Source organism: Leucobacter manosquensis, assembly GCF_018304845.1.
GTDB lineage: Bacteria > Actinomycetota > Actinomycetes > Actinomycetales > Microbacteriaceae > Leucobacter > Leucobacter alluvii.
This window is the reverse complement of record NZ_JAFEVO010000001.1, coordinates 2,536,071-2,592,706: the sequence shown is the minus strand read 5'-3', so window position 1 is coordinate 2,592,706 and position 56,636 is coordinate 2,536,071. Positions and strand designations below refer to the sequence as shown.

The window sequence follows — 56,636 nt, the reverse complement described above, 5'->3', positions numbered from 1 at the left end:
CGACAGCACCGCCATGCGCTGCGTGAACGTCATGCGATCGCGCACCACGCGCTCCGGATCCCAATCGGCGCCGGGAGTGGACGCGATGAGGAGTTGCGTATAGGGGTGCTGCGGGGTGTCGAGCACTCGCCCGGTCGGGCCCTGCTCCACGATCGCCCCGCGAAACAGCACGAGCGTGCGCTGGCACAGCTGCTGCACCACGGCGAGATCGTGACTCACGAAGAGGTAGCTGACCCCGGAATCCCGCTGAATCTCGGCCAGCAGGTCGAGCACCTGAGCCTGGACCGAGACGTCGAGAGCGGAGACCGCCTCATCGAGTACGACCAGTTTCGGCTCGACGGCGAGTGCGCGGGCGATCGCCGCCCGCTGGCGCTGACCGCCCGAGAGCTCATGCGGCTTCGCCGCCGCATGCCGTTCGCTCAACCGCACCTGATCGAGGAGCCGCAGCGCCTCGGCACGCGCGGCGGCCGTCGACGCCGAGCGCCCGTGCAGCCGGAGCGTTCGCTGCAGCATCTCACCGATCGGCACCCGTCGATCCAGCGACCCGTTCGGATCCTGGAAAACCATCTGCACCGCCCGTGCCCGACGCAGTCGCTCGGCGCGGCCGCGAGCGGGGGTGAGGCAGTCGACACCCTCGATGGTGGCCGTGCCGGAATCGGCGCGCTCCAGCCCGACGAGAATCCGCGCGATCGTCGACTTGCCCGATCCCGACTCGCCCACGAGCCCCACCGCTTCTCCGGCGCCGATGCTGAACGAGACCCGGTTCACGGCCGTCACGCCCTCGGTGCGGCGGGCCATGCGGAATACCCGATGCAGGGCATCGACTTCGACGAGACTCATGAGCGCCCCTTCCGAGCGAGAGCTGGCGCAGACTCGATGAGCGTGCGCGTGTACGGGTGCGATGCAGCGTCGAAGAGACCGGGACGCTGCAGCGTTTCGACGATCTCTCCGCGCTGCAGCACGTGGATCCGGTCGCAGATCGCTCCTGCGAGATGCAGGTCGTGCGTGATGAAGAGCATGCCGAGCCCTCGTTCGCGGATCTGGCGCTGGAACATCGCGATGATCTCGGCCTGCGTCGTCACATCGAGCGCGCTCGTTGCCTCGTCGGCGAGGATGAGCTTCGGATCCGTGCTCAACGCCCCCGCGATGACGACGCGCTGCAGCATGCCGCCCGAGAGTTCGTGCGGGTACTGCCGCATCCGGCGTTCAGGGTGCGTGAGTCCGACCTCGGTGAGCAGCGACAGGATGCGCTCGTCGGCTTCGGCCCGACGCATTCCGTGCACCTTGACCAGTCGCTCGGCGAGCGAATCCCCGATGCGGCGCACCGGGTTGAGCGCCGCTCGCGGATCCTGCTGCACGAGCGCGACCGATGACGCCCGCACGCGACGCTGCTCCGTCGCATCCGCCTGCACCATGTCGACGCCGTCCAGCAGAATGCGGCCGGAGATCTCCGCCTCGTCGCCGTACAGCCGGAGCGCGGCGCGCACCGTCGTCGACTTGCCCGAGCCGGATTCACCGACGAGCCCGATGAGCTCGCCGGGTGCTACGTCCACGTCGATGCCGGTGAGAATATGGGCTGGAGTGTCGCCCGCGACGAACGAGAGGTGCAGCTGTTCGATTTCCAAGAGCATGCGGCTCACCCTTTCGCGAGCAGTCGGTCGGCGACGCGCACGCCGATGATGTTGACGGCGATCACTACGAGGGCGATGGCGGCGCCGGGGATGAGCGTGGGCAGGAAGTGCCCCTGGATGATGCCCGCCTGCCCTTCTTGCACCATCAGCCCCCACTCGGAGCTGGGCGGCTGCGCACCGAATCCGAGGAAGCTGAGCGTCGCGAGGCTCATGAGCGCTTCCCCGAAGAGCACGACGAGGTACCCGACGAGCGCTGGGAGCAGATTCGGCACGATGGCGCGGAGGCAGATGCCGAGCCCGCCGATGCCCTGTACCCGGTAGGCGTCGACGTACGGGCGCGCGATCTCGCTCAGGGCGAGGCTGCGAGTGTACTTCGCGATCACAGGAGCGTACGCGAGGGCGAGGGCGACGATCGCCGTCACCGGCCCTTTGCCGAAGACGGCGATGACCAGCACGACGAAGAGCAAGCCGGGAAAGGCGAACATGACATCGGTGATGCGGGCGAGGAGCGTGTCGACCCAGCCGCCCCGCCACGCGGCGACGACGCCGATGGTGACGCCGAGCACCGTGGCCAGCACCAAGAGGAGTACCGGCCCGATGAGCGTCTCGCCGGCCCCGATGAGCAGACGGGAGAACAGGTCGCGCCCGAGCTGGTCGGTGCCGAGCAGATGACCGCCGCCCGGCCCGGCCCAGATCGCGGCGAAGTCGATCTCGTCGGCGTCGTAGGGAGCGAGTACGGGGCCGAGCAGTGCGGCCCCTGTCACGAGCGCGAGAAAAGCTGCGGAGACCCACGTGCCGAGCGCAGTGCTGCGCCGGCGTTTGCCCTGGAGTCGCGGAAGGATCAGTGCGGTCATGCGGACACCGCCGTTCGGTTGATGCGAGGGTCGAGCACGGGCAGCAGCAGGTCGACGACCGTCGTCACGACCATGTACGCGATGACCATGAAGAGCAGCACGGACTGCACGACCGGGAAGTCGTGGGTGTTGATCGCGTCGACGAGCAGCGAGCCGACGCCTGAGATGCCGAAGACGGTCTCCACCGCGACCGTGCCTGCGATCATGCTGGCGATGACGAGCGCGACCATCGTGATGATCGGCCCCCACGAGCCGCGCAGCACGTGGTCTCGCACGACGAAGCGTTCCGCGAGTCCCGTCGCCCGTGCGGCCTCGACGTGCTCCGACGAGAACTGCTCGATCATCGACTGGCGGGTGACGCGGCTCACGATGGCGAGTGCGCCGATCGCGAGCGTGAGGGCGGGCAGCGTGAGCGCCCAGACGCGTTCGGCACCGCCCGATCCCGCTCCCGCGACCGGGAACCAGCGCAGTTGCACGGCGAAGAGCGCCACCAGCGCGATGCCGAGCACGAACGATGGGATGCTCGCGGCGAGGGTCGTGCCGCCGACGATCGCGGTATCGGTGGGCTTTCCGCGGCGCACCGCGGCGAGCACGCCGAGCCCGATACCGCCGATGGCGAGCAGGATCGACGCGTACGCGACGAGCGAGAGCGTGATCGGCACGCGTGCGGCGAGGATGTCGCCGACCGGCTGGTGGTATTGGAACGAGCGGCCGAAGTCGCCGGTGACGACGCCCGACGCCCAGTGCCAGTACTGCGCGAGCAGCGGCTCGTCGAGGTGGTACTGCGCGCGAACACTCGCGATGCGTTCGGGTGTGAGGTTCTCAGGATTGCCGATGAGGAAGGTGACGGGATCGCCCGGCGCCGCGTACATCGCGGCGAAGATGATGAAGGAGGCGATCACGAGGGTCAGCAGCATGCCGCCGACCCGTCGCAGGGCGCGGACCATCGGGTTCAGCCCTCAGCCGTTCCGAGGTCGGCGGCCCACGGGTAGTAGATGAAGGCCGCCGAGGACGGCACTCCGGTCACCGCGTCCGACATGACCAGCGTGGATGGCGTGGCGACGACCGGAATCCAGACGGCGTTCTCGACCCATCGTTGCTGCAGGTCGATGGTGAGCTCGGCGCGCTCGGCATCGTCGGTCGCGGCGTACGCCTCGTCGACGATCCGGTCGTACTCGGGATCCTCGAAGACGCCGAAGTTCACGCTCGCATCCGACTTCCCATTCTTGTAGAAGCCGAGCGGGTCGTTCTTCGAGATGTAGTACTCGTCGGGCCAGAGATCTGCTTGACCTCGGAGTTCCGCGTCGGAGTAGAAGTCGCCGTACTGCGCCTGCGGCACCACGAGGATCTCCGCCTCGAGCCCAATGCCCTTCGCAGCGGCGACCAGGGCGTTGGCGATCACATTGTGCGATGACGACCCGTTCGATGCGACGACGAGCTGCTCACCTGCCGCACCGGCGTCGGCGACGAGCTGCTCGGCCAGCGCGAGATCGTCTTCGCTGGGTGTGGCGGGAGCTCCGTCGAGCTCGTCGAACGCGGCTTCGAACGCCTCGACCTCGTAGCCCCAGGCGCCTGCACCGACCGGCGTCTTCCACGGTTGCGCCAGCCCGCTGAATGCCGCGGCTGCGACACCTTCGCGGTCGAGGGCGAGGGAGAGGGCGCGTCGTACAGCGGCGTCCGTCAGGATCCCTCGATCGGTCGTCTCGAGCACCCACGCGTTCGTCGAGGGCCCCTGGAAGACCGAGACGTCGGCGCTCTGCGCGAAGGCGGCAGCCGATCCGGCGTTCTCCAGGTACGCGCCCTGCGCTTCTCCTGCCGTGAGGCTGTTGGCGATGGCCGATTCGTCTGCCCAGCGGAAGACGACCTGCTCGGCGCTCGCATCGATGTCGGTGTTCCAGTATCCGTCGAACTTCTCGATCATGAGCTGGGATCCCGGCTCCCACGCGGTGATCTGGTACGGGCCGCTGCACGCTGAAGCGGAGCCGGGTCCGCCGAAGTCGTCGCCCTCGGCTTCGATCACCCGGGGGTTCCACACGATTCCGCCGTCGCCCGCCATCGCCTGCAGGAAGATGGCGTCGGGCTGCGTCATGGTCACCGTGATCTGGTCGTCACCGGTCTGGTCCATCGAGACGACGTTCTGATACTCGTCCGATTCCGCGGCGCCCTCTGCAGCATGGCGCTGCATGCTCCAGAGGACGTCGCCCGTCGAGACCTGGCTCCCGTCGTGGAAGGTCGCGTCCTGTCGGATCGTGAACACGACGTGCGTGTCATCGACCCACTGGGCTTCGGACGCGATGCCGTTGCCGAGCGTCAGATCGGGCTGCACCTGCATGAGCCGGTCGCAGACATTCGCGAGCACGGTGTCGTCGGCGGTGGTGGCGTCGATGTCGGAATCCATGGTGGTGGGCTCGCTGCCCAGCATCCAGGTGACGGAATCGATCGGGCCCGCCGCGGCGGGCGTCATGTCGCCGAATGGGGCTTCGAGCGGAGCTGATTCAGCGGAGGATCCGCCCGAGCCCGAGCAACCGGTCAGCGCGAGCGCGGCGGCCGCGCTCAGCCCGAGGGCCACCCGGGCTCCCGTCTGCAGTGATTTCTTCATTGAAATGTCTCCTTCTCAGCTTCAGTGCTGGTCTACAGCGATGTGTTGCGTGCGGATTTCGGGGATCTCGTCGTGCTCCGAGCCACCGGGGCCGTCGTACAGGTTCCAGGGGAGCAGTTCGTACTCGGTCTCGCACGGGAAGCCGGGCGCCACACGGTACTCGCCGGTGGTGAGGTCGACGCAACTCGACAGCAGCGTCGACCACTGCTTCAGGCGCGGGGAGCTCGAGTCGGGGTGCGTGCAGACGCCCTCGGGGAATCCGAGGTGATCCGACATCGCCGCGCGCACGAGTGCCAGGCTCTCGTCGGCGTCTCGCGCCGCGGCCACGCGGTCGAGGCCGGCTTTCACACGCGGCAGGCGCAGCAGTGAATCAGCGGAAACGGGCCGGTAGTGCCCGGCGAGCTGGGGCGGCACCGAGGCCTGGAAATGGTTGGTGTGCGCGATCACGCCCTGCGCATCGGGGAAGATCCAGTCGACGCCGTGCGGGGTGGTCTCGAGGTCGATCCCGTATCCGCTCCGGTGGGCGAGCAGGGCGTTGCTCGCGATGTGGGGGCGCGTCTTCACCAGTGTCTTCAGTGCGCCTGCGAGGTCGTTCCGGTCGAGCACGAGGCGGCGGATGATCGTCTGCGGGAGGCCGGTCTCGCTGCCGAAACTGCCGCCGAGGCCGTTGGCGTTCAGCGCGATCCCTGCGGAGTTCGCGCCGTGCCGACCGACTTGGCCGGCTTCGAGCTGCATGATGACGGTGGGCAAGGGATCCTGCACGATGCGGAGCACGAGGGTGGTGCCAGCGGTCAGCGTGCGCCAGTCCCAGTTCTGGCCGACCAGTGTGTGCCCGGTACCACTCGCCTGCCCGGTGAGGAAGAACGATGTGCAGCCGTCAACGGCGTCGCGTTCGTCGTCGGCCGCTGCGGACTCCGCGCTGCGCGTCTGATGGTTGTAGACGAACTCTCCGCGCACATTGAGCGTCACGATCTCGAGGAATGAGACGCCCGCCCCTTCCGCGATGCCCCGCATCTCATCGACCAGGTGGGGTGCCAGTCGCTCCGAGACCGGCAACCACTGAGCCGCGGATTCGGTGATCTCGGCCCAGGTCATCCCGGTCTGCTGCGTGAGCGCTTCCGAGTAGTATCCGATGGCTGCTGCGATGAGGTCGCTCGCTCCGGCGCCGTACTGGCGGCCGCGTTCACGCGGCGTTCCGCTCACCTCGAGCACTCGAATGCCGGTTGCTGCGCCCATCCTGACCCCTTATCCGATCACCGTTCTCCGGCGATCCCGCTTGCGCTCTCCCGCTCCCGGGAGAATGATGAATGGAACATCCATTACGGAATTACCATCATTAGGACAGAACGATACAGCAATGGAACCGTTTGTAACAAGTGATACGGAGAACCGTGCACTCACCCGCCTCAGGGAGCGCATCGCGGAGCGCTGGGATGGTCTCGCCAAATCGGAGCGCGCGGTGAGTCGGGTGCTCACCGCGATGTCGGCGGAGCGGCTGCTCTATGCGAGCGCCGCCGAACTCGGCGCGCAGAGCAAGACGTCCAACGCGTCGGTGGTACGGACGCTGCAGACGCTCGGCTACGCAGGCCTCTCGGAACTCAAGCAGGAGGTCGCGGCGCCCTTCAGCTCCAGCGTTGCGCCCGAGGTCAGGCTTCGCAGCCGCCTCGAGCACCTCGGGCAGGACCTCGGCCAGATCCAGCGCGAGATCTGGAGCGAGGCGCAGGATCTGGTGGCACTCGCGAGCCGCGCGAACAGCGACGCCCAGTACTCGACCGCAGTCAATCTCATCGTGCACGCCGACACCGTGTTCTGCTACGGACTGGGCGCGTCGGGCATCGCGGCCGACCACCTCGCACTGCGCCTGCGCCGCATCGGGGTCGGCACGCGGAGACTCGCGACCGACGGCTTCAGGCTCGCCGACGAGGTGATGAGCCTCGGCGCGCGCGACCTGCTGGTGATCTTCGCACCGGGACGCGTCACGCGCGACATCGAGGCCCTGCTCGACCAGGCTCAGCTCGTGGGCGCCAGCGCGCTGCTCATCACGGACGAGCTGCACGAGCAGCTCGGAGCACGAGTCACCGCATCGCTCACCGCACCGCACACGCCGACGGGCCTCACCGCGGAGGGCATCGCCGGTATTCTCACGGGCGACGTGCTCGTGCAGGGCGTCTCCGCCGTCGGCCCGGACACCGCGCTCCGCTCGTCCCAGGCCCTCAACGACCTGCGGGGGCGCCTCGGCTACTGAGGCGCCCCCGCAGATCCGCTCGCCCTACACGCCCGGCATCACCGAGAGCTCCAGCGCGTCGCCGTCGGCCGCGACATCGACGCGCACCGCAGAACCGTCGCGCACTTCCCCCGACAGGATCGCACGTGCGAGCCGGTCGTCGATCTCCTTCTGCATGAGACGGCGCAACGGCCTGGCGCCGTAGATCGGATCGTATCCCCGCGATGCGAGCCAGCTGCGCGCGTCGGGTGTGACGGCGAGCGTGAGGCGTCGATCCGCCAGCCGCAGTTGCAGACGGTCGATCGACAGCTCCACGATCTGAGCGAGATCGGCTTCGCTGAGCGGCCGGAAGATCACCATCTCGTCGAGTCGGTTGATGAACTCCGGCTTGAACGCGCGTCGCACCGTCTCTCGCACCGCGCTCTCCTTGTCGCTCCACACCATGTCGGGGTCGATCAGGTACTGGCTGCCGAGGTTCGAGGTGAGGATCAGGATGACGTTGCGGAAGTCGACCGTGCGGCCCTGACCATCGGTCAGCCGTCCGTCGTCGAGCACCTGCAGCAGCACGTCGAACACCTCCGGATGCGCCTTCTCGACCTCGTCGAGCAGCACCACCGAGTAGGGACGGCGACGCACCGCCTCGGTCAGCTGGCCGCCCTGCTCGTAGCCCACGTACCCCGGAGGCGCACCGACGAGACGCGAAACCGAGTGCTTCTCACCGTATTCCGACATGTCGATGCGCACCATGGCGTGCTCGTCGTCGAAGAGGAACTCGGCGAGCGCTTTGGCGAGCTCGGTCTTGCCGACACCGGTCGGCCCGAGGAACAGGAATGAACCCGTTGGCCGGTTCGGGTCGGCGATCCCGGCGCGCGTGCGTCGCACGGCGTCGGAGACGGCGCGCACCGCCTCGCCCTGACCGACCAGTCGCTTCGCGAGCTCGTGCTCGAGCGCGAGCAGCTTCTCGGTCTCGCCCTGCAGCAGGCGCCCGACGGGAATTCCCGTCCACGCCGCCACGACACCGGCGATGTCCTCGTCGGTGACCTGGTCGTTGACCATGCGCTCCTCGCCGTCGACCGCTCCCTGCGCTTCGGCGTCCTCGGCCTCGGTGAGCTGCTTCTGAATGACGGGGATCTCGCCGTACAGCAGTTTGGACGCCTTTTCCAGCTTGCCCTCGCGCTGGGCGACTTCAGCCTCCATCCGCAACTGGTCGAGCTTCTCACGGAGCGCGCCGACGCGGTTCAGCGAGTCGCGCTCGCGCTCCCAGCGCGCTTCGAGCTCGTCGAGCTCCGACCGCTTCGCAGCGAGATCGTCCCGGAGTTTCGCGAGGCGCTCCTTCGAGGCGTCGTCCTTCTCCTTCTTCAGAGCGAGTTCCTCGAGCTTCAGGCGATCCACTGCGCGCCGCAGCTCGTCGATCTCGACCGGAGCGGAGTCGATCTCCATACGCAGACGGCTCGCCGCCTCGTCGATCAGATCGATGGCCTTGTCCGGCAGCTGCCTGGCCGTGATGTACCGGTCGGAGAGAGCCGCTGCAGCGACGAGCGCAGAATCGGCGATGGTCACCTTGTGGTGCGCCTCGTACCGCTCCTTCAACCCGCGGAGGATCGCCACCGTGTCCGTCACGGACGGTTCGCCGACGTAGACCTGCTGGAAGCGACGCTCGAGCGCGGCGTCCTTCTCGATGTACTCGCGGTACTCGTCGAGGGTGGTGGCTCCGATGAGCCGAAGTTCGCCTCGGGCGAGCATCGGCTTGAGCATCTGCGACGCCGCGACCGAGGACTCTCCCCCGCCGGCCCCCATGAGCGTGTGCAGCTCGTCGATGAACGTGATGAATTTGCCGTCGGAATCCTTGATCTCCTGCAGCACCGCCTTCATGCGCTCTTCGAACTCGCCGCGGTACTTGGCGCCCGCGATGAGTGCTGAGATGTCGAGGGAGATGAGCTCCTTGTTCTTCAGCGACTCCGCGACGTCGCCCGCGACGATGCGCTGGGCGAGCCCTTCGACCACGGCGGTCTTGCCGACACCGGGGTCGCCGATGAGCACCGGGTTGTTCTTGGTGCGACGCGTGAGCACTTGGCTGACGCGCCGGATCTCGGAGTCGCGTCCGATGACTGGATCGAGCTTGCCCGACCGGGCGACCTCGGTCAGGTTGACTCCGAACTGCTCGAGCGCCGACTGCTGCTCGTCTTCGCCCTGGGCGGGCGTCCAATTGGCCTGCATGTGGGGTCCTCTCTCGATCAATCTCGGTGTGCGGGCGACTTTTCTGGTCGGTGATCAGGGAGTCCCGCAAACTTGAGTGAATATGACTCAAGTTTAGCCGCTCTTGCGAGAATGCGCTAGGACCGGGCTCCGGTCATCCGTCCGATGAGCCGCTGCGCCGGCGCCGACAGCAGCATGACGAGCATCGACCAGTACCCGAGAGCGGGAATCGCGAGCGACGCCGTCATCATCATCCATGCGCCCGGCGATCGCGGTGGCGACGGGAAGCCAGACGATCGTGAGCAGCCAGCCCGCCAGCAGCCACATGAATGATGACGTCACGCGCTCGACATCGGCGAAGAGCCGGTGATGGATCATCCAGAACATGGCGATCAGCACGAAACTCAGCACGAAGCTCAGCAGCTGCCCCGTGTGATCACCGAGCCAGGTCAGCGCATCGTCGCCGGATCCGACCTGCTCACGGGGTACGGCCTCAGCTGCCATGTGGTCAGTGTAAGCGCGGGCGCCCCTCACGCGCAGCTGTCGTCTTCCGGCGCCCGATAGCCTGGGTACGACCCGTACCCGACCTCGAAGGAATCACACTGATGTCGAAGATCGCCCTCGTGCGCAAGCCCAGCCCCCTGCTCGACAACGGAATCGTCGACCACATCGAGAAGGTGGCGGTCGACCTCGAGCGCGCGCTCGAGGAGTGGCAGGGGTACGTTGCGGCGCTGCGCTCGCACGGCTGGGAGACGATCGAGGTCGATGCCGCCGACGATTGCCCGGATTCCGTGTTCATCGAGGACACGGTCGTGATGTTCCGCAACGTCGCCGTGATCTCGCGCCCCGGTGCCGACAGCCGCAAGCCCGAGACCGCCGGCACGCGCAAAGCACTCGAAGAGCTCGGCCTGCCGATCGCCGAGATTCGCGAACCCGGCACCCTCGACGGCGGCGACGTGCTCAAGATCGGCGACACCGTCTACGTCGGCCGCGGCGGCCGCACGAACGCCGAGGGCGTCGCGCAGCTGCGTCGCATCCTGGCCCCGCTGGGCGCGAAGGTCGTGGGCGTCCCGGTCACGAAAGTGCTGCACCTCAAGACCGCGGTGACCGCGCTCCCCGACGGCACGGTCATCGGCTACCCGGAGTTCGTCGACAACTCCGACATCTTCGATCGCTTCCTCCCCGTGCCGGAGCCGCACGGCACGGCCGTCGTCTGCTTGAGCGAATCCGAGCTCATCATCTCCGCTTCCGCTCCCCGGACCGCGGAGATGCTGCGCGACCTCGGGTACACCGTGACGGAGGTCGCGCTCGCGGAGTACGAGAAGCTCGAGGGCTGCCCCACCTGCCTCTCGGTGCGGGTGCGCAACGCCCACTGAGACGTCGAGCTGATCCCGCTCCTCGCGCACGCCGCGCGGGATCAGTCGCGTCGGCCCGCCGACGCTCCGTTCGTCAGCCAGGAGACCACGATGTCACCGATGACGCCGCGCAGCCGTTCCCGGCGCTCGTCGTCGCGCATGTCGACGCCGAACAGAAATCCGAAGGTGTGCTGGTTGGCGACCTGGAACACGCAGTACGAGCTGATCAGCATGTGCACTTCGAGGGCGTCGACGTCGTCGCGGAACACCCCGTCAGCGCACCCGCGCGCTAAGACGTCCTCGAGAATTCCGAGCGCAGGCCGACTCGCCTCGCGAAGCGAATCGAGTCGGCGGATGAAGCGCCCGTGATGCACGTTCTCGACCGCGACGAGGCGGATGAACGCCTCGTGCTCGAGATGGTGGTCGTAGGTGAGCTCGGCGAGGCGGCGCACCGCTTCGAGCGGCGCGAGCCCCGCGACGTCGAGCCCTCGCTCCGCCTCGCGAATACCGAGATACGCCTGCTCGAGCACCGCCACGTACAGGCCCTCTTTGCTCCCGAAGTAGTAGTAGATCATCCGTTTCGTGGTGCGCGTGCGCATCGCGATCTCATCGACGCTCGTGCCCGTGAACCCCGACTCCGAGAACGCCGCCGTCGCCATCTCGAGCAGTTCGGCGCGTGTCCGATCCGCGTCCCGCTGCCGGTCCTTGGTCTGCGTCACGCCCCCATTCTGCCGCATGAGGGCGGGCAGCACCTCGGGACAGGCGTCACTGCTGAGCATTCAGCCGCACCGGGGTGCTCGCGGCGCCGAACCCGACGTATCCGCCGCGACGCTCGACCATTTCGAAGAACACTCCGCCGAAGGTCGGCGTGTAGAAGTGGACGAACGCGCCGTGCTCGTCGCGATCGTAGAGGAGGCCGAGTTCTCGCAACTCGGCGAGCTCCGCGGGGTCGATATCGAAACGTGCGCCGAGGTCGTCGTAGTAGTTCTGCGGAATGCGCAGCAGGCTGAGCCCCCGGTCCCGGGCGAGGCGCGCCACGTCCGTCACGTCATCGACGCGGATCGCCACGTGACGGGCGAGCGCTGGCGCGCTCGGCGGCGCAAGGTTCAGGGCCAGCTGCACCGCGCCGTCTGGAGTGCGCATCACCGTGCTCCGCACGAGTCCCCTCGGCCCGGGCAGCTCCGCAGTGGATTCGGATTCGAGCCCGAGCACGCTCGTGTGGAACAGTACGGCCGCGTCGAAGCGCTCCCACGAGTAGCCGAGATTGATGTGGTCGACCGCGCCGCCAGCAGCAGCGCCCGCGTGTTCGGTCTCACCGCCTGCGAACTCCTGGATCCAGGACGCCGACGGCGGGCGGTCGCTCCAGAACACCTGCGTGCCGTCCGGCGATGCGACGCCTCGCAGTCGCTGCTCTCCTGCGAACGTTCTGCGGAACACCTCGTCCGCGCCGATGCCGAGCGCGCGATGCATCGCAGCCTCGGTGTCATCCACGAGCATTCCGACGCTCGCCACTCGAGGCTGCGACTCACGAGCCTGCTCGTTCAAGATCACTCGTGCCGAACCCCTGCTCCACAGCCTGACCGGCTTGCTCCGGTGCCGCCCGCCGAAGATGAACCCCAACTGGTCGAGCAACTGGTCGAGTTCCGTCAGATCTTCGCCCGCGACCTCGACGAAGTCCACTCCGCGCGGAACCTGCGGGGCCTGGAGGCGGTCCTCCGACCACCCGTTGGCAGCGGCCGTCTGGTCGGCGAGCCACCGGAGCGAACGAAGCGCATGATCCGCCGTCTCCCGTGCGTCCGTCTGCCGGAACGTGTCATTGAACACTTCCAGTGAGAGCGGTCCCGAGTACCCGGCGCGCAGCACGTGCGAGAGAAACGCCGGCAACTCGAAGCTGCCTTCACCGGGGAAGAGTCGATGGTGCCGGCTCCAGGAGAGCACATCGAGATCCAGGTCCGGTGCGTCCGCGAGTTGCAGGAAGAAGATCTTCTCGGCGTCGATCTGCTCGATGCCCGAAGGATCGAGACCGAGCGACAGAATGTGAAAGCTGTCGAGACATACGCCGAGGTTCGGACGATCGGCTCGCCGCACGAGATTCCAGGCATGCCGGTAGTCCTGCACGAAGCGGCCCCAGGCAAGCGCTTCATAAGCGATTCGGATGCCGCGGGCCGCAGCGCGGTCGGCGAACTCTCCCAGCTGCCTGACCAGCGTCTCGTCATCCCCGATCGTTGCGGTGGCGACATTGCTGCAGAGCAGCATCAGGTCTGTGCCGAGCCGTTCCATCACGTCGAATTTCGCTTCCGCGCGACGGAGCACCTCGGCGAAGTCGCTCTCGGGCACGCCCTCGGCATCGCGGAAGGGCTGGAACATGTCGATGCGCAGTCCGAGCCTCGCGCAGAGGGCCCGAATCTCCTCGGGCGATTCGGGCGCTGCGACGAGGTCGGCGTCCATGATCTCGACCCCGTCGAAACCAGCCTCTGCGCAGGCGTGCAACTTCTCGGCGAGCTGCCCGGAGAGGCAGACGGTGGCGATTGAGGTCCGCATACCCATGCTTCCTATCGCCCCTGCTCGACCGGCACCCGAATGCCGAGCGTGTCCGTCGGAACGTCTTTCGTCTCTCGAGCGGTCAGCGCGGCGAGCACGACGATGAGGCAGATCACGCCGGTGAAGATGGAGATGACGACCCAACCGCCCTCCTGCACGCCTCCGAGCGCCGCGACGATCGACGGCGCGAATCCGGCCATGAGGAAGCCGAGCTGCGTTCCGATCGCAAGACCCGAGAACCGCACGCGGGCGGAGAACATCTCGCCGTAGAACGATGGCCAGACGGCATTCGCCGCCGCGTAGCCGCAGGAGAACGTCAGAATCGCGAGCGCGAAGGTGAGCACGATGTTGTCGCTGCTCATCGAGAGCATGTAGAAGGGCATGAACACGGCTGACGAGATCGCACCGTAGATGAAGACGGGCTTCCTGCCGACCCTGTCGGCGAGCATCGCGAAGAGCGGTTGCGTTCCGAGCGCGACGACGTTCGCAACGACCACGAGCCAGAGCGTGATGTTCTGCGCGAGGCCCACTTCGACTCCGTAGGCGATGGCCAAGTTCCCGAAGACCGTGGAGACGGCCGCGATGAAAGCGCAGAGGACGACGCGGAGCACATCGCGCCAGTGATCGCGGAGCAACGGCAACAGCGGAATCTTCGCGATCTCGCCCTGCGCCTTCGCCTCCTCGAACGTCGGCGTCTCGTGCAGCGTGCGTCGGATGTAGAAGGTGACGACGACCACCACGGCGCTCAACCAGAACGGGATGCGCCAGGCCCACTCGTACTTGAACGGATCGTCGTCGGGCAGCATGGTCACCGGCAGGAAGACGAGTGCGGCCAGGATCTGGCCCCCTTGGGTACCGGTGAGCGTCCACGAGGTGAAGAACGACCTGCGGTGATCGGGCGCATGCTCGAGCGACATCGACGACGCACCGGCTTGCTCTCCCGCCGCTGAGAGCCCCTGCAGAAGCCGGCAGAAGACCAGCAGGATCGGTGCCGCCCACCCGATCTGCGCGAACGTCGGGAGGCAACCGATCACGAAGGTGGCCGCCCCCATGAGAACGAGCGTGAACATCAGCACCCGCTGCCGACCGATGCGGTCGCCGAAGTGGCCGAGGATCACGGCGCCGAACGGGCGGGCGATGTAGGCGAACCCGAAGGTCGCGAGCGACATCACCAGTGCGGCCTGATCGCCGTCTGGGAAGAAGATATGCGGAAAGATGAGCGCCGAGGCCGTTCCGAAGATGAAGAAGTCGTAGTACTCGACGGCGCTTCCCATGAAGCTCGCGAGCGCGGCTCTCACCGGTGTCTTCTGCGGCACATCCGCTCGTGTCTGCGTTGACATGTGCGTGGTTCTCCTGTTCATGGGTCGATCATTCTGCTGCGATCAGGGATTGGAAATGGCGAGTCATGCGGCCGGCATCGGCGGCATGACCCGTGATGATCCGGAAGGCGTCGACGGCTTGGAAGACGGCCATGCCGCTGCCGTCGAGCGTGGCGCATCCGATCTGCCTCGCGCGGCGCAGCAGCGGGGTCTCGATCGGGCGATAGATCACATCGGACACCCAGAGCTCCTGGCGGAGCAGTCCGAGATCGAATGGGGCGCCAGGATGGTGGGCCATCCCGATCGGAGTGCACTGCACGACGCCGTCGCAGGCCGCCAAGAGTTCGGGGAGCGCATCGACGCCGGCCGCGACGACGTCGGCGCCGTGACGTCCGGCCAATGCGTCGGTCAGTTCGGCCGCACGCGACGAGTCAACGTCGACGATCGTGAGCCGCTGCGCGCCGAGGCGCAGGAGCGCGTCTGCCACGGCTGCCCCTGCCCCGCCCGCGCCGATCTGCGTCACGTGACCGAGCCGGACGGTCGGGATGGCAGCGCGGAAGGCGCGCTCGTAGCCTGTCGTGTCCGTGTTGAACCCTGTGCGGCCGTCAGGCCCGAATCGCACCGTGTTGACGGCCCCCACACGTGCGGCGACAGGATCGATCCGATCGAGGAGCGGGATCACCGCCTGCTTGCAGGGGTGGGTGACGTTCACGGCAGTGAACCCGAGGCGTTCGGCCCACTGGAGCACGCTCGGCAGATCGTCGACATTCAGGTGCAGCGCGGTGAGATCGATCGGCCGGTAGACGTACGTCAGGCCTTGGCGGCGCCCCTCCTCCATATGCAGTGCCGGCGTCAACGACGGGGCAGTGCCGGAGCCGATCAGACCCGCGAGGATCGGGGAATCGTGATGCACGTCACTCCTCTGTGTCGTCAGCGTTGCCGGCTAATGTACTAACCGTTACGTACATGGTACGCCGCGGCGGCTCCGTGTCAAGAAGAGGCGTACGCTGGCCCCATCCATCACCCGCCGGGAGGCCACGCATGAGCGCACTGATCACCACCGCACCACCCCGGGCGACGCCCCTGCAGCATGTCGCCCGGGTGCTTCTGGGGCTCGCGCTCCTGTTCGCAGGGATCGCTCACCTCACGTTCGCACGCCGCGATTTCCAAGCGCAGGTGCCCGATTGGGTGCCCGCAGACAAGGATTTCGTGGTCGTGGCCTCCGGCATCGTCGAGATCAGCCTGGGCGGCGCGGTCGCCGTGCTCGGCAGGCTGCGGGTGCCGATCGGCTGGGTGATCGCGGGGTTCTTCATCGCAGTGTTCCCCGGCAACATCTCGCAGTTCGTGACCCGCTCAGACGCGTTCGGGCTCGACAGCGATGCCGCGCGCGGGATCCGGCTGGTGTTCCAACCGCTCCTCGTGCTCTGGGCCCTGTGGTCGTGCGGAGCACTCCAGGCGATGCGACGCGGGCGCTGAGCGCCGGCGGTTACACGTGCCGCAGATCCTCCGCAATCGCGGCGGTCGTCTCCAGCAGACGCGGAACATGCTCCTCGCGGAGCCGAGCGAGCGAGTCTCTGCTCGCACTCGTCGACACGTTCACCGCCGCGGCGACGGACCCATCGCGGCGACGCACCGGGGCGGCCGCAGATCGCAGCCCCACCTCGAGCTCGCCGTCGACGATCGCCCACCCCTGCTCGCGCACGCGCTGGAGTTCAGCGCGGAGCCGCTCGGGGTCGGTGAGGGTCCGTTGCGTGAGCGCGGGCGTCGGAGCATGCGCGAGCACGGTCTCGGCCTCCGATTCGGGCAACGCCGCGAGCAGTACCCGCCCCATGCTCGTCGCGTAGGCGGGGAAGCTGGTGCCGATGGTGATGCCGACGGTCATGATGCGCCGCGTCGGCACCCGGGCGACGTAGACGATGTCGCTGCCCGCGAGCACCGCGGCCGACACCGATTCGCCGGTCTCACGTGAGAGCCGCTCGAGGTGCGGCTGCATCACCTCGGGAAGCGAAAGGGCGGAGAGGTAGCTGAACCCCAGTTCGAGCACTCGCGGGGTCAGGGCGAAGGCGCGTCCGTCCGTCCGCACGTACCCGAGCGTCTCGAGCGTGCGCAGAAACCGCCGCGCAGCCGCCGCAGGAATTCCGGCCCGCCGTGAAACGTCGCTGAGGCTGAGCTCCGGATGCTCCGCGTCGAAGGCCCGGATCACGGCGAGTCCGCGCGCGAGCGACTGCACGAAGTCGCCGTTCGCCGCCTCGCCCGCGGGTTCTGAATGCGCATTCACGCGCCCACCTTACCGGCCCGACCCGGTGGCCTCCGCACGTGTCATCGTTCGAGCACGACGGCGAGCCCCTGCCCCACTCCGATGCAGATCGCGACCACGGCGACGCCCCCGCCGAGACGCCGCAACCCGTGAGCCGCCCGCCCGATGATGCGCCCCCCTGATGCTCCGAGCGGGTGCCCGATCGCCAGCGCGCCACCGTGCACGTTCAACCGTTCCGGGTCGAGCTCCGGCCACCCGGCCAGGCAGGCGAGCGACTGCGACGCGAAGGCTTCGTTCAGTTCCACGAAGTCGACGTCGGCCCAGCTGCGCCCGGATCGCGCGAGCGCCCGATTCGCCGCCTCGATCGGGGCGATGGGGAAGAGGTCGGGATCCACGCCGTGCGTCGCGCGCCCCGTGATGCGGGCGAGCGGTTCTGCGGCGATCGCCCCCTCGCCGCCGATGAGGACCGCCGATGCGCCGTCGTTGATCGACGAGGCGTTCCCCGCGGTGACGGTCCCGTCGGCCGCGAACAGCGGTCGTAGGGCCGCGAGCTTCTCGACGGTCGAACCGTCGCGTATCCCCTCGTCTCGAGCGAGCTCCGCTCCCGGCACCTGCACGATCTCGTCGTCGAACACTCCGTCCGCCCACGCCGCCGCCGCCCGCTGATGCGAGCGCACCGCGAACGCGTCCTGCTGCTCGCGCGAAATGCTCCACTCGCGTGCGATCCTCTCGGCGGACTCGCCATTCGAGATGCTCCACGGCGCGGGGAACGCCGGGTTCACCATGCGCCACCCGATGGACGTGTTCCACATCGTCTGGTTGCCGACCGACGGCCACGGCTTCGCCGACTTCTCAACGACGAAGGGAGCCCGGCTCATCGATTCGACGCCGCCGGCCAGCACGATCTGAGCGTCGCCGGATTCGACCGCTCGCGCGGCCTGGATCACCGCTTCGACCGACGATGCGCAGAGCCGATTGACGGTCGTTCCCGTGACGGTGGTGGGGAAGCCTGCGAGCAGGGCGCCGAAGCGCGCGACGTTGCGGTTGTCTTCGCCCGCTTGATTCGCATCGCCGAAGATCACATCGTCGATGCGCCCGGGGTCGATGCCGGTGCGCTCCGCACTCGCCCGCATCACGGTGGCAGCGAGGTCGTCGGGGCGCACTCCGGAGAGAGCTCCTCCGGCGCGGCCGAACGGCGTGCGCACCGCATCGTAGATGAATGCTCCGGTCATGATCGTCCCTCCGCAGTCGCATCCGTGAGGCGCAGGCCCGTGGCCGCCTCGAGCATCGGTATCGAGTTGTCGCCGAACAGCTCGCGCACGGCGAACCCGTCCTCGGTCACCTCGAAAACGGCGTGATCGGTGTAGACCCGCGAGACACACGCGGTGCCGGTCAACGGATACGAGCAGGCCGCGACGAGTTTCGACTCCCCCTGCTTCGTCAGCAGGTCGGTCATCACGTACACGTGCTTCGCCCCGATCGCGAGATCCATCGCCCCGCCGACGGCCGGAATCGCCCCGGGAGCACCGGTCGACCAATTGGCGAGATCCCCGTTGGAGGCGACCTGGAACGCCCCGAGCACGCAAACGTCGAGGTGACCCCCGCGCATCATGCCGAAGGAGTCCGCGTGGTGGAAGTAAGCGGCGCCGGCGACGGCGGTCACCGCCTGCTTGCCTGCGTTGATGAGATCGGGATCGACACGTCCGGCGGCAGGTGCTCGACCCATGCCGAGCATGCCGTTCTCGGTGTGCAGGATGATCTCGGCGTCGTCCGGCAGGTAGTCGGCGACCAGAGTCGGCGCACCGATGCCGAGGTTGACGACGGACCCCTCGGCGATGTCGGCTGCGATGCGTGCCGCGAGCTCCTCGCGGGTGATGCGGGTGCTCATGCGACGTCCCCCTCGGTCTGCACCGGCGCTCCTGCGAGGTCCACGCCTCCCACGAAGACGCCGTCGCGCAGCCAACGGCGCTCGCTGACGGCGACCACGCGATCCACGTAGATGCCGGGAGTCACCACGACCTCCGGATCGATGTCGCCGAGCGGGACCACCGTGTCGACTTGCGCGATCGTCGTCTGCGCGGCCGCCGCCATGATCGGACCGAAATTGCGCGCGGTCTCGCGATAGACGAGGTTGCCCCAGCGATCGGCGTTCCACCCACTGATCAGCGCGAAGTCGGCGCGAATCGGGTACTCGAGCGCGTATGCTCGCCCAGCGATCTCGCGGATCTCCTTGCCTGCCGCGAGTTCCGTGCCGACGCCCGTGGGGGTGTAGAAGGCGCCGATGCCGGCGCCGGCCGCGCGGATCCGCTCCGCGAGGTTGCCCTGCGGCACGAGTTCGAGCTCGATTGCGCCTGCGCGATAGAGCTCGTCGAACACCCAGGAATCCGCTTGTCGGGGGAACGAGCAGATGATCTTGCGTACGCGACGCTCGGCGAGCAGCGCGGCGAGGCCGTCGTCACCGTTTCCCGCGTTGTTGTTCACGATCGTGAGGTCGCTCGCGCCGTGGGCGATGAGTGCGTCGATCAACTCGATGGGCTGCCCGGCTCTGCCGAATCCGCCGATCATCACCGTAGCGCCGTCGTGAATGCCCGCCACCGCGGCCGCGGGATCCGGCACCGTCTTGTCGATCATGAACACGTCATTTCGCACAGCGAAGTATAGTTCGTCATGCGAACACACTACCCGATTGCGGCGGTGGGGCACACCCCTGGTCGTCCGCACCGCGTGCTGGCAGACTGGGCCGATGCCTCTTACCGCACTGATCACCGGCGCATCGACAGGACTCGGAGCCGAGTTCGCCCGGCAGCTCGCCGCCGCGGGCGTCGACCTCGTGCTCGTCGCACGCGACCGCGAACGGCTCGAGATCCTGGCCTCCGAGCTGCGGGATCGCCACGGCATCGACGCCTCCGCGCTGCCAGCCGACCTCACCCGCGCTCCCGACCTGGAGCGGGTGGCGGGCCGGCTCAGCGCGCGGGATCGTCCCGTCGACATCCTCGTGAACAACGCGGGATTCGGTGTTGCCGACGGCTTCGAGACGAGCGAACTCGACGACGAGCGGAGGCTGCACGAACTGCTGTCATGGGTGCCGCTCCACCTGTCGCACGCCGCCGTCCCGGGAATGCTCGACCGGGGCTACGGCTGGATCCTGAACGTCGCCAGCGTCGCCGCATTCACGCCGACGGGCACCTACGGAGCCGCGAAGGCGGCGATCGTGTCGCTCTCGCGCTCCCTCAACGCGCGCTACCGCCGTCGCGGCGTGCGCGTGACCGCTCTCTGCCCGGGCCTGCTCGACACCGAATTCCATGCGCGCATGGGAGAGGATCACCTGCCCCGCCTCCCAAGGATCGCCTGGGCGAGCACCGCCCGCGTCGCGCAGGAGGGACTCTCCGCAGTTCGACGCGGCCGGAGCGTCCTGATCTCCGATTGGCGCTACCGACTCCTCGCGCCGCTCATCCACGTGCTGCCCGACCGACTGCTCGAGCGCACGTCGACGACGAACGACGGCGCGCTGAACTGAGCCCGAGCGGCACCTGCGCGGCCCGCACCGCACATTCATCCGACTCACTGCCCGCGCACGCCGAGCGGGCATAGGCTGAGGCAATGGTCAACTATCGGTATCTCGGAAACAGCGGCTTCAAGGTCTCGGAAATCACGTTCGGCAACTGGGTGACGCACGCGTCTCAGGTCGCCGACGACGCGGCGATCAAGACGGTGCACGCGGCGCTCGACGCCGGCATCACCACGTTCGACACCGCCGACACGTACGCGAACACCGCGGCCGAGGCCGTGCTCGGGCGCGCACTGGAGGGGCAGCGACGCGAGGGTCTCGAGATCTTCACGAAGGTGTACTTCCCGACCGGCCAGAAGGGGCCGAACGACACCGGGCTGAGCCGCAAGCACATCCTCGAATCGATCAACGGCTCGCTCCGCCGCCTCGGCACCGATTACGTTGACCTGTACCAGGCTCACCGCTTCGACTACGAGACGCCGCTCGAAGAGACGTTCCAGGCGTTCGCCGACGTCGTGCGACAGGGCAAGGCGCTCTACATCGGCGTCTCGGAATGGACCGCCGAGCAGCTGCGCGAGGGGCACCAGCTCGCGCGCGAATTCGGCGTGCAGCTCATCTCGAACCAGCCGCAGTACTCGATGCTGCACCGCGTGATCGAGGGGAAGGTCGTTCCGGCGTCCGAGGAGCTCGGCATCTCGCAGATCGTCTGGTCGCCCATGGCGCAGGGCGTGCTCTCGGGCAAGTACCTTCCCGGACAGCCGGTGCCCTCGGGTTCGCGCGCGACCGATGGCAAGAGCGGTGCGGAGTTCATGCGGAAGTTCTTGGACGACCGGATCCTCGAGGCCGTGCAGGGCCTGAAGCCGATCGCCGAGCAGGCCGGGCTCACCATGCCGCAGCTCGCGATCGCCTGGGTGCTGCAGAATCCGAACGTGGCCGCGGCCCTCGTGGGGGCCTCGCGACCCGAGCAGCTCGCCGACACGGTGAAGGCGTCAGGAGTCGTGCTCGACGCCGACACGCTCGCAGCCATCGACGATGCGCTCGGCGACATTCCCAATCGCGACGCCGAGGACACGTACGAGGTGTCGCCGAAGACCCGTCTGGTCTGATCCGGCCGGCCGCTTCCGGCCTGCCGCTCTCCGCCGAGCACGGGAGAGTGCGATGCGCTTGCGCACCGCACTCTCCCGTGTTAGTTTTGCCGCAAAACTACTTGCGGACCTCCCATGAACTGGAGTGATCAATGAAGATCGTCATCATCGGCGCCGGCATCGGCGGCCTCCTCAGCGCACTCAGCCTGCACGCCGCCGGCTTCGAGCACATCGAAGTCTACGAGCGATCCGAGGAGATCCGCGGCCTCGGCGTCGGCATCAACCTGCTGCCTCACGCGATCCGCGAGCTCACCGAGCTCGGCATCGTCGACGACATCGCCGCACTCGGGGTCGAGCCGAGCACGCTCGCCTACTACAACCGCCACGGTCAGCCCATCTGGAGTGAGCCTCGCGGCACCGCCGCAGGGTACGCCTGGCCCCAGCTCTCCGTGCATCGGGGGCGGCTGCAGATCGCGCTCCGCGACCTCGTCGAGCAGCGCGTCGGCGACATCATCCGCACCGGGCACCGGGTCGTCTCCGTGGAACACGGGGAGGAGCAGGATCTGGCGCGGTTCACGACGGAGGCCGGCGAGGTCACCGTGTCGGCTGACGTCGTGATCGCCGCCGACGGCATCCACTCGGCTGTGCGCGCAGAGCGCTACCCGGAAGAGGGAGCTCCCCCCTCCAACGGGCTCACCCTCTGGCGCGGTGTCGCGTACGCCGAACCGTTCCTCGACGGCAGCACGATGGTGATGGTGGGCGACGGCGAGCAGAAGTTCGTCGCGTACCCCCTCGGCCAGGTCGGAGACGACGGGCGCATGCCCATCAACTTCATCGCTGAGCAGCGGGGAGCAGGATCCGGCCAGGTGGACTGGAACCACCCCATCGACCCGAAGCCCATCGTCGAACTCTTCCGCAAGTGGGCGTTCGACTGGATCGACATTCCCGGCCTCATCGCGAGCGCCGACGAGATCCTCGAATATCCGATGGTGGATCGCGACGCGCTCCCGCAGTGGACGTTCGGGCGCACCACGCTCCTCGGAGATGCCGCGCATGCGATGTACCCCAACGGCTCGAACGGCGGATCGCAAGCGACCCTCGACGCTCGCACGCTGGCATTCCACCTCGCCCACGCCCCCACCCCGCGGGACGGCCTCCGCGCGTACGAAGCCGATCGCCGACCGGCCACCGCTGCACTGCTCGAGCAGACGCGCCAGGCCGGCCCCGAGAAGGTGATGGTGCTCGCCGCGGAGCGTGCGCCTGAGGGCTTCTCGCACATCCACGACGTGATTCCCGAGACCGAGCTGGCGGAAGTCGCGACCGCCTACAAGCAAGCCGCAGGGTTCCACCCGGAGATGCTGAACGCGCGCGCTTCGCTGTCCGTCGAACGCTGACCGATGACCGGCATCGTCGACTCCGCCCGCCTCGCCGGCGTCATCTCGCCCCTGCGGCGTGCGCTGCTCAGCGCCGCGCGGGCCGCCGGGGATCTTCCGGAGATTCCCGATTCTCAGATTCAGGTCATCCGCGCACTCCCCTCCGGCACGGCTCTCGCGCCCAGCGATCTCGCTGAGGCGCTCCACCTCGACCGCTCAACGGTGAGCAACCTGCTCGCCTCGATGCAGCGAGCCGGGCTCGTCGAGCGCCGACCGGACGAGGCCGACGGCCGACGCGTACTGGTGACGACCTCGGAACGAGCCAGGGCGCTCTTCACCGCCTACGACCGTGCGAGCACCCGCATTCTCGGGGAATCACTCGAAACGCTCGCCGGCGACGACCTGACCTCGATCGCCGCTGCACTGCCCGCACTCGAACGGCTGCTCTGCGCGCTCCTCAGCGCACACGATCCGAGTCTCCCCCGCGCCACCGAAGAACGGAGCACCTCATGACCCCTCCCGCAGCGCGCCCGTCGGAATCTGCGCTTCCGGCTCCCGGCCTCGAGCACGTGTTCGACGTCTCCGTCGAGCTCGGTGCGATCGAGGATCACGGTCGGACCCGAGCGGGCCACCGCAGAGTCATTCCGATTCTCGGGGGCAGCATCTCCGGGGACGTGAAGGCCGAGATCCTGCCGGGCGGCGCGGACTGGCAGATCGTGCGGACCGACGGCTCGATCGAGATCGACGGCCGCTACTCGGCGCGCACCGCCGACGGCGAGCTGCTCTACCTGCAGGCGTCGGGGGTGCGCAGCGGAGAACCGCACGTGCTCGAATCGTTGCTCAAGGGCGAGACGGTCGACCCCTCCGAGTACTATTTCCGCACCGTGGTCACGATCGAGACCTCGGCACCGGCGCTCGCGCACCTCGAACGATCGCTGTACCTCGCCGTCGCCCAGCGCACGGCGAGCGCTGTGCGCTACGCCACGTACCGCTTCGTGTGACACGACTCGGTGCGTCGCGTCGCACGCCCGAGTGGCTGACGCACGGTCACTCCGGCCGATCCTTCACCACTCGCCGGTGCAGCAGCGCCGTGACCACCGCGATCACCGAACCGATGAGCGTGTCGAGCACGCGCTCGGTCGCAGCGCCCATGAGATCGCCTCCGCCGGCTGCTGCCCCCGTGAGGAGGAGCACGAGCGGCGTGATGAAGACGAGGGCAAGAGCGTAATTGCGCACCACCACGAGCTCGATGATGAACTGCAGCCCGGTGAGTAGCAGCACGAGCGCGAGGGGGAAGGCCCCGAGCGGGGCGATCGCGAGGTAGAGCACCGCGCCGACGAGGGTGCCGACGGTGCGATGCAGCCCGCGGGCGAGCGAGTGTCGGCGCACCGCACTCAAGCCGATGACGGCGACACCCGCGGAGACCGTCCAATAGGCGCGATGGGGATCGATCCAGAGCATCGTGACGACCGTGCCGACGACGGCGACGATCAGAATGCGCAGGATCAGCCGGCGCTCGCCCGGTCCCAACCAGGGCCCGGGCAGCAGCTCGCCGAGGGGCCGCACCGGTTTCGCCCGCTCGGCGTCTCGGAGCAACGGGGCGAGGGCCAGCAGGTACGAGAACAGCGCACCACCCGCGAGCGCCGCGATGAGTATGAGCGGGGAGTTCAGTCGTTCGCCATCGACCACTGCGGTGATGTTGCCGGCCAGCCCGTAGCTCAGCACGAAGAACACCGGACCGGGCGGGCCGAGCCGGAAGGCGAACGACAGCGCCGCAGTCGCTCCGGCGACGACCACGAGCCCGATGCCCAGCAGCACCGGCCACGGCGACAGCACCGCGCCGAGCGCGGCAGAGCCGATGAGGGCGAGTGCCACGAACGGCAGCACCTTGGCCCGCTCCGCGGCGGCGAGGCTGGCGGCGAAGAGTGCGACGAAGGCTCCGGCAGCGGTCTGCAACCCGATGCCTTCGTATCCCAGTGCGGTCAGCACGCCGAACGGCACGCCGATGGAGAGCGCCGCTCGCAGCGCGATCCAGAGTCTCGGGCCCGGGCCGGCGGGCATCTCGACGAGACTGCGCACCGCTTTGATCACGGCGGTGGGCGGCGTACGGCGATCGGGTCGAGAGGACTCACCGTCTCCGACCGCTTCCGCCATACTCGCCTCCATCTTGCTCGCGCCCGTCCATTCTCCCAGGTGCGGAGTACTCGGGGCGCTCAGGCGTTGCGTTCAGGGCGCGGAATTGCTCGATTCGGGATCGATCGCCTCCGCTGCGAGCCGGGCGGCGCCGATGATGCCGGCGTTGTTGCGCAGTCGCGCCGGAACGACCGGCACCGTGACACCCGCGAACGGAAGAAAACTGTCGGATGCCTTGCTGATGCTGCCGCCGAGTACGAATCGGTCGGGGTTCAGAATCTTCTCGAGGTAACCGATGTACCGGGAGACGCGCGACGCCCACTCGTCGAGCGTGATGCCTTCGCGCTCGATCACCTTCGCAGCCGTGTGGCGTTCGATCGAGGTGAACCCGTCGAGCTCCAGATGCCCGAGCTCGAAGTTCGGCACAAGCACGCCGTCGGCGACGAGCGCCGAACCGATCCCTGTTCCGAAGGTGAGCACGAGCGTCACGCCGGGAAGGCCGCTGACCTCGCCGAACGCGACCTCGGCGATGCCAGCTGCATCCGCATCGTTCACGACGGTGCACGGCGCCGCGACCGCCGCCGAGAGCAGCGCGTGCGCGTCGGTGCCGATCCAGCTGAGGTCGATGTTCGCGGCGGTGCGCATCACGCCGTCGCGCACCACTCCCGGGAGCGTGACTCCGACGGGGAGGTTCGCGCTGCTGTCGAACCCGACGGCAGCGAGCTCAGCCCGAATCGCAGCGGCCATCGACCCGACCTCGCGAGCGATATCGGCCGGCGCACCGCCTGCGGGGGTCGCGACCTTGTGCCGAGTGCTGATCTTCTCGCCGGTCGTCACATCGATCGCGGCGCCCTTGATACCCGTACCACCGACATCGATGCCGATGGCTGCGTGCTGCAGTCCCATAGCGGCGAGTGTATCGGCAGCGCAGGGGCGATCGCTAGACGGCGCGGAGCACGATGGCGCTGCCCTGCCCGCCGCCGCCGCAGATGCCGATGGCTCCGAGGGATCCGACACCCTCCTCGGCGAGCTGCCGCGCGAGCGTGCCGACGATGCGAGCGCCGGAGGCCCCGATCGGGTGACCGAGAGCGATCGCTCCACCATGCCGGTTGACGATGCTCGGATCGAGGCCGAGCTCGCGGCCCGACTGCACGCCGACCGCCGCGAATGCCTCGTTGATCTCGACCGCTGCGAGGTCGGCGACGGCGATTGCGCCGGTCTTCGCGAGTGCAGCCGTGATCGCCCGCGCGGGCTGCGAGTGGAGCTGCGTGTCGGGGCCGGCGACGAATGCGGTCGCCTCGACGCGGGCGAACGGCGCGAGGCCGAGTCGCTCCGCGGCCGCCTCGCTCACGATCACGAGCGCCGCAGCGCCGTCGGTGATCTGCGAGGCGTTGCCCGCAGTGATGGTGCCCTCCCTCGAGAAGGCCGGCCGCAGACCCGCCAGTGCTTCCGCGGTGGTCTCCGCACGCACGCCGTCGTCGCTCGAGACCACCGTTTCGCCCCGACGCGACGTCACCGTGAACGGTTCGATCTCCCCGGCGAGGAATTCGGCCGAGGCTGCGGCGCGCTGGTGGGAGACCGCCGCGAACGCGTCCTGCTCCTCACGGGTCAGCCCGAGCGGCGTATTGCCGGTCTCGGTGAGCGCGCCCATGGCAACCTGATCGAATGCGTCTGACAGGCCGTCGCGGTCGACCGTGTCGACGAGGGCCGCGTCGCCGTACTTCGTGCCAGCGCGCAACGGCAGCACGTGCGGGGCGAGCGACATCGATTCCTGGCCGGCTGCGACGACGATCTCCGCCTCACCGCTGTTGATGAGGCGCACCGCCTGAGAGACGGCCTCGGCGCCGGAGAGGCACACGGCGTTGAGCGTTACGGCAGGCACTTCGAGGGGGATCCCCGCGCCCACCGCCGTCTGACGGGCCGGGTTCTGGCCGGCGCCCGCCTGCAGCACCTGGCCGACCACGACCGCGTCCACGTCAGCGGGGGCAACGCCTGCACGGGCGAGTGCCGCACGCACGGCGTGGGCGCCCAGCACGGTAGCCGGCTGCGCGGCGAGCTGTCCGGTGAAACGAGTGAACGGGGTGCGGGCGTATCCCGCGATGAGTGCGGTCATCGGCTGGCTCCTCGGTGGTCGAACGGGGTGCATCCATCATCGCGCACCTCCGGAGCCGCGGCACCTGCGCACCTGCACGGGCGGAGGGCTTCACGGTGTGCACGATGATCGCGCCCGCATCAGCCGAGCTGCGCCTTGAGCACGTTGAGGTGGGACCGGGTGAGGGCCGCGGACGCAGTGCCGTCGCGCGCCGCGATGGCCGCGAAGATGCGCTCATGCGCTCCGTGGTCCGCCGCATCTCCGTGGTGGCCCCGCAGACGCAGCATCCGCACCATGGCATCTCGGCTCCGCGGCTCGAATCCGTCGAACAGCTCGAGCAGCACGGCGCTGTGCGCTGCGACGGTGATGCCGCGGTGGAACGCGGAGTCCGCCTGGACGTGCTCATCGAGGTCGGCGCGGTGCCGCTCGCGCTCGCGCAGGGCCTGTCGGAGGTTCTCGAGATCCGCCGGCGTGCGCCGCTCCGCGGCGAGCGCGGCGGCCTCGACTTCGATCGCCGTGCGTGCTTCGATGACGGCCACGATGTCGGCACGTGCGAGGACCGAGTCCCAGGTGTCGGGGACCTCGGTGGCGACGACGAATACGCCGGCCCCTTGACGTGTCACGAGTACGCCTCGGCCCGCGAGGATGCGGATGGCCTCCCGCACGGTCGATCGCCCGACGCCGAGCTGCGGGGCGAGCGTGGTCTCGCCGGGGAGCTTCTCGCCGATCCCCCACTCGCGCTCCCGAAGACGCGCGAGGAGGAGTTCGGCGGCCTTCTCGGCGAGGGATTCTCGGCGCACGGTCGTCATGGCTTCATTCTCCCACTCTAAACACTTCTCTACTTGTCTGAGGAGTTGTGATAGATTCGCTCCGTGCTCATTCTCTGCGACCTCCGCGCTCTCCTTCTTCGCTGCCACGGCGGGGTCTAGCCAGACCGGCTCCCCGACGTGGAGCCGTTACGCCAGCCGGTCGACCGCAAGCGAACACTCTCGACAGGACAGACGATGACCGACACCTCCCTCCCGACCGTCCCAGCGCCCGCAATCCCCGGCCCGGCAAACCTGCCGGCATGGAACCGGCAGCAGCACTCGGCAATGCCCTCGCATCGCTATCGCGACGTGTACGCCCGCGTCGAGGTCCCGCTGATCGAGCGCGACTGGCCGAGCAAGAAGCTGACCTCTGCACCGTTGTGGGTGCCGGTCGACCTCCGCGACGGCAATCAGGCCCTCGCCGAACCGATGGATCCGGCGCGAAAGCGGCGCTTCTTCGAACTGATGGTCGCGATGGGCTACAAGGAGATCGAGGTCGGCTACCCCTCCGCTTCGCAGACGGACTACGACTTCGTCCGCCTCATCGCCGAGACCGACATCGCGCCCGATGATGTCACGATCGTGGTGTTCACGCCTGCGCGGCGCGACTTGATCCAGCGCACCGTGGAATCCATTCGCGGCATCCGCAATCACGTCGTGATCCACATGTACACGGCCACCGCCCCCGCGTGGCGGAATACCGTGCTCATGCAGGAGCGCGATGAACTGCAGCAGCTGATCCTCGCCGGTGGGCGTGACGTGCTCGAGTCGGCCGGGCACCTCCCGAATGTACGGTTCGAATTCAGCCCCGAAGTCTTCAATCTCACAGAGCCCGACTACGTCCTCGACGTCTGCAACGCCATGACCGAGCTCTGGGGCGCTGCGCCCGACCGGCCGGTCATCCTCAACCTCCCGGCCACCGTCGAAGTCGCGACACCGAACGTCTACGCCGATCAGATCGAGTACATGCACAAGAACCTCGCTCGCCGCGACGCCGTCATTCTCTCGGTCCATCCGCACAACGACCGAGGAACCGGAATCGCCTGCGCCGAACTCGCCGTGCTCGCCGGCGCCCAGCGCGTCGAGGGCTGCATCTTCGGCAACGGGGAGCGCACCGGAAATGTCGACCTCGCCACGCTCGCGCTGAACCTGCACGCGCAGGGAGTCGATCCGATGATCGACTTCTCCGATATCGACGCGATCCGCCGCACCGTCGAGCACTGCAATCGCATCGAGGTGCATCCCCGCCATCCGTACGTCGGAGACCTCGTGCACACCGCTTTCTCCGGTACGCATCAGGACGCGATCAAGAAGGGGTTCGCCGAGCATCGCGCCCGTGCCGCCCGCGAGAATCGAGGCGAAGCAGAGATCGCTTGGGCGGTGCCGTATCTGCCGATCGACCCCGCCGACATCGGTCGCAGCTACGACGCGGTCATCCGCGTGAACTCTCAATCCGGCAAGGGAGGCATCGCGTACCTCCTCGAAACGGAGTACGGCATCGAGCTGCCGCGCCGCCTTCAGATCGACTTCGCCCGTCAGGTGCAGCGGCACGCCGACGCGACGGGCGGCGAGATGACCGCGGCTGCGCTGCGGCAGATCTTCGACGCAGCGTATCTCGCCGTGCCGGCCGAGCAGAGTCCGGCCGCGCCGACGCGTACCGCAGTCGAACTCGTGGACGCGAGCACGACCGGGCAGCGGACGAGGATCACGATCCAGGCGAACGGCCGCAAGAGCACCACGAGCCACGACGGCATCGGCCCCATCGAAGCGCTGGTCGCGGCGCTCTCGCACAACGGCGCTGGGATCGAGATCCTGAGCCTGCATCAGACCAGCATCGGCACGGGGAGCGACAGCGAGGCGCTCACTCTGATCGAGTATCGCAACGAACAGGGCACCGGGTGGGCAGGAGGAAGGGACCGCTCAGTGCTCTCAGCGTCGCTCAACGCGGTGATGCTCGCAGCGACATGCTCGACTCGCGGCGAATCGACCGCCTCCTGCGCCTAGTGTGGGTCGAGTGAGCCCGACCGCAGTACCGAGCCCCCGCAGGCCCGCCGCCGCTTCCACACACCGGCCCGCCGCCCCCCGCCGGCGGGCCGGCCGCGCGGTGGGGCTCGGTGCAGGATCCCTCGCAATCGTGCTCGCGGCAGGCTACGCCGTCGTCTGCGCCATCGCTCCGCTGCCAGAACCGGTGGTGACGTTGGACGCACCCGCGGCGGTCACGATCTCGGCCGACGATGCCGACGTGCGACGGGCGGTCGATGCCGAGCCGGAGCCGACCGCGATCGGATGGCTGCACGACGACGAGATCTGGACGAACACGCAGCGCCCGGCGCCGATCGCGAGCATCTCGAAGCTCGTCACCGTGCTCGTCGCGCTCGATGCAGCACCCGTGGCTGCGGGCACCGATGGGCCGACGCACGTCTGGACGGCCGAGGACGCCGCGCGGCAGGCACGGTACGTCGCCGATGACGGCGTCGCGTTTCCCATACCCGTCGGCACCGAGGTGACCGCGCGTCAGATGCTGCAGCTCGCGCTCGTACCGTCGGCGAACGACTTCGCAGCTGCCTACGCGTACTCGGTGTTCGGCGACAATGATGCGTTTCTCTCCGCGGTCCGGGCCTGGCAGGACCGCGAAGGGCTCGCATCGCTCTCGCTGTTCGAGCCGACCGGTATGGACGAGCGCAATGCGGCCTCCGCGTCCGACGTGCTGCGCCTCGCGCGCCTCGCGCTCGCGAACGACACGGTCGCCGAGATCGTCGCGATGCCGCAGGTCTCCCTTCCATGGGGCATCGGCACCGTGGAGAACACGAACCCGCTGTACGGAGCGCTTGACGGTGTGATCGGCATGAAGACCGGGCGCACGAGTGTCGCCGGCTACAACCTCGCGGCGGCGCGCACGAGCGATGCGCTGGGTCGCGACGTCGTCCAGCTCGCCGTCGTGCTGGGCCGAGCGACGGCCGAGGATCGCCTGAGCGCGAGCCTCAGCATGTTCTCCGCGCTGGACGCCGCGCCCGCACGCACGCAGATCATGGCGCACGACGAGCGGGTCGGCACGGCGAGAACGGTCGACGGCGTCGAGATCCCGATCCTGATATCGGGCGACGGCGCCGAAGTCGTGCTCCTCCCCGGAGAAGCCGCAGAGCGAACGGTCGCCCTGGAGACGGGCGGGTTCTCCGAGGCCGGCGCGCCGGATGCCGGACTCACGGGGGCCGATGCCGAAGCCGGGCGACGAGTGGGCATCCTGCTCCTCTCGGGCCCCACCGAATCCGACGAGCGCGCCTTCGACGTCGTCACGGGTGCCGCGATCACCGCGCCCGACTACGGCTGGCGCCTCACGCACCCCCGCGAGCTCTTCACCTGGAGCTGAGCCGGGTTCCCGAGAACGAGCGGGCGGCGCTGCCTCAATTCACCGGATCGACGACGTCGAATCCCAGCGAGTCGGCGACGGTCGTCATATTCGCATCGTGCGTCACGATCGTCACGTTGCCAGCACCGATTCGCTGCGCGGAAGCCAGATGCAATGCGTCGAGAGACTTGATGTGGGGGCGGATCGCCGCTGCCTCCGTGATCAATCGATTGTCGACCGCGAGCAGGGCGAGCTCCGATAGGAACTCATCGGCCCCATCTACTGCGATGGACTCGCGGCGCAGCACTCGTTTCATCTCGAGCTCGAGGATGCGTGATGAGACGAACGTCGCGCGCCGGTCGGCGAGATTGTCGTACCAGTCGATCGCCGATTGGCTGTGCCCCAGCAGGATGCGCAGCGCGACCGAGGTGTCGAGGTACCAGTAGCTGCGGTCCAGTTCCTCAGAGCGCGCTGTCATCGCTCACCTCTGCGATCAACTCGTCGAGATCGCGAGAAAGACGGACGGGCGAGCGGTGCCCGATGGGACGGTGACCGCGTCGCGGCGCGGACGCCAGCCCGGCGGCGACGAGCTCATCGATCGGATCGCCGCTGCTGGCAGGCTCGGGCACCAGTCGCAGCACGACGCGGCCGCGGTTGGTCACGCGAACCGTCTCGCCGCGTTCAATCGCGTTGCGCGCAACAGACGACACACGCTGATTGAACTCGGTCATCGTGATACTCTTCATATCCGAATTGTAGTATCTTCATGCTAGATTCGGAAGCAAGGTTGTTACCCCAACGACCTCAATCGAGCAGCGCGCCACCGGCGAGCCGGCGCACGACGCCGGTGAGATGGTCGACTCCCGCGACGAGATCGGCTTCCTCCGTGAACTCGTCGAGGCTGTGGGAGATGCCCGCGACGCTCGGCACGAAGAGCATGACGGTCGGCACCGTGTCCTTCATGTTGGTCGAGTCGTGCCCGGCGACCGTCATCACGCGATCATGGGTGAGACCGAGCTCCTCCGCGACCTCACGGGCGAGCTCGACGCCGGCTTCGGGGTACGGGTTCTGATCCCAGCTGTGCTCGGCCGTGACGGCGATCTCCACGCGATCCTCGCGCTGCACCCGCTCGATCGTGCGCTGCAGCGAGGCATGGGCCTCCCGGATCACGTCGGCGCTCGGCGAGCGCAGGTCGAGCAGCAACCGCACCTCACTGGCGACGACCACGGGCGAGTTGGGATACACGTTGAGCTCACCGCACGCGGTGTGCAGCGCGCCCGGCTCGAACTCGTCGACGAGCTCGCGCGCCGCCACGACGAGCCTGGCCGCGCCGAGCAGGGCGTCGCGCCGATCGACCATCAGCGTCGACCCGCTGTGCGCCTGCGCCCCGGTCACCGTGAATTCGAACTTGTGCGCCGCCCACGTCGCATTCACGAGACCGATCGTGACGCCGTCCTCCTCCATGCTCCGACCCTGCTGCACATGGATCTCGGCGTACGAGGCGACCTCGCGGCCCGAGTCGCCTCCGAATACGTCACCGGCGCCACGTTCCCCGATCGCATCGAGGGCGTCGCCGACCGTCACCCCTCGCGGATCGGTCGTCGCGAGCGCCGCGTCGAGCGGCATCTTGCCGGTGAACACCGAACTGCCCATCATCGAGGGCTTGAAGCGCGACCCCTCCTCGTTGAACCAGTTGACGACCGCGAGATTCACACGGGCAGCCGACGGATCGGCACGAAGCTCATTGGCCACGCGGAAGCACGCGTGGGCCGACGCCATCACGCCGAAGGCGCCGTCGAAGCGGCCGGCGGTCGGCTGCGAGTCCAGGTGCGACCCGGTCAGCACGTAGGGCGCACCGGGCACGAGTTCCAGCAGCCCGAACTGATTGCCGGCCGCGTCGCGCTCGACCGTGAATCCGTGCTGCTCGAGCAGCTGCGCGAACCAGGCGCGCTGCTCGCCGTCGGCTGCGGTCGCGGCCTGCCGGTCGACGCCGTTCGTGCCCGGCACGGCACCGAAGCGCGAGTGCACGGCCCAGTCTGCGAGGAATGCGTCATCGAGGTGCTGCGTCATGGTCGTCTCTGTTCTCTCGTTCTTCACTGTCGTCTGCTGCGCGCGTGCCTCAGGCCGCGATCTCGTCGGATGCCGGTGGCATCACCCTGTCCGAGATCAGCACGTGAATCAATGCGGGAGCATCTCCCGCGAGTGCGCGATCCAGCGCCCCCGCAAAATCCTCTGTGGCCTCGACGCGCTCACCGTGCCCTCCGAACGACCGCATCCAGGCCGCGAAGTCGGGATTCGCCATCCGCGTGCCCGACGGTCGACCCGGATAGTGCCGCTCCTGATGCTGCACGATCGTCCCGTAGATCCCGTTGTCGACCACGATCACCAGCGGCTTCCCGCCGTGGGCGACCGCGGTCGCGAGCTCCTGCCCGTTCATCATGAAATCGCCGTCGCCGCACACCGCGACCGCACGTCGATCGGGAAACACGAGTGATGCCGCGACGGCCGCCGGAACGGCGAGGCCCATCGCGCCATTGCGCGCGCCCACGAGGCTCGCCGGGGTCAAGTGCTTCACGAACCGGTGCGCCCAGATCGTCGCGTTCCCCGCGCCGAAGGTGAGCACCGCCTCGCCCCGCAACCGCTCGTCGAGTTCGCCGAAGGCGACGCCGAGGTCGACGCCCGGATTCTCGACATCTGCCGGGATCCCCGAAGCGCCGGCGACACCGGGCACCGACGCGTCAGGTCGGTGCTCCGCGAACCGCGCCTGAGCCACTGACCGGTCTCGCATCCACGAATCGTCGCGGTCGCCGCGAACTGCAGCGGCATCGACACCGGAGAGCGCCTTCGCGAAGGCCTCCGGCGTTGCGAGCAGGTGCTGATCGAGTCGCCCCGCATGCATCGTCGCCTCGGGATCGACGCCGACGAGCACGGTCTCCGCATCGAATCCGAGTCGGTATCCGTCGCTCATCACGTCGGATCGACCGCACCCGACGAACACGAGGAGGTCTGCCGCCGCATACCCGGCAGCGACCGCATCCGCGCGGCCGTACCCGAGCCAGCCCGCCCACGCGGCTCCGGCGTGCGGCACCGCGTCGTACGCACGCCAATCCGCGAACACCGGGACGCCTGCGGATTCGGCGAAAGCGAGCACCTCTCGGCCAGCTCCCGCATGCCAGCCGTCACCTCCGACCACGAACGCCGGGCGCTCGGCGCGGGCGATCCGTTCACCGAGCTCCTCGATCTCGGCACGTGACGGCTGCGGGTTCGGGGAGGCGATCCGCCCACTCGGCGCAGCCTCGGTCACATGCACGAGCACGTCCTCCGGCAACCCGACCACGACCGGACCAGGGCGGCCGGAGGCGGCGATCCGCATGGCCTCCGCCACGAGCTCCCCCGCACGATCGGCGTCGTCGATCGTGAGCACCCGCTTCGCGGTCGAACCGAACCATCCGGTGAGACTGAACTCCTGGAACGAGTCCCGCTCACGGTCGGCCACCGGAATGAGCCCGACGAACAGCACCAGAGGGGTCGCGTCCTGCCACGCCGTGTGGATCGCGATCATCGCGTTCGACGCCCCCGGGCCGCGCGTCACCATCGCGATCCCCGGCACGCCGGTCAGGCGCCCCTCGGCGAGCGCCATGAACCCCGCACCGCCCTCCTGCCGACACACGACCGTCTCGATCGACGAATCGTGCAGCCCGTCGAGCACGTCCAGGTAGCTCTCCCCTGGCACTGCGTAGACACGGGAGACCCCGTGCTGCTCGAGCGTGCGAACGATGAGATGACCGGCCGACTGCGACATACGATAATCCTTCCAAAAACGGTGTGAGTGAGGCTGTGAAGTCCGGGGTCAGGGGCCGATCGGGAGCAGAGACGCGAGCGATTCGCCCGCGGCGATCCGCGCGAGCAGCTCGGGCTCGTCGCGATCCGATGCCTGAGCCGCGCTGAGCACCTCCGGGTCGATGCGGCCGCCCGGGAGGACGAGCACGCCGTGCGCGTCGCCGAGCACGAGGTCCCCGGTCGACACGGGCACGCCGCCGATGACGACGGGCTGGTCGACAGCGCTTCCCGCCAGTGCGCCGGTGCGTTTCGTCGTTCGAGCGGTGAGCCCGGTCGCGTACACGGCGAGCCGATCCTGCGTCTCGCGCAGCGCCTGGACGTCGGTGACCGGGCCGTCGACCACGATGCCGACCGCACCCTGCGCGATCGCAGCTCGCGCGGTGACGGCTCCGACGGGCGCGTGCGCACCGCCCGCGACCCGGATCACGAGCACCTCGCCGGGCCGGGCCGCGAGAAGCGCTCGGTTCACCTCGTATGCGTCGGGTTCGCGCAGGTCGAGGGTCCTCGCGAAACCGACGAGTTGCGGGCTCCGCGTGACCGGATGCACCCGGGGGTCGACGAAACCGTCTTCGATGAAGTGGCCGAGCGTCGGCAGCTCGACCTCGCGCAGAGCGTCGAGAAGCTGAGCGTGCTCGAGCGTCATGCGACGACCTCGGGCACCACCGCGACGCACTCGATCTCGAGCGCGATCTCCCAGATCGACACGCAGACCGTCGTCCTCGCGGGCAGGTCGTCGGTGAAGTACCGCGCGTACACGCGGTTGAACGGTTCGCGCTGCTCCGGAGATGTCAGGTAGGCGTTGACTTTGACGACGTGCTGCAGGCCACTTCCCGCCGCAGCGAGCACTGAGACGAGGTTCTCGAGGCAGCGCGCGACCTGGTCTTCGAAATCGTCCGGCGCGGAGCCGTCTGCGCCGAAGGGCACCTGGCCCGTCGTGAAGACGAAGCCGTTGGCGACGACCGCCTGCGAATACGGACCCAGCACCGGGGCGAGCCCCGGTGCTGCGCTGATCCGCCGGATCACGGCGCGACGTCCACGCTGGTGGTCGCTTCCACCCGGTCGATGTTCTTCTGGCTGTTCTCCCCCAGCAGGAAGAGCGCCACGAATGACAGCCCTGCTGAGGCGGCGATGTACCAGGCGATCGAATCGCTCTGCCCGGTCAGGTTGAGGAGCCACACGGTCACGGCGGGGGTGATCGCCGAGCCCAGCAATCCCGAGAGCATGTACGCCACGGACAGCCCCGAATACCGCACCTTCGCTCCGAACAGTTCGGCGAGGAAGGTGGCGATCGGCCCGTAGTTCGCCGAGAAGGCGATCATCATCAGGCCGTACGCGAGGAACACGGCCGCGGGGTTGCCCGTGTTCAGCAACCAGAAGAATGGGAACGCGAGCAGGGCCTCAGCAGCGATCCCCGCGGCGATGATCGGCTTGCGTCCGACTCGGTCGGAGAGCCGCCCGAAGAACGGGATGAAGAAGATGCCGAGCAGGCAGGCGACGAGCACGACCCAGAGCATGAGGTTCGCGGAGTACCCCTGCTCGCTCGTGCCGTAGTTCACTCCGGATGCGACCATGAGCGTGAAGCTCGAACCGGTCGACAGCGTCGCCACACCGCCGAGGATGACCTGCTTCCAGTAGTGGCGCATGAGGTAGGCGAACGGGAGCTTCGCCTTGGCGCCCTGTTCGCGCACCTGCTGGAAGCTCGGCGTCTCCTCGATGTTGAGTCGGATGTAGATGCCGACCGCGACGAGCAGCACCGATGCGATGAACGGAACGCGCCAGCCCCACGTGTACAGCGCTTCCGTCGACACCGTCGCCGTGACGATGAGGAAGGCGACGTTCGCGAGGAGCGTTCCGAACGGGACGCCCACCTGGACGAGCGATCCGTACCAGCCGCGGCGCTCCTGGGGAGCGTGCTCGACGGTCATCAGGACAGCGCCGCCCCATTCACCGCCGAGCGCGAGGCCCTGGATGATGCGCAGCGTCAGGAGGATGAACGGCGCCGCGATGCCGATCGTCGCGAAGTCGGGCACGAGACCGATGGCGAGCGTTGCGCCGCCCATGGTCAGCAGCGAGATGAGGAGCATCGATTTGCGCCCCAGACGATCGCCGAAGTGGCCGAAGAGGATCGCGCCGAGGGTGCGCGCGACGTAGGCGGCGGCGAACGTGAGGAAGGAGAGGATCGTTCCGACCGCCGGGGGCAGATCGGGGAAGAACACCTGATTGAAGACGAGCGCGGAAGCGGTTCCGAAGAGGAACAGGTCGTACCACTCGACCGTCGTGCCGATGACGCTCGCGGTGGCGATCTTCCTCATCTTGGATTGGTCCAGTCGTGCGCTGCGGACTTCCGTGTCCTGAGCGGGCGTCGTAGTCATCGAGTCTCCTGTGATTCGAGTGGCGATCGGGTCAGAGTTCACCCTCCCAGCGCTCCGAGGCCCCGACAAGCAGCATCTGCACACGAGTCCCGCGAAGTTCTAGTGAAATGCACAAGGGTCGAGCCGAGCGAGCGGCGATCAAGCAAAATGGAGTGTGTGATTGCTCAACCATCCGCCGAGACCCGCGACTGGTGGTCGGTCGCGCTGCAGCGGCTGGAGACCGATCTCCCCGCGCTCGTCGACGACTTCCTCGCCCGCCTCACTCGACTCAGGGGCGGGTACGCCTCCGTGCAGGAAGCCGACCTGCGGCAGACGGCCCATGACACGCTCTCCTACCTCATCGCGCGACTGGCCGGTCGACCGGTACCGCGCGGCCTCGTCGATCTGCCGCAGCGGCTCGGGGTGAGGCGCGCACGGCAAGGAGTCGATCGCGATCAGTTGCTGGAAGCCGTGCGGCTCGATTACCGGGTGCTCTGGGCCGGCCTCGTCTCGATCGCCGGCGATGCTCATGCCGACGAACTGGTGCAGCACGCTGAACCCGTGCTGACCTCCGTGGAGGACTACATTCACGCGGTGCAGGTCGCGTTCCTCGACGAGCGAGAAGCGCTCGCCTCCGACAGCCGCACCCAGGAGACACGGGCGTTCGCGCAGTTGCTGGCCGCAGACGACCCGGCGGGCATCGCCGCCGAGATCGCTGCACGACTGCGGTTTCCGGCCGATGCGATATTCGAGATCTGCCTCATCCCGACGTTCTCGGCTGCTGACGCCCGCCGCATCGCCATCACGTTCGAGCGCACCCGGCAGCGCTTCTTCGCCTGGGACTTCGACGACAGCGTGCTGTTCGTCAGACCGCGCGTGGCAGGCGACCATCCGCTGACGAGCATCGGCGGCGTGCAGATCTCCACGGTTCGAGGCCTCGCCGCAGTGCCGCCGGCTGTCGAGTTCGCCCACCAGCTGCTCCCCTTCGCGACACCCGGGCGGCTGAGCGATGAGAACGACCTCTGGCTCGCCCTCGCGTCCGACACGGTCCTGTCAGCGATGCCGCAGGTCTTCTCCCATGCGCGTCACGCGATGCAGCAGGTTCGCGCGGACGAGCGCGCGCGGCTGCTCGACACGTTCGCGCGGTTCTGCGCGAACGGCTCGATCAAGCGCACGGCAGAGGAGATGTTCGTGCATCGCAATACCGTGGTGAACCGATTGCAGGCATTTCATCGCGTGACGGGGTGGGATCCGACCGTGCCGGCAGAGGCAGCGCGAGCCCTGCTGGCGTTCGGCCGGAACCCGGACCCGATCGATCAGGATCGCGAGTCGTAGCTCAGCGCACCGCCGAGCACGGTGGCGACGATGCCGAGTTCGGCCAGGTCGGGCGCCGTCAGCGGCGAAGCCGAGAACACGGTGAAATCGGCGAGCTTGCCGCGCTCGAGCGTTCCCTTGTCGGCGAACTGCCCCGTCGCGCGCGCCGCCCATTCGGTGTGCGTGCGCAGGGCTTCCTCCGGAGTGATGGCCTCTGCCTCGCCGAGCACGGTGTCGTTCTCCGTGCGGCGGTCGACGGCCGCCTGCATGCCGCGACGCAGATTGTTATCAGCGACCGGCAGGTCGGAGGAGCCGGCGAGGATGATGCCGGCGTCGATCACGGACCGCCCGCGGTACAGCCAGTCCGCGCGGTCGCGGCCGACGCGATCCGCCATCTGATCGCCGAAGGCGCTGATGAACCCGGCCTGCGGCGTGACCGCCACCCGCAGCCGCCCGGCGCGCTCCACCTGGTCGGGTCGGGCGATGCCGAAGTGCTCGATGCGGCACGGAACGTCGAGTCGTCCGTAGCGATCCTGCGCCTCCTCGATGAGATCGAGGGCGAGATCGATCGCGGCGTCGCCGATGGCGTGCAAGGCGAGCGGCCACCCGGCCCGGTATGCGCCGAGTGCGCGCTCGCGGTAGACCGCCGGCTCGTCGAGCAGATAGCCCGTGTTGTGCTCATGCCCGCAGTAGTCCTCGGTCACGGCCGCTGTGGCTCCGAGCAGCGAACCGTCGAGGAAGACTTTGACGTGCCCGAAGCGCACGGCGTCATCGCCGAAGCCTGCACGGATGCCGAGATCGAGGCCCGCCCCTGCACCTTCGCCGGCGAAGTCGGAGGCGTGCCCGCTGAGCGGCCGGAGCGCGTCGATCGCGGGCATCAGCTGGGCGCGCGCGTGCAACCGTCCCCGCTCGGACGCCGCCTGGTAGGCCGCGACCTCGATGGGGCTGTGGCCGATCCATCCCCCGCCGACGCCTGCTTCGGTGAAGCTCGTGATCCCCTGCGCGGCGTACCGGCTGGTCGCCGCTTCGAGAGCCTCGACGAGTCGCTCGGTCGAGTAGGGCAGCAGGAGCGCCTGGACAAGCCCCTGCGCGGCCTCTTCGAGCAGGCCGGTGGGCGCGCCCTGCGGGTCTCGCACGACGACGCCGCCGGTGGGGTTCTCGAAGTCGGCCCCGAACGCGCCGACGAGCCGGAGCGTGGCGCTGTTCGTGATCGAAGCGTGGCCGGAGGTGTGGCGCAGGTAGAGCGGGCGTTCGCCGGTGATCTCGTCGAGACGCGCGATGTCGGGGAACGCCCCGCCGTGGTGCGCCTGGTTGAAGCCCGTGCCGTGCACCCAGGCGTCGGCGTCTCCGAGGGCGTCGAGACGCTCGACCTCGGCCGCGATCTGGGCGTACAGGGCATCGAGGCCGCGGGTCGTGCTGAGATCGATCGACGCGAGCCCGAGCCCCCACCAGGCGGTATGGCAGTGCGCATCGATGAGGCCTGGCGTGACGCACGCGTCGCCGAAATCGTGGGTCGTGACGGCTTCGAGGCCGGCGATCTCCTCGTCGAAGCCGACGATTCGGCCGTTCAGGACACCGACCGATGTGACGGAGGGGCGCGCGGGATCCATGGTGAGGATCTCGCGAGCGGTGAGAATCAGGTCGAGTTGCATGGGGGTCTCCTCAGGCTGCGATCTCGTCGGCGGCGGGCGGCATGACGCTGTCGTCGATGAGCAGGTGGATGAGTGCTGGGCGGTCGGCTGCGAGCGCACGATCGAGCGCTCCGGCGAAGTCATCGGTGTGCTCGACTCGCTCGCCGTGCCCGCCGAAGGCGCGCATCCACTCGGCGAAGTCGGGGTTCGCCATGCGCGTGCCCGATGGGCGCCCCGGGTAGTGCCGCTCCTGGTGCTGCACGATCGTGCCGTAGATGCCGTTGTCGACGACGATGACCAACGGCGTGCCGCCGTGCGCGAAGGCGGTGGCGAGTTCCTGCCCGTTCATCATGAAGTCGCCGTCGCCGCAGACCGCGACCGAACGGCGATCGGGGAACGCTAGCGATGCCGCGACAGCTGCTGGCACCGCGAGGCCCATCGCGCCGTTGCGCGCGCCGACGAGGCTCGCAGGGGTGAGATGGGTGACGAATCGATGCGCCCAGATCGTCGCGTTGCCCGCGCCGAACGTCAGCACGGCCTGCCCCTCGAGGCGGTCGCCGAGTTCGCCGAACGCGACTCCGAGGTCGACGCCCGGGTGCTCGGTCTCCGCAGGGATCCCGGAGGCGCCGGCGACACCGGGCACTGACGCATCCGGTCGGTGCGCCGCGAAGCGCTGCTGCGCCTCCGACCGGTCGCGCATCCACGCGTCGTCTCGGTCGCCGCGGATGTCCGCGGCGTCGAGCGCGCCGAGCGCGGCGACGAACGACGCAGGGGACGACAGCACCTGCTGGTCGATGCGCCCGGCATGCATCGTGGCCTCCGGGTCCATCGTCACGAGCACCGTCTCGGCTCCGAAGCCGAGACGGTATCCGTCGCTCATCACATCGGATCTGCCGCACCCGACGAGCACCAGGAGGTCTGCCGCCGCGTACCCCGCCGCTACCGCGTCAGCGCGACCGTAGCCGAGCCAACCCGCCCACGCCGCACCCTCGTGCGGCACGGCGTCGTAGGCGCGCCAGTCGGTGAAGACGGGCACGCCCGCCGCCGCGGCGAACTCCAGCAGCGCGCGCCCCGCGCCGCCGTGCCAGCCGTCGCCGCCGGCGACGATCGCGGGCCGCTCGGCGCGGGTCAGCCGCTCGGCGAGCGCGGTGAGCTCCGCAGCCGAGGGCTGCGGGTCGGGTACCGCGATGGGCGCGCTCGGCGCGGCATCGGTCAGCTCCACCAGCACGTCCTCCGGCAGACCGATGACGACCGGGCCCGGACGACCGGCAGCTGCAGTGCGCAAGGCCTCTGCCACGAGCTCGCCCGCGCGATCCGCATCGTCGATGGTCATGACGCGTTTCGCCGTCGACCCGAACCAGCCCGTCAGGCTGAACTCCTGGAACGAGTCGCGCTCGCGGTCGGCGACCGGGATGAGGCCGACGAAGAGCACCAGCGCCGTCGCGTCCTGCCACGCCGTGTGGATCGCGATCATCGCGTTCGCAGCGCCGGGGCCCCGCGTCACCATCGCGACACCCGGCACGCCGGTGAGCCGCCCCTCGGCGAGCGCCATGAACCCGGCGCCGCCCTCCTGCCTGCAGACGACCGTGTCGATCGACGAATCGTGCAGACCGTCGAGCACGTCGAGGTAGCTCTCACCCGGAACGGCGTAGACGCGCTGCACGCCGTGCGCCTCGAGGGTGCGGACGATGAGGTGGCCTGCCGACTGTGACATGTGGTGCGATCCTTCCGGGGTACAACGGGATGAGAACGAGAAGGGCCGGTGCGGTCCCCTTCCGGAGATCCGCACCGACCCGTTCGATCAGTGCTTGAAGCCGGGCAGGTTCACGCTCAGGCGAGGCGCGACGGCGCCTGCGAATGCCGAGAAGAGGCTCAGGAAGATGAGCATCGCGGCGGCCGGCCACCAGTGGTTGGCTGCCGCGGCGACGAAGCCGGTCGCGAGCAGCGGGATGAAGCCCGAGAGCATGCCTGCGGTGTTCTGCGCCAGGCCGACGCCGGTGTACCGCGTCTTCGCCGGGAACAGCCCGGTGAGCACAGTGCCGGACGCCGCGTACGGCAGCGACAGGGCCGCGACGGCGAGCGTCATCGAGAGCACGACCAGCACGGGGTTGCCGGAGGCCAGCATGAGGAAGGCGGGGATCGCCACGACGGCAGAGGTCACGCCGCCCCACAGGATGACCTTGCTCGCCCCGTACTTGGAACCGAGTACACCGCCCCAGATGAGGACGAAGATCTCGACGGTGGCGGCGACCATGCTGCCGAGCAGCATCAGCGAGGAGTCGTAGCCGAGCACGTTCACGCCGTAGTACACGCAGAACGCGGTGACGAGGTAGAACCCGCCCACGCCGAGCAGTGCTGCTGCCATGCCGACGATGATCTGCTTCCAGCTGTGTTTGAAGGTGCTGGCCACCGGGGTCTTGTCGATCTCGCCCGACTCCTCGAGCTGACGGAAGACCGGCGATTCCTCGAGCTTCGAGCGGATGTAGACCGCGACGATGAGCAGCGGGAATGCGATCAGGAACGGGATGCGCCAGCCCCAGGAGCTGAAGCTCTCCTGCGACAGGATGAGCGTCATCACGAAGAATCCGCCGGAGGAGAGGATCGTGCCGATGGGCGAGCCGATCTGCGGGATCGCCGCGTACCGGGCGCGGAGGTGCAGCGGCGCGTTCTCGACCACGATCGTCATGGCGCCCGACCACTCGCCGCCGACGAAGAGGCCCTGGAGCACGCGCAGCAGCACGAGCAGGATCGGGGCGGCGATGCCGATGGCGGCGTAGGTGGGCAGCAGGCCGATGAGGCCGGTGACGATGCCGATGCCGACGATCGTGATCATGAGCACCTTGCGGCGACCGATGCGGTCGCCCATGCGCCCGAAGATGATGCCGCCGATGGGGCGCGCGGCGAGGCCGACGCCGAACGTCGCGAACGATGCGAGCGCCGCCGCAGTGGCGTTCTCGCTCGTGAAGTACTGGACGTTGAAGACCAGCGCGGCGGCGGCGCTGAACAGGAAGAAGTCGTACCACTCGAGTGCGGTGCCGATCAGCGCCCCGAGTGCGACCTTGTTGGCGTCTTTGACGCTGAGTTCTTGCGTGGCACCGTATTCGATCGATGCCGTGTGGGTTGTCTCGCTCATGCGTTCTCTCCGTCGAGGATGCGGGATCCGTGAGGTGCGGCTCTCGCGCGGTTGCGCGGGCGTCGGTACTCGATCATTGCAGGGAATCCGCACATCGCGGGTGCCATATCGCCCCCGAACGCGACAAGATTTCAGTGCATGTGCACATACACTGGCCGAATGGATGATCGTTCCGCCGACGCGCTCAGCGACACCCCCGAGGCAGCCGACCGGGATCGATGGCTCGAACTCCTCGCAGAGCTCGACCCGGAGTCGCTCACCGACCGGTTCCTCGCGCAGGTCGGGACGGTGCCCGGCTACGACCCGGCGCCCATTCCCGTCTCGGAACTGCGACGCACGGGCACGCTCTCATTCATCTCCCTGATCGAGGGGCTGCGCGCTGGCGGGTTCGCCGCGCCAGTGCCGGTCGCGACCGACGTCGGCGTGTCGCGAGCGCGCGCCGGCATCCCGCTCACCTCCCTCATGACGGCCATTCGACACGACTTCACCGTGCTGTGGGAAGCGCTCACCCGGGCGGCGACCGCCGAAGACGCGCAGCTCATCGTGCGGCACACGAACATCGTGCTGCGCACGGTCGACGACTACGTGCACCAGACCGAAGCGGCGTACCTCGCCGAGCTGCAGCGCATGAACGAAGAGCAGGCGTCAGTTCGGCAGGGCCTCATCGCGGCGCTCTTCCAAGACGTGCAACCGGGATCAGAGCGGCTCGAGACGATCGCCGCAGACCTGGGGCTCGGCGACGCCGCTCCGCTCCACGTCGTGGCCGCCGTCGATGACGACGTCGCCGCCCTGCGGGTGCACATCTCCGAGCTCGAGCGGGCGGGCGGGAAGGTGTTCACGCACCACCTCGGCGAGACGCTCATCGCATTCATGCGCCAGGTCGCCCTTCCCGGGTCGCGACTGTCAGAGGTCGCCGCGCGCGTACTCGACCTGCGCGTCGGTATCACTCTCGCCCCCGGGGGCGTCGTCGACCTGCGACGCGCCGCCACCACCGCGGCGTCGCTCGCGCGCGCCTTCGTCGCCGACGAATCCGGCGCCATGACGTGGAGTCGCGGTTGGGCGCGGTTGGCCGCGCGCAGCCTGCTCGACGCCGGCAACCCGATCCTCGCCGATGTGCACGACGCGCTCGCCCGATGCACGCCGGCAGAGCGAGCGCGGCTCGAGGAGGCGGCGCGCAGCTACCTCGAGACCGGCAGCATCGGCGCGGCCGCCGATGCACTGTTCTGCCACCGCAACACGCTCGCGAACCGACTGCGCCGCTTCGCCGATCTCACCGGCGTCGACCCGCTCGTGCCCGCAGACGCCGCGCGCCTCGTCGTCGGGTGGGCCTAGGCGCCGCCCGACCCCGATCGCGTCAGGCGCGCACCGCTTCGAACGTCTTGCGATACCGGGACGGCGCGACGCCGTAGGCCGCGGCGAATCCCTGACGGAAGGTGACGGGACTGCCGAATCCGCACGCCTCCGCGATGTGCTCGACCGACCACTGGGTCGTCTCCAGCAGGCGACGGGACTCGTCGAGGCGGCGCGCGCGCACCCAGGCGGCGGGCGTGGATCCTGTCGCTGCGTGGAATGCGCGCACGAACGTTCTGCGACTCATGTGCGCTCGGTGCGCGAGCCGGTCGACGGAGAGGGGTTGGTCCAGGTGGGCGAGCGACCAATCGAGCACGTCCGAGAACGGATCTCCGGCCGATGCCGCTGGGAGCGGTCGATCGATGTACTGCGCCTGCCCACCGTCACGATGCGGCGCCACCACGAGACTGCGGGCGACGCGGTTCGCCGCGTCGGCGCCGAGACGTCCTCTCACGATGTGCAGGCACGCGTCCAGCCCGGAGGCGGTGCCCGCCGCCGTGAGCACGTCTCCGTGGTCGACGTATAGAACCGTCTCGTCGAGATCGATGTCGGGGTGCCGCTCCGATACAGCGCCGAACGCCTGCCAGTGCGTCACGGCGCGGCGCCCCGCCAGGATTCCGGCGTCGGCCACGGGAATCGCGCCGAGGCACAGACCGGCGATCGTCGCTCCTCGCGCGTGCCCGAGTCGAAGCAGGTCGAGGAGGCCGGAATCGGGCGACCGGCCGTCCTCGTACCACGAGGGCACCACGATGAGATCGGCCTCATCCGCGCGATCGGCACCGTGCACCCCGCTGAGCGTCAGCCCTTCAGCGGTGCGGATCGCGCCCGCCGTGTCTGAGAACAGCTCGGTGCGCCAATCGGCGAGACCGAGGCGGCGCACCTCGTCGAAGACCATCTGCGGGACAGCGAGATGGAACGTGGTGACGCCGGGGAAGGCGTATATCGCGATCCGCATCGATGCTCCCGTCGTTCCGAGATTCCGTCTGGCCCGAAACCATCATATCGCGGCATTTCTGCCACTTGTGAGGGGGGCTCCGATGACAGATCGTAGGGAGAGCATCCGCACCCGGATGCGCACCCGCTGACCTCCAGGAGCTTCCCATGGCATCCCCGCGCCGCGCCCTCGTCCTCGTCGACATCCAGCAGCAGTACTTCGACGGCCCACTCGAGATCCACTACCCGAGCATCACCGATTCACTCGCGAAGACCACCGCCGCGATCGCGGCTGCGACCGAGGCCGGCATGCCCGTCGTGGTCGTGCAGCACGACGGCGGAGAGGGCGCCCCGGTCTTCAGCCCCGGCAGCGCGTCGTTCGCGCTGCACCCCGAGATCGAACGGCTCCGCACCGACGACTGGAAGCACGTCGTCAAGCAGTACAGCTCCGTCTACCCGGGCACCGGTCTCGCGGAGTGGCTGCGCGAGCGCGACATCGACACCGTCACGCTGGCCGGTTACATGACGAACAACTGCATTCTGGCATCGGCTGCGGAGGCAGAGGTGCTCGGCTTCACCACCGAGGTCCTGTCAGACGCGACCGGAGCGATTCACCTGTCGAACGCGGCGGGATCGGCCTCGGCCACGACCGTGCACCAGACGCTGATGGCGCTGCTGCAGTCCAACTGGGCCGCCGTCGCGTCGACCGATGAGTGGCTGACCGCCACCGCTGCCGGCACCTCGGTGCCCGCGAGCAACCTCGTCGAGTCAGCCATCGCCGGCGCTCAGCACGCGGTGCAGTCGTAACGGGAGCCGGCTCCGAGCTCAGCGGAGACGATCGGCCACGATGCGCTGCAAGGCTTCGAGCGAGAGGGTGACCGACTCCACGTCGATGCGCTCATCGTTGCCGTGCACGCCCTCGCGGTACCGCTCATAGCTCCACTCGGGGCCGAGCAAGCCGAAGCCGTACGCTGGAATGCCGAGTTCGCGCAGCACTCGTGCGTCTGAACCGCCCGCCGCCATGATCGGCACGACCGGGGCGTCGGCGACCGCCTCGACCGCGCGCTCGATCGCGGCGAAGAGCGGCGTGTCCGACGGCGAGGCCGTGGCGGCCCACCCGCGCAGGTGCTCGATCTCGATGTCGTCGGCGAGGGGCCCGAGCACGGCGCGCAGCAGGCGATCGACCTCGGCGTCCGTCGTGCCAGGAAGGGTGCGGATGTCGAGGTCGATCGTGCCCATCGCGGGAATCACGTTGTGCGTCATGCCGGCGCGCAGCACCGTCGGCGACATGGTGATGCGCGAGACCGCGTGGGCGTATCCGGCGATGCCGCCGAGGTGCGGAAGCGCGGCGTCGAGGCGCACCGGATCGCGCAGTCGCTCGGCCAGCGCTGGATCCTGAATACGCGCGCCGACGAACGCGTTCCACAGCGGACCGAGCTGCGCGGCGGGCATCACCTCACCCAGACGCTGCAGCACCTCGCCCACGCGGTACGACGCGCTTTTCGCGCCGTACGGGATCGAGGCGTGGCCGGGTTTGCCGTGGATGATGAGCCGCCGACCGGCGGACCCCTTCTCGGCCACCTCGATCGCCACATGACGCCCCATGCGCATGCCACCCGATTCGGAGAGCGCTTCGGTGACGCGCACCGTCTCCGGGTGCTGCCGTACGAGCCAGTGGATGCCGTACTCCCCGCCGCCCTCTTCATCTGCGACCGCGAGCAGCACGAGGTCGCCTCGCGGCGGCTCCGGTGCCAGCGCCGCGTCGCGCAGCACGCAGGCGAATGCGGCGGTGAGGTAGAGCATGTCCACGGCGCCGCGGCCCCAGATCTCTCCGTCGATGAGATCACCGCCGAAGGGGTTTCTGGTCCACCCTTCGGGATCGACGGGCACGACGTCGAGGTGCCCGAGCAGTCCGAGCGAGGGAGCATCCGGGTCGGTTCCGCGCAGCCGCGCGACGAGCGAGGCCCTGCCGGGAGCCGATTCGAGCACGTGCGTCTCCACGCGGCCCGTGGCGACGGCCTCTGCGAGGAAGCGCTGCAGCACCCGCACGCTGCGAATCTCCTGCCCCGATGCGACACTGCCGTCGTTGACGCAGGCCTCGCGGATGAGCGATCGCAGCAGCGCGATGGTGTCGGCTGCCGACCCGCTCGCGGGGGCGGTCGAGGTCGGAGCACTCGATGCATCGCCGCGTTCAGACACCGCCAGCCACCTCCTCTTCCCGGGTCGCGCCCGCTTCACCCCTCCACCCTACTCGGGATGGAAACGGCGAGGATCAGGCCGTAACAGCGCGTTCGACGGAATCGAGGATCGCGGAGACGCCGGCGCGGTACACCGCCATGCCGTCGACTGCGAGCAGCGCATCGCGGTGGGCATCCACGAGCGGGTAGTCGCTGAGGGTGATGGGCCCGAAGGTGCTGATCCAGGGAATCGATCCGTCGCGGGCGGCGTGGCCCCGCTGAAAGGCCTCGTTCGCCATCGCCGAGGAGTGCGCCAGCATGAACCCCGAGATCGCCGCGTAGAACCGGATGAGCGCGTCACCGCTCAACCCGGCCTCGACGAGCATCTCGAGCAGGAATTCGACGGCCGAGGCATCTCCGGGGCCGGCCGGGTCGGTGACCGCGCCCTCCTTGCCGATCGCCGGGTACTCGAGACTCAGCTCCGCGGTGCGCGTCACGACGACCTCGAGCCGTTCGCGCCACGTACCGGAGGATGCACGGCCGGCTTCTGACGCCCAGCCGCTGATGCGGTCGAGCGAGGCCCGCACCAGTTCGTCCTTGTTGCGGAAGTGGCGGTACATCGCCGAGGCGTCGACGCCGAGATGCTCGCCGAGACGCTTGAAGGTGACCCGCGAGGTCGGTTCGGTGCGGGCGAGCTCGAGCACCCCGTCGACGATGGTGCGCTGGTCGAGCCGCACGCGTCTCGTGCTCGGACCACTCGTCACCATCGGCCTCCATCTTGATCGGTGCATCCGGCGCATTCCGGTGTGGGATCAGTGTAACCAGGCGGCGTCACGGAAAGTCAACGATCATGTCAACAACGTTGACTCAGCGCTCGATTGCGCATACCTTGAACACCTACGCATCGAAGAAGATACGCCGAAGGAGGCTGCGGTGACGCACACCCCGACCGCTGACACCGTGCTCGAGCACGGATGGGTCTACACCGGAACCGAGAGCTCGCCCGTCTACGGCGGGGTCGCCATCGCCGACGGACGCATACTCTCGACCGACCCCGACGAGGTGGCACGCCTCGCCGAATCAGCGACCACCCGCGTCGACCTCGACGGCCGACTGGTGATCGCCGGGTTCCAGGACGCGCACGTGCACCCCGTCATGGCGGGGGTCGAGCTACTGAGCTGCGATCTCTCGGGCTGCGAGACGGCAGCGGACACGCTCGCCGTCGTCGCCGCGTACGCCGACGCGCACCCCGATCTCCCCTGGATCCAGGGGGCCGGCTGGTCGATGGACGCCTTCCCCGGCGGCACCCCCACCCGTCAGATGCTCGACGAGATCGTGCCCGACCGGCCGGTGCTGCTCGAGAATCGCGACCACCACGGCGCGTGGGCGAACACCCGCGCCTTCGAGCTCGCCGGGATCACCGCAGAGACGGCCGACCCCGCCGACGGGCGCTTCGAGCGCGAACCCGACGGCACCCCGGCCGGCACCGCCCACGAGGGGGCGATGAGCCTCTTCGGCGCCGTGCGGCCGCGGCCCACACTCGAGCAGGCGTACGCCGGGCTCCTCGCCGCGCAGCAGCACCTCCTCTCCTTCGGCATCACCGCCTGGCAGGACGCGGCGGTCGGCGAATTCATGGGCAGCCCCGACACGGTGCCGGTGTACCTGCGCGCAGCGCGGGACGGCGCGCTCAAGGTGCGCGTGCGCGGAGCGCAGTGGTGGAACCGGGAGGACGGCGACGCCCAGCTCGGGCCGATCCTCGCCCGCCGCGACGAGGTCGCGAGCCAGTGCCACCCCGACCAGCTCTCGCTCGCCTCCGTGAAGGTCATGGTCGACGGCGTCGCCGAGAACTTCACCGCTGCGATGCACGAGTGCTACCGGGATCACCACGGCAACGCGACCGAGAATCGCGGCATCTCGTTCTTCGACCCACGCGACATGGCGCGCTTCGTGGCCGCCCTCGACCGAGAAGGGATGCAGGTGCACTTCCACGCGCTCGGCGATCGCGCGGTCACCGACGCGCTCGACGCCGTGGAGCACGCCCGACAGGAGAACGGCGCGAGCGGAAACCGCCACCACCTCGCGCACCTGCAGGTCGTGCGCTCGGAGGACGTGGCCCGCTTCGCCCCGCTCGAAGCGACCGCGAACATTCAGGCGCTGTGGGCGTGCCACGAGGATCAGCTGGACACGCTCACGCTGCCCTTCCTGGCCGACGACGCCGAAGAGCACCACTACCCCTTCGGCGAACTCGTCGCATCGGGTGCGCGCCTCGCAGCGGGAAGCGACTGGTCGGTCTCGAGCCCCGACCCCGTGCAGGCGATCCACATCGCAGTGAACCGACGCTCGCCGCACAACGACCTGCCCCCGCTCGGCCCCGAGTCGCAGCGGCTCACCCTCGCGCAGGCGCTCGACGCCTACACGCAGGGCACGGCACGAGTGAACCACCTCGATCACGTCACCGGACGCATCGAGCCCGGCTACTACGCCGACCTCGCCATTCTCGACCGCAATCTCTTCAACCTCGCCCCTGCAGATCTGCACACCGCGCGCGTCGACGAGACGTGGATCGGCGGCGAGCGCGTGTACTCGCGAGCGGAGGACGCAGCGTGACCCGCCGCCTGACCCGCCGCGGCATGCGCGGTACGGCCACCGTCGGCACGGCGATCCTGCTCGTCACCGGCCTCGTCGGCTGCGGGCAGAGCGCCGTCGGCAAGGATGCCGGCACCTTCGAGCTGGAGGCGAGCACTCCCGCTCCCGTGGGCGAGATCGACTCGTACACGTGGGCGCTCGGCACCGAGCCGTATTCGCTCGACCCGGCATACGCATTCGACTACGCCGACAACACGGTGCTCTCGAACGTCTGCGACTCCCTGCTCCGCTGGAACTCCGACCTGTCGGTCTCGCCCGGCCTCGCCACCGGTTTCGAGCACCCCGACCCGCTCACCTGGGTCTACACGATCCGCGAAGGCGTCAAGTTCCACGACGGCACCGAGATGACCCCGAACGACGTCGTCGTCTCGTTGATGCGGCACCTCGATCCCGAGGTGGCGTCGTTCTGGTACGACACCTTCAAGAACGTCGACACGATCGAGCAGACGGGCGAGCACGAGGTGACCGTGCGCACCGTCGTACCCGACTCGCAGTTCAATCAGCTGATGTCGGCGGCCCCCGGCGTCATCCAGTCGGCCGCGACCACCGAAGCGGCGGGTGCCGACTACGGCAACCAGTCGACCGGGGTCAACTGCACGGGCCCGTTCTCCTTCGGCGAGTGGCGCTCGGGCGAGTCGATCACCCTCGACCGCTTCGACGACTACTGGGATCCCGAGCTGCGCGCGAAGGCCGAGCAGATGACCTTCGTGATCCTCACCGACCCGAACGCGCGCGTCAACGCGCTGCAGACCGGCGAGATCGATGGCGCTTGGACGATCCCGAGCAACGCCATCGACGTGCTGCGGGCGAGCGACACCGGCAGCGTGCACTTCGGTCTGAACGCGACGGTGCAGAGCCTCATCGTGTCTGACATGGACGGCCCGCTCGGCGACGTGCGCGTGCGCCAGGCTCTGACCATGGCGCTCGATCGCGAGGCGCTCGTGCGCGCCGCCGTGCAGGGATACGCGACGCCGACCGACGCGCTCACATCCGAATCGGTGTGGATCAACGGCGACCCAGAGGCCGCGAACACCGCATTCGAGGACCTGCCGAACCACGACTACGACCTCGAAGAGGCGCGGCGCCTAGTCCAGGAGGCCGGCGCCGAGGGCGCGAAGATCACGTACGCGACTGCGTCGCTCGACGCCTCCTTCGATGTCATCTCCCAGGCGGTCGCGTCGGCGGGCGCCGAGATCGGCCTCGACATCGAGATCGACACCCGCACCCCGAACGCGTACACGCTGCTGTTCTCCGACCCCACCGCGCTCGAGGGCGTCGACCTGATGACGACGCGCTGGTACCTCTCGAGTACCGACCCGCTCGAGATGTACGCGGTGCTGCGCACCGGCGAGTTCTCGAACTACGGCCAGTGGTCGAACGACGAGTTCGACACCATCGTGAACGAGGCGCTGCAGACGGACGACGCATTCGAGCGCTCCCATCTGGCCGCCGAAGCGCAGCGCCTCACGAGCGAGGAGCTCCCCTGGATTCCGCTCTTCGACGTACCGACGACCCTGTGGCTCGGCGACCGGATCACGGGCGTCGATCCATCGATCTCCTACATGTACTACCCCTGGGCCGCGACGATCGGGAAGGCGGAGTGATGACATCAGCTGGCGCTGCTGCAAACGAGACGCGGGCCGTGCGACTGCGCGAGGACGGCACCTCGTCCGGCCGTCAGCGCGGGGGGCGCCGCAGTCGCGGCCGTCGTGGTGGGACGACCGCGCGGTTCGTGCTGGGACGCCTCGTCGGCCTCGTGGCGACGTTGTTCGCCGCCTCGCTCGTCGTATTCTTCTCCCGCTTCGTCGTGCCGGGCGACCCGGCGCGCTTCCTCCTGCGCGGCAGGAGCCCGAGCCCGGAGGCCATCGCCGAGGTCACGAAGCAGTACGGCCTCGACAAGTCCCCGATCGAGCAGTACCTCTCGTGGATCAGCGGCGTGGTGCGCGGCGACTTCGGCCGCTCGCTCCAATACCGCGACGATGTGTCGAGCGTGCTGCTGGCCCGGCTCCCGGTCACCCTCGAACTCGTCGCCCTCGCCGCGGTGATCATCGTGCTCTTCGGGCTCGCGGCCGGCATTTTCGCCAGTCTGCGGCGCGGCAAGCTGACGGATCGCGTGATCCTGATGACGTCGACGGCGCTCGGCGCGATGCCCGCCTTCGTCATCGCGATCCTGCTCATCGCGGTGTTCGCCGTGCAACTCGGCTGGTTCCCCTCCTTCGGCAGCGGAGACGCCGGCTGGGACCGCTTCATGCACCTGATCCTCCCCGCATTCGCCCTCGGCCTCGCGTTCGTCGCGCTCATCGCCCGGGTCACCCGCTCCTCGATGAACGAGCAGTTCGTGCGCGAGCACGTCGAGGTGGCCACCAGCCGCGGACTCACCCGGTCATCGGTGGTCTTGCGGCACGTACTGCGCAACGCGGTCGGTCCGATCCTGCTCGTCAGCGGCGTGCTCGTCGCAGGTCTCCTCGTCTCGAGCGCGATCGTCGAGCAGACGTTCGGACTCGCCGGCATGGGGTCGCTGCTCGTGCAGTCGGTCGATCGACTGGACTTCCCGGTCGTCCAGGCCATCGTGCTCGTCGTCGTCGTCGCCTTCGTCACCATCAACACCATCGTCGATCTCATCCAACCGCTGATCGACCCCCGCATCGCCGCAGGATCGGAGACCCGATGAGCACCTCTGCCTCCCAGGCCGCACCGCGGCCCGCCACCTCAGGATCGTCTCCGGATGTCCCGCCGAACGCCACCCGCGCCCTCACCGTGCCGAAGTCGCTGCGGCGCAGGCGCTTCTCCGTCCAGGCCACGGTGTCGCTCGTCTTCGTCGCGATCGTCGTACTCGCCGCGGCGCTCGCGACGCTGATCGCGCCCTACGACCCCGATCACGTCGACCTGCAGAATGTGCTCTCCGGCCCCAGCTGGGCGCACTGGCTCGGCACCGACGCGCTCGGCCGCGATCTGCTCACCCGACTGATGTTCGGCGCGCGCACCTCCCTCATCGGTCCGCTCATCGTCGTCATCGGCTCGACCGTGCTGGGCCTCCTGCTCGGCCTCATCGCCGCGTGGCGCGGCGGATGGATCGACGCCGTGCTCTCGCGCGTCTTCGACTTCCTGTTCTCGTTCCCGGCGATGCTGCTCGCGATTCTCGCGGTCGCGCTCTTCGGCAAGGGACTCTTCGCCCCGGTGCTCGCCATGACCATCGCCTACATCCCCTACGTCGCCCGGCTCACCCGTGGGCTCATCGTGGCGGAGCGCACCCGGCCCTACGTGCAGGCCTATCGAGTGCTCGGGTTCCGCGGATCGTGGATCGCCCTGCGCCGCGTGCTCCCGAATGTCGTACCGACCGTCGGCGCCCAGTCGACGCTCAACTTCGGGTACGTGCTCGCCGACCTCGCCGCCCTGTCGTTCATCGGCCTCGGCGTGCAGGCCCCCACCGCCGACTGGGGCTCCATGATCAACGAGAGCCGCGGGGCACTCATGAGCGGGGCGCTCCTGCCGACGTTCGTGCCCGCCGCAGTCGTCGTGCTCGTGGTGGTCGCCATCAACATCATCGGCGAAGAACTGTCCGACCGCATCGGAGGCAACTTCTCATGACCCAGCTCCTCGATATCGCAGATCTCTCCCTGCGCGTTCCCGGACGCGGCCCGCTGCTGAACGGGGTGTCGCTGTCGGTAGCCTCCGGCGAATCCGTGGCCCTCGTCGGCGAATCCGGATCGGGCAAATCGCTCACCACCCGGGCTGCTCTCGGCCTGTTCCCCGACCACGCATCGCTCGCAGGGTCGGTACGCGTCGGCGACATCGACACCGTGACGGCGAGCGAGGCGCAGCTGCGCACGATCCGCCGCACACGTGCGTCGATGATCTTCCAAGACCCCCGCGCCGGCATCAACCCGGTGCGCACACTCGGCGACTTCCTGACCGAGACACTGGTGCGCTGGCACGGACTGAGCCGATCCGACGCCGCGACGCGCGCCGTGGCTCAGCTGGAGCAGGTCGGGTTGCCGCGTGCCGCCTCGCTGCTCGACCAGTACCCGCACCAGCTCTCGGGCGGCATGCTGCAACGCGTGATGATCGCCGCAGCTCTGCTCGATTCACCCGATCTGCTGCTGTGCGACGAACCGACCACCGCGCTCGACGTCACCACCCAGGCCGGCATCGTCGATCTGCTCCGCGAGCAGCAGGCGGCACGAGGGATGGGCATGCTGTTCATCACGCACGACCTCGGGCTCGCCGCATCGCTGTGCGAGCGCGTCGTCGTGCTGCGCGGCGGGCTCGTGGTGGAAGCGGGCGCGACCGAGTCCATCTTCCAAAGGCCTCGTGAGGCCTACACTCGCGAGCTGCTCGCCGCGACACCGCGCATCGAGGTGCGAGAGGTTGCCGCCGGTGCGGCGGGCGCTTCGGCGCCTGTGGACCCCCCGCTGATCGTGGCCTCGGGGCTCACGAAGCGCTACCGGGTGACGGGGCGCGACGATGTGACGGCGCTCTTCGACGTCGACTTCTCGCTCGCGCGCGGCGGATCGCTCGGCATCGTCGGCGAATCCGGCTCGGGCAAATCGACGCTCGCGCGCATCCTCGTCGGGTTGGAGCAGACCGACGAGGGAGAGCTGGTGGTCGAGGGCGTCACGCGACCCGATCGCGCGCTCTCGGGAGCCGAACGCCGGACACTCGCGTCCAGCACCCAGATGGTGTTCCAGGATCCGTATCTCTCGCTCGACCCCCGCATCGCGATCGGCCGTTCAGTCGCCGACGTCGTGCGCCTGCACGCCGGGGGAACGCGTCGAGATGCCGAGTCGGCGGCCGGCGCGCTGCTGGAGCGCGTCGGCATCCGGCCCGACCAGCTCGCCGCGAGGCCGAAGGCGCTCTCGGGCGGGCAGCGGCAGCGCGTCGCGCTCGCGAAGGCGCTCGCCGCGAAGCCGAAGCTGCTCGTGCTCGACGAGGCGACGAGCGCACTCGACGTGTCGGTGCAGGCGCAGGTACTCGAACTCATCGAGGAGGTGCGCGAGCAGTTCGGGCTCACCATCGTCTTCGTCACGCACGACCTCGCCGTCGTCTCTCGGATCTGCGCTGAAACCCTCGTGATGCAGCGCGGCGAGGTCGTCGAGTACGGAACGACGACACAGATCCTCACCGACCCGCAGCAGGAGTACACGCAGCGCCTGATCGCGTCACGGCCCGAACCGCTCTGGCTGCAGGCGGCGTAGGGGGCCCACCAGCCACGTTCGGGGCGCTTTCGGTGCTTGTTGGACGGTGGCAAAGTTCGAGGCAGGAGAAGTCGAACGCGCATTGTGCCAGCATGTCGTCTCATCATGAGATGGCAGTGCCCGGTCAGCAGCAGGGCTTTTCGCTGCCGACCGCTTAGCAGCGCTGACATCCCGATCAAGATGTACCCGGACACGCAAAGAGCGTCGGAGCCCAACTGGCCTCCGACGCTCCCTGCTTTAGTGAATGAGCAAATGCTTACTTGGCTGTAACGCTATGCGTCGCGTCTTCCTCCGTATCTTGTTCGCGGCGACGCTTGAGGAAAAGGATGATTCCGGCGAGTGCCAAGACGACCGCTCCAACACCCCAGGGAAGCAACGTGCTTCCGCCTGTGGTAGCGAGAGGGCTGTCCGCGGCGGGTGCCTCGACCGCAATCACATCCGGTGCTTCAGGAGCGACCGGTGCTTCAGGAGCAACCGGTGCCTCAGGAGTGACCGGCGCCTCAGGAGCGACCGGAGCATCCGGAGCATCCGGAGCATCCGGAGCGACCGGAGCGACCGTATCAACGATCACCGGAGTGGGCTCAGACTCGTTCCCGGACTGATCAACAGCAACCACATCGTAGTTACCATCCTCAACCGGACCACACGAGAACTGACCGTTCTCGTCAGCCACGGTCTCGCACACCGTTTCACCGGTCTCCGGATCACGGATCTCGACACCAGCACCCGGCTCGGTTTCACCCG

The 56,636-nt window shown here is 68.6% G+C and carries 52 protein-coding genes (1 of these 52 only partly in view); 18 read left to right on the top strand and 34 right to left on the bottom strand.

All coding sequences use genetic code 11. From position 1 onward, the window contains the following. The 6 genes in view from JSQ98_RS12070 to JSQ98_RS12045 are tightly spaced (at most 21 nt apart) and all read right to left on the bottom strand, a layout consistent with a single transcriptional unit that may run on beyond the window. Positions 1-840 carry the 5' portion of an ABC transporter ATP-binding protein gene (locus tag JSQ98_RS12070; protein WP_211649894.1) on the bottom strand. The gene continues 9 nt to the left of window position 1, outside the view, so 840 of the gene's 849 nt are visible here — the first part of the coding sequence; its start codon is at positions 838-840; its stop codon lies off the left edge, out of view. Further along, the gene (locus JSQ98_RS12065) at positions 837-1,631 is read right to left on the bottom strand and encodes an ABC transporter ATP-binding protein (protein ID WP_211649893.1); all 795 of its coding nucleotides are present in this window, start codon (positions 1,629-1,631) and stop codon (positions 837-839) included. Before JSQ98_RS12065 ends, JSQ98_RS12070 begins: the two co-directional genes overlap by 4 nt. Before the next feature lie 5 nt (positions 1,632-1,636). Further along, entirely contained in the window at positions 1,637-2,485 is an 849-nt protein-coding gene (locus JSQ98_RS12060) for an ABC transporter permease (protein ID WP_211649891.1), read from the bottom strand. Further along, a complete protein-coding gene (locus tag JSQ98_RS12055; protein ID WP_211649889.1) occupies positions 2,482-3,432 on the bottom strand; it encodes an ABC transporter permease in 951 nt (316 codons plus the stop codon). Before JSQ98_RS12055 ends, JSQ98_RS12060 begins: the two co-directional genes overlap by 4 nt. 5 nt (positions 3,433-3,437) lie before the next feature. Beyond that, on the bottom strand, positions 3,438-5,084 hold the full coding sequence (locus JSQ98_RS12050) for an ABC transporter substrate-binding protein (RefSeq protein ID WP_211649887.1): 1,647 nt from the start codon (positions 5,082-5,084) through the stop codon (positions 3,438-3,440). A gap of 21 nt (positions 5,085-5,105) precedes the next feature. Next, positions 5,106-6,320, bottom strand: coding sequence for a C45 family autoproteolytic acyltransferase/hydrolase (locus tag JSQ98_RS12045; RefSeq protein ID WP_211649886.1), 1,215 nt, complete (start codon positions 6,318-6,320; stop codon positions 5,106-5,108). 121 nt (positions 6,321-6,441) lie between these two features. Here JSQ98_RS12045 and JSQ98_RS12040 point away from each other — a divergent pair, with 121 nt between their 5' ends. Beyond that, complete coding sequence (locus JSQ98_RS12040; RefSeq protein ID WP_090146297.1) at positions 6,442-7,329, top strand: MurR/RpiR family transcriptional regulator; 888 nt, start codon at positions 6,442-6,444, stop codon at positions 7,327-7,329. A gap of 24 nt (positions 7,330-7,353) precedes the next feature. Here JSQ98_RS12040 and JSQ98_RS12035 read toward each other — a convergent pair whose 3' ends face one another. Then, positions 7,354-9,525 carry an ATP-dependent Clp protease ATP-binding subunit gene (locus JSQ98_RS12035; protein ID WP_090146295.1) on the bottom strand — a complete coding sequence of 724 codons (2,172 nt, stop codon included), beginning with the start codon at positions 9,523-9,525 and terminating at the stop codon, positions 7,354-7,356. Positions 9,526-9,618: 93 nt separating this feature from the next. Continuing rightward, entirely contained in the window at positions 9,619-10,008 is a 390-nt protein-coding gene (locus tag JSQ98_RS12030) for a TMEM175 family protein (RefSeq protein WP_211649885.1), read from the bottom strand. Positions 10,009-10,109: 101 nt separating this feature from the next. Here JSQ98_RS12030 and ddaH point away from each other — a divergent pair, with 101 nt between their 5' ends. Further along, entirely contained in the window at positions 10,110-10,880 is a 771-nt protein-coding gene (gene ddaH / locus JSQ98_RS12025) for a dimethylargininase (protein WP_283242030.1), read from the top strand. A gap of 41 nt (positions 10,881-10,921) precedes the next feature. Here the strand turns inward: ddaH and JSQ98_RS12020 are convergent, their stop codons facing one another. Genes JSQ98_RS12020 through JSQ98_RS12005 form a run of 4 tightly spaced genes read right to left on the bottom strand, consistent with a single transcriptional unit; the run spans position 10,922 to position 15,632 of the window. After that, positions 10,922-11,578 carry a TetR/AcrR family transcriptional regulator gene (locus JSQ98_RS12020; protein WP_346728787.1) on the bottom strand — a complete coding sequence of 219 codons (657 nt, stop codon included), beginning with the start codon at positions 11,576-11,578 and terminating at the stop codon, positions 10,922-10,924. A 46-nt stretch (positions 11,579-11,624) separates the two neighbouring features. After that, positions 11,625-13,400 carry a bifunctional sugar phosphate isomerase/epimerase/4-hydroxyphenylpyruvate dioxygenase family protein gene (locus JSQ98_RS12015; RefSeq protein ID WP_211649883.1) on the bottom strand — a complete coding sequence of 592 codons (1,776 nt, stop codon included), beginning with the start codon at positions 13,398-13,400 and terminating at the stop codon, positions 11,625-11,627. An 11-nt stretch (positions 13,401-13,411) separates the two neighbouring features. Continuing rightward, entirely contained in the window at positions 13,412-14,740 is a 1,329-nt protein-coding gene (locus tag JSQ98_RS12010) for an MFS transporter (protein WP_211649881.1), read from the bottom strand. Between the two features lie 28 nt (positions 14,741-14,768). Beyond that, positions 14,769-15,632, bottom strand: coding sequence for a shikimate dehydrogenase (locus JSQ98_RS12005; RefSeq protein WP_211649879.1), 864 nt, complete (start codon positions 15,630-15,632; stop codon positions 14,769-14,771). Between the two features lie 128 nt (positions 15,633-15,760). Here JSQ98_RS12005 and JSQ98_RS12000 point away from each other — a divergent pair, with 128 nt between their 5' ends. Then, entirely contained in the window at positions 15,761-16,195 is a 435-nt protein-coding gene (locus JSQ98_RS12000; RefSeq protein ID WP_211649878.1) for a DoxX family protein, read from the top strand. Between the two features lie 10 nt (positions 16,196-16,205). Here JSQ98_RS12000 and JSQ98_RS11995 read toward each other — a convergent pair whose 3' ends face one another. Genes JSQ98_RS11995 through JSQ98_RS11980 form a run of 4 tightly spaced genes read right to left on the bottom strand, consistent with a single transcriptional unit; the run spans position 16,206 to position 19,607 of the window. Continuing rightward, positions 16,206-16,997 (bottom strand): IclR family transcriptional regulator domain-containing protein, encoded by a 792-nt coding sequence (locus JSQ98_RS11995; RefSeq protein ID WP_211649877.1) that lies wholly within the window; start codon positions 16,995-16,997, stop codon positions 16,206-16,208. Positions 16,998-17,038: 41 nt separating this feature from the next. After that, positions 17,039-18,208: a thiolase family protein gene (locus JSQ98_RS11990; protein WP_211649876.1), complete on the bottom strand. Its 1,170-nt coding sequence runs from the start codon at positions 18,206-18,208 to the stop codon at positions 17,039-17,041. Then, complete coding sequence (locus tag JSQ98_RS11985; protein ID WP_090146275.1) at positions 18,205-18,864, bottom strand: 3-oxoacid CoA-transferase subunit B; 660 nt, start codon at positions 18,862-18,864, stop codon at positions 18,205-18,207. Before JSQ98_RS11985 ends, JSQ98_RS11990 begins: the two co-directional genes overlap by 4 nt. Next, complete coding sequence (locus JSQ98_RS11980) at positions 18,861-19,607, bottom strand: 3-oxoacid CoA-transferase subunit A (protein WP_211649875.1); 747 nt, start codon at positions 19,605-19,607, stop codon at positions 18,861-18,863. Before JSQ98_RS11980 ends, JSQ98_RS11985 begins: the two co-directional genes overlap by 4 nt. A gap of 112 nt (positions 19,608-19,719) precedes the next feature. On the opposite strand from JSQ98_RS11980, the gene JSQ98_RS11975 reads away from it, so the two are divergent. From JSQ98_RS11975 to JSQ98_RS11955, 5 genes are all read left to right on the top strand, one after another. Then, positions 19,720-20,493: an SDR family NAD(P)-dependent oxidoreductase gene (locus JSQ98_RS11975; RefSeq protein ID WP_211649874.1), complete on the top strand. Its 774-nt coding sequence runs from the start codon at positions 19,720-19,722 to the stop codon at positions 20,491-20,493. A gap of 83 nt (positions 20,494-20,576) precedes the next feature. Further along, complete coding sequence (locus JSQ98_RS11970) at positions 20,577-21,590, top strand: aldo/keto reductase family protein (RefSeq protein ID WP_200330422.1); 1,014 nt, start codon at positions 20,577-20,579, stop codon at positions 21,588-21,590. Between the two features lie 131 nt (positions 21,591-21,721). Then, positions 21,722-22,963, top strand: a complete 1,242-nt coding sequence (locus JSQ98_RS11965; protein WP_211649873.1) for a flavin-dependent oxidoreductase — start codon at positions 21,722-21,724, stop codon at positions 22,961-22,963. Positions 22,964-22,966: 3 nt separating this feature from the next. Further along, positions 22,967-23,455, top strand: coding sequence for a MarR family winged helix-turn-helix transcriptional regulator (locus JSQ98_RS11960; protein ID WP_211649872.1), 489 nt, complete (start codon positions 22,967-22,969; stop codon positions 23,453-23,455). Continuing rightward, the gene (locus JSQ98_RS11955) at positions 23,452-23,943 is read left to right on the top strand and encodes a DUF3237 domain-containing protein (RefSeq protein WP_090146261.1); all 492 of its coding nucleotides are present in this window, start codon (positions 23,452-23,454) and stop codon (positions 23,941-23,943) included. Before JSQ98_RS11960 ends, JSQ98_RS11955 begins: the two co-directional genes overlap by 4 nt. Positions 23,944-23,989: 46 nt before the next feature. Here JSQ98_RS11955 and JSQ98_RS11950 read toward each other — a convergent pair whose 3' ends face one another. The 4 genes from JSQ98_RS11950 to JSQ98_RS11935 form a co-directional block, all read right to left on the bottom strand. Further along, complete coding sequence (locus JSQ98_RS11950; RefSeq protein WP_090146259.1) at positions 23,990-25,096, bottom strand: FUSC family protein; 1,107 nt, start codon at positions 25,094-25,096, stop codon at positions 23,990-23,992. Positions 25,097-25,168: 72 nt separating this feature from the next. Next, positions 25,169-25,981, bottom strand: a complete 813-nt coding sequence (gene ppgK / locus JSQ98_RS11945) for a polyphosphate--glucose phosphotransferase (protein WP_211649871.1) — start codon at positions 25,979-25,981, stop codon at positions 25,169-25,171. 34 nt (positions 25,982-26,015) lie between these two features. Next, on the bottom strand, positions 26,016-27,188 hold the full coding sequence (locus JSQ98_RS11940) for an acetyl-CoA C-acyltransferase (RefSeq protein WP_211649869.1): 1,173 nt from the start codon (positions 27,186-27,188) through the stop codon (positions 26,016-26,018). 119 nt (positions 27,189-27,307) lie between these two features. Next, positions 27,308-27,976: a FadR/GntR family transcriptional regulator gene (locus JSQ98_RS11935; protein WP_211649867.1), complete on the bottom strand. Its 669-nt coding sequence runs from the start codon at positions 27,974-27,976 to the stop codon at positions 27,308-27,310. Between the two features lie 195 nt (positions 27,977-28,171). On the opposite strand from JSQ98_RS11935, the gene JSQ98_RS11930 reads away from it, so the two are divergent. Together JSQ98_RS11930 and JSQ98_RS11925 are read left to right on the top strand one after the other, a co-directional pair. Continuing rightward, positions 28,172-29,980, top strand: coding sequence for a 2-isopropylmalate synthase (locus JSQ98_RS11930; protein WP_211649866.1), 1,809 nt, complete (start codon positions 28,172-28,174; stop codon positions 29,978-29,980). Positions 29,981-29,990: 10 nt separating this feature from the next. Further along, entirely contained in the window at positions 29,991-31,343 is a 1,353-nt protein-coding gene (locus JSQ98_RS11925) for a D-alanyl-D-alanine carboxypeptidase family protein (RefSeq protein WP_211649865.1), read from the top strand. 34 nt (positions 31,344-31,377) lie between these two features. Here JSQ98_RS11925 and JSQ98_RS11920 read toward each other — a convergent pair whose 3' ends face one another. From JSQ98_RS11920 to JSQ98_RS11890, 7 genes are read right to left on the bottom strand one after another with little or no spacing between them, the layout of a single operon-like run. Next, entirely contained in the window at positions 31,378-31,800 is a 423-nt protein-coding gene (locus JSQ98_RS11920) for a PIN domain-containing protein (RefSeq protein WP_211649864.1), read from the bottom strand. Further along, the gene (locus JSQ98_RS11915; RefSeq protein ID WP_211649863.1) at positions 31,784-32,068 is read right to left on the bottom strand and encodes a type II toxin-antitoxin system Phd/YefM family antitoxin; all 285 of its coding nucleotides are present in this window, start codon (positions 32,066-32,068) and stop codon (positions 31,784-31,786) included. Before JSQ98_RS11915 ends, JSQ98_RS11920 begins: the two co-directional genes overlap by 17 nt. Positions 32,069-32,126: 58 nt before the next feature. Continuing rightward, positions 32,127-33,392 carry a M20 family metallo-hydrolase gene (locus JSQ98_RS11910; protein WP_211649862.1) on the bottom strand — a complete coding sequence of 422 codons (1,266 nt, stop codon included), beginning with the start codon at positions 33,390-33,392 and terminating at the stop codon, positions 32,127-32,129. 49 nt (positions 33,393-33,441) lie between these two features. Then, the gene (locus JSQ98_RS11905; protein ID WP_211649861.1) at positions 33,442-35,124 is read right to left on the bottom strand and encodes a thiamine pyrophosphate-dependent enzyme; all 1,683 of its coding nucleotides are present in this window, start codon (positions 35,122-35,124) and stop codon (positions 33,442-33,444) included. Positions 35,125-35,172: 48 nt separating this feature from the next. Continuing rightward, positions 35,173-35,805: an RraA family protein gene (locus JSQ98_RS11900; RefSeq protein WP_090146244.1), complete on the bottom strand. Its 633-nt coding sequence runs from the start codon at positions 35,803-35,805 to the stop codon at positions 35,173-35,175. Next, positions 35,802-36,185: a Rid family hydrolase gene (locus JSQ98_RS11895; protein ID WP_200330438.1), complete on the bottom strand. Its 384-nt coding sequence runs from the start codon at positions 36,183-36,185 to the stop codon at positions 35,802-35,804. Before JSQ98_RS11895 ends, JSQ98_RS11900 begins: the two co-directional genes overlap by 4 nt. Then, a complete protein-coding gene (locus JSQ98_RS11890) occupies positions 36,182-37,534 on the bottom strand; it encodes an MFS transporter (RefSeq protein WP_234037115.1) in 1,353 nt (450 codons plus the stop codon). The genes JSQ98_RS11895 and JSQ98_RS11890 overlap by 4 nt, the downstream gene beginning before the upstream one ends. 156 nt (positions 37,535-37,690) lie before the next feature. Between JSQ98_RS11890 and JSQ98_RS15430 the strand changes: the two genes are divergently transcribed. Further along, on the top strand, positions 37,691-38,848 hold the full coding sequence (locus tag JSQ98_RS15430) for an RsbRD N-terminal domain-containing protein (RefSeq protein ID WP_141653191.1): 1,158 nt from the start codon (positions 37,691-37,693) through the stop codon (positions 38,846-38,848). Here JSQ98_RS15430 and JSQ98_RS11880 read toward each other — a convergent pair. The 3 genes from JSQ98_RS11880 to JSQ98_RS11870 all read right to left on the bottom strand — a co-directional run bounded on the left by JSQ98_RS11880 (position 38,830) and on the right by JSQ98_RS11870 (position 43,591). After that, entirely contained in the window at positions 38,830-40,479 is a 1,650-nt protein-coding gene (locus JSQ98_RS11880; RefSeq protein ID WP_200330442.1) for an amidohydrolase, read from the bottom strand. The two genes, JSQ98_RS15430 and JSQ98_RS11880, sit on opposite strands and share 19 nt — an antisense overlap. Before the next feature lie 10 nt (positions 40,480-40,489). Further along, complete coding sequence (locus JSQ98_RS11875; protein ID WP_211649860.1) at positions 40,490-42,172, bottom strand: thiamine pyrophosphate-dependent enzyme; 1,683 nt, start codon at positions 42,170-42,172, stop codon at positions 40,490-40,492. Between the two features lie 87 nt (positions 42,173-42,259). After that, positions 42,260-43,591 (bottom strand): MFS transporter, encoded by a 1,332-nt coding sequence (locus JSQ98_RS11870; RefSeq protein ID WP_090146236.1) that lies wholly within the window; start codon positions 43,589-43,591, stop codon positions 42,260-42,262. A 159-nt stretch (positions 43,592-43,750) separates the two neighbouring features. On the opposite strand from JSQ98_RS11870, the gene JSQ98_RS11865 reads away from it, so the two are divergent. After that, positions 43,751-44,923: an RsbRD N-terminal domain-containing protein gene (locus JSQ98_RS11865; RefSeq protein WP_211649859.1), complete on the top strand. Its 1,173-nt coding sequence runs from the start codon at positions 43,751-43,753 to the stop codon at positions 44,921-44,923. A gap of 22 nt (positions 44,924-44,945) precedes the next feature. Here the strand turns inward: JSQ98_RS11865 and JSQ98_RS11860 are convergent, their stop codons facing one another. Next, positions 44,946-45,896: a GlxA family transcriptional regulator gene (locus JSQ98_RS11860; RefSeq protein ID WP_211649857.1), complete on the bottom strand. Its 951-nt coding sequence runs from the start codon at positions 45,894-45,896 to the stop codon at positions 44,946-44,948. A gap of 146 nt (positions 45,897-46,042) precedes the next feature. Between JSQ98_RS11860 and JSQ98_RS11855 the strand changes: the two genes are divergently transcribed. Beyond that, positions 46,043-46,681: an isochorismatase family protein gene (locus tag JSQ98_RS11855; RefSeq protein WP_090146230.1), complete on the top strand. Its 639-nt coding sequence runs from the start codon at positions 46,043-46,045 to the stop codon at positions 46,679-46,681. An 18-nt stretch (positions 46,682-46,699) separates the two neighbouring features. Here JSQ98_RS11855 and JSQ98_RS11850 read toward each other — a convergent pair whose 3' ends face one another. Both JSQ98_RS11850 and JSQ98_RS11845 read right to left on the bottom strand, forming a co-directional pair. After that, positions 46,700-48,073 carry a M20/M25/M40 family metallo-hydrolase gene (locus JSQ98_RS11850; RefSeq protein ID WP_211649855.1) on the bottom strand — a complete coding sequence of 458 codons (1,374 nt, stop codon included), beginning with the start codon at positions 48,071-48,073 and terminating at the stop codon, positions 46,700-46,702. A 73-nt stretch (positions 48,074-48,146) separates the two neighbouring features. After that, a complete protein-coding gene (locus JSQ98_RS11845; protein ID WP_249290823.1) occupies positions 48,147-48,818 on the bottom strand; it encodes a TetR/AcrR family transcriptional regulator in 672 nt (223 codons plus the stop codon). A 166-nt stretch (positions 48,819-48,984) separates the two neighbouring features. Between JSQ98_RS11845 and JSQ98_RS11840 the strand changes: the two genes are divergently transcribed. The 5 genes from JSQ98_RS11840 to nikE are packed head-to-tail and all read left to right on the top strand — an operon-like array spanning position 48,985 to position 55,892. Continuing rightward, entirely contained in the window at positions 48,985-50,658 is a 1,674-nt protein-coding gene (locus JSQ98_RS11840) for an amidohydrolase (protein WP_211649854.1), read from the top strand. Continuing rightward, positions 50,655-52,301, top strand: a complete 1,647-nt coding sequence (locus JSQ98_RS11835) for an ABC transporter substrate-binding protein (RefSeq protein WP_346728786.1) — start codon at positions 50,655-50,657, stop codon at positions 52,299-52,301. The genes JSQ98_RS11840 and JSQ98_RS11835 overlap by 4 nt, the downstream gene beginning before the upstream one ends. Then, entirely contained in the window at positions 52,301-53,368 is a 1,068-nt protein-coding gene (locus JSQ98_RS11830; RefSeq protein ID WP_211649853.1) for an ABC transporter permease, read from the top strand. Before JSQ98_RS11835 ends, JSQ98_RS11830 begins: the two co-directional genes overlap by 1 nt. Continuing rightward, entirely contained in the window at positions 53,365-54,285 is a 921-nt protein-coding gene (locus JSQ98_RS11825) for an ABC transporter permease (RefSeq protein ID WP_249290822.1), read from the top strand. Before JSQ98_RS11830 ends, JSQ98_RS11825 begins: the two co-directional genes overlap by 4 nt. Further along, the gene (gene nikE / locus JSQ98_RS11820; RefSeq protein ID WP_211649852.1) at positions 54,282-55,892 is read left to right on the top strand and encodes a nickel ABC transporter ATP-binding protein NikE; all 1,611 of its coding nucleotides are present in this window, start codon (positions 54,282-54,284) and stop codon (positions 55,890-55,892) included. The genes JSQ98_RS11825 and nikE overlap by 4 nt, the downstream gene beginning before the upstream one ends. 256 nt (positions 55,893-56,148) lie before the next feature. Here nikE and JSQ98_RS11815 read toward each other — a convergent pair. Further along, a partial coding sequence (locus JSQ98_RS11815) for an Ig-like domain-containing protein (protein WP_249290821.1) occupies positions 56,149-56,636 on the bottom strand: 488 nt, incomplete at its 5' end.

Coding starts and splice junctions, on each gene's coding strand:
- JSQ98_RS11825 (WP_249290822.1), top strand. CDS start 53,365: ATGAGCACCTCTGCCTCCCAGGCCGCACCGCGGCCCGCCACCTCAGGA.
- JSQ98_RS12065 (WP_211649893.1), bottom strand. CDS start 1,631: ATGCTCTTGGAAATCGAACAGCTGCACCTCTCGTTCGTCGCGGGCGAC.
- JSQ98_RS11990 (WP_211649876.1), bottom strand. CDS start 18,208: ATGACCGGAGCATTCATCTACGATGCGGTGCGCACGCCGTTCGGCCGC.
- JSQ98_RS11975 (WP_211649874.1), top strand. CDS start 19,720: ATGCCTCTTACCGCACTGATCACCGGCGCATCGACAGGACTCGGAGCC.
- JSQ98_RS11950 (WP_090146259.1), bottom strand. CDS start 25,096: ATGGCGGAAGCGGTCGGAGACGGTGAGTCCTCTCGACCCGATCGCCGT.
- JSQ98_RS11880 (WP_200330442.1), bottom strand. CDS start 40,479: ATGCAACTCGACCTGATTCTCACCGCTCGCGAGATCCTCACCATGGAT.
- JSQ98_RS12015 (WP_211649883.1), bottom strand. CDS start 13,400: ATGCGGACCTCAATCGCCACCGTCTGCCTCTCCGGGCAGCTCGCCGAG.
- ddaH (WP_283242030.1), top strand. CDS start 10,110: ATGTCGAAGATCGCCCTCGTGCGCAAGCCCAGCCCCCTGCTCGACAAC.
- JSQ98_RS11935 (WP_211649867.1), bottom strand. CDS start 27,976: ATGACGACCGTGCGCCGAGAATCCCTCGCCGAGAAGGCCGCCGAACTC.
- JSQ98_RS11855 (WP_090146230.1), top strand. CDS start 46,043: ATGGCATCCCCGCGCCGCGCCCTCGTCCTCGTCGACATCCAGCAGCAG.
- JSQ98_RS11920 (WP_211649864.1), bottom strand. CDS start 31,800: ATGACAGCGCGCTCTGAGGAACTGGACCGCAGCTACTGGTACCTCGAC.
- JSQ98_RS11870 (WP_090146236.1), bottom strand. CDS start 43,591: ATGAGCGAGACAACCCACACGGCATCGATCGAATACGGTGCCACGCAA.
- JSQ98_RS12060 (WP_211649891.1), bottom strand. CDS start 2,485: ATGACCGCACTGATCCTTCCGCGACTCCAGGGCAAACGCCGGCGCAGC.
- JSQ98_RS12030 (WP_211649885.1), bottom strand. CDS start 10,008: ATGGCAGCTGAGGCCGTACCCCGTGAGCAGGTCGGATCCGGCGACGAT.
- JSQ98_RS11845 (WP_249290823.1), bottom strand. CDS start 48,818: ATGGTGACGAGTGGTCCGAGCACGAGACGCGTGCGGCTCGACCAGCGC.
- JSQ98_RS11915 (WP_211649863.1), bottom strand. CDS start 32,068: ATGAAGAGTATCACGATGACCGAGTTCAATCAGCGTGTGTCGTCTGTT.
- JSQ98_RS12040 (WP_090146297.1), top strand. CDS start 6,442: ATGGAACCGTTTGTAACAAGTGATACGGAGAACCGTGCACTCACCCGC.
- JSQ98_RS12035 (WP_090146295.1), bottom strand. CDS start 9,525: ATGCAGGCCAATTGGACGCCCGCCCAGGGCGAAGACGAGCAGCAGTCG.
- JSQ98_RS11910 (WP_211649862.1), bottom strand. CDS start 33,392: ATGACGCAGCACCTCGATGACGCATTCCTCGCAGACTGGGCCGTGCAC.
- JSQ98_RS12055 (WP_211649889.1), bottom strand. CDS start 3,432: ATGGTCCGCGCCCTGCGACGGGTCGGCGGCATGCTGCTGACCCTCGTG.
- JSQ98_RS11830 (WP_211649853.1), top strand. CDS start 52,301: ATGACATCAGCTGGCGCTGCTGCAAACGAGACGCGGGCCGTGCGACTG.
- ppgK (WP_211649871.1), bottom strand. CDS start 25,981: ATGGGACTGCAGCACGCAGCCATCGGCATCGATGTCGGTGGTACGGGT.
- JSQ98_RS12050 (WP_211649887.1), bottom strand. CDS start 5,084: ATGAAGAAATCACTGCAGACGGGAGCCCGGGTGGCCCTCGGGCTGAGC.
- JSQ98_RS11940 (WP_211649869.1), bottom strand. CDS start 27,188: ATGACCGCACTCATCGCGGGATACGCCCGCACCCCGTTCACTCGTTTC.
- JSQ98_RS11985 (WP_090146275.1), bottom strand. CDS start 18,864: ATGAGCACCCGCATCACCCGCGAGGAGCTCGCGGCACGCATCGCAGCC.
- JSQ98_RS11965 (WP_211649873.1), top strand. CDS start 21,722: ATGAAGATCGTCATCATCGGCGCCGGCATCGGCGGCCTCCTCAGCGCA.
- JSQ98_RS11980 (WP_211649875.1), bottom strand. CDS start 19,607: ATGATCGACAAGACGGTGCCGGATCCCGCGGCCGCGGTGGCGGGCATT.
- JSQ98_RS11930 (WP_211649866.1), top strand. CDS start 28,172: ATGACCGACACCTCCCTCCCGACCGTCCCAGCGCCCGCAATCCCCGGC.
- JSQ98_RS11860 (WP_211649857.1), bottom strand. CDS start 45,896: ATGCGGATCGCGATATACGCCTTCCCCGGCGTCACCACGTTCCATCTC.
- JSQ98_RS11905 (WP_211649861.1), bottom strand. CDS start 35,124: ATGTCGCAGTCGGCCGGTCATCTCATCGTTCGCACGCTCGAGCAGCAC.
- JSQ98_RS11875 (WP_211649860.1), bottom strand. CDS start 42,172: ATGTCACAGTCGGCAGGCCACCTCATCGTCCGCACCCTCGAGGCGCAC.
- JSQ98_RS11970 (WP_200330422.1), top strand. CDS start 20,577: ATGGTCAACTATCGGTATCTCGGAAACAGCGGCTTCAAGGTCTCGGAA.
- JSQ98_RS11900 (WP_090146244.1), bottom strand. CDS start 35,805: ATGACGCTCGAGCACGCTCAGCTTCTCGACGCTCTGCGCGAGGTCGAG.
- nikE (WP_211649852.1), top strand. CDS start 54,282: ATGACCCAGCTCCTCGATATCGCAGATCTCTCCCTGCGCGTTCCCGGA.
- JSQ98_RS11960 (WP_211649872.1), top strand. CDS start 22,967: ATGACCGGCATCGTCGACTCCGCCCGCCTCGCCGGCGTCATCTCGCCC.
- JSQ98_RS12010 (WP_211649881.1), bottom strand. CDS start 14,740: ATGTCAACGCAGACACGAGCGGATGTGCCGCAGAAGACACCGGTGAGA.
- JSQ98_RS11865 (WP_211649859.1), top strand. CDS start 43,751: ATGGATGATCGTTCCGCCGACGCGCTCAGCGACACCCCCGAGGCAGCC.
- JSQ98_RS12045 (WP_211649886.1), bottom strand. CDS start 6,320: ATGGGCGCAGCAACCGGCATTCGAGTGCTCGAGGTGAGCGGAACGCCG.
- JSQ98_RS11890 (WP_234037115.1), bottom strand. CDS start 37,534: ATGACTACGACGCCCGCTCAGGACACGGAAGTCCGCAGCGCACGACTG.
- JSQ98_RS11955 (WP_090146261.1), top strand. CDS start 23,452: ATGACCCCTCCCGCAGCGCGCCCGTCGGAATCTGCGCTTCCGGCTCCC.
- JSQ98_RS12000 (WP_211649878.1), top strand. CDS start 15,761: ATGAGCGCACTGATCACCACCGCACCACCCCGGGCGACGCCCCTGCAG.